Origin of the sequence: Mycobacterium pseudokansasii (assembly GCF_900566075.1) — a bacterium.
GTDB lineage: Bacteria > Actinomycetota > Actinomycetes > Mycobacteriales > Mycobacteriaceae > Mycobacterium > Mycobacterium pseudokansasii.
In genome coordinates this window covers 5,242,380-5,298,194 of the sequence record NZ_UPHU01000001.1, presented here as the reverse complement: position 1 = coordinate 5,298,194, position 55,815 = coordinate 5,242,380, and the positions used below count along the sequence as shown (strand labels likewise).

Below are 55,815 nucleotides of genomic sequence, written 5' to 3'. Positions count from 1 at the left end.
CCCGACCGCACGCGCCAGCCGCGTGCTGGAGCCGGCGGCGGGCAGCAGTTGGTTGTTGAGGTGACCGTCACCGATCATGGTGCCTTCGGCGGCGATGACGACGTCACAGGCCAACGCCAACTCCAGGCCGCCGGCGACGGCATGCCCGTGCAGGACAGCCACCCACGGCACCGGGCTGGCCTCGATCCTGCTGAAGCAGTCCGACACCGTCTTCAAGAAGTGCACGGGATTGCGGCCCCGCTGGTGCAACTCGAGGAAATGACGCAAGTCTCCGCCGGCGCAGAAGCTGGGCCCGTTGCCGGCGACGGCCACCACCGCGGTCTGCGGGTCGGTCTCGGCGTGGGTGATCTGCTCGGTCAGCGCCTCGACGAGCTCACGGTTGAGCGCATTGCGTTGCGCCGGTCTGTTGAGCCGTAGCCAGCGGATCGCGCCGCGCTGCTCGACCTGCAGGCAGTCGTGTGTCTCGTTGCGGCTCATGGGGTTACCGCCCCTGCAGCCCCTGCAGCCCCTGCAGCCCCTGCCGCTTCCTGGCGTTGCCGGCGCAACACCGACCGCTGCACTTTCCCACTGCTGGTCTTGGGCAGTTCGTCAACGAAGTGCACGTGGCGCGGGTACGCATGTGCGGCGTAGTTGTCCTTGACGAAACGCTGCAACTCGGCCGCGAGTTCTGCTGACCGCGGGTGGTTGCCGCGCAGCACGACGTAGGCTTCGATCACCTCCCCGCGAACCTCGTCGGGTGCGGCCACGATGCAACATTCGGCGACGGCCGGATGCCGAGCCAGCACCGACTCGACGTCTGCCGGTCCGATGCGATAGCCCGCCATGATGATCACGTCGTCGTCGCGCGCGAAAAAGAAGAAGTCTCCGTCGTCGTCGACACGAGCGATATCACCGGTGAGGTAGTAGCGGCGATCCGCGGTGAACCGGCCGGCATGAGCCTGGTCCTGGTAGCCGGTGAACGTCAGCAACGGGCTGGCCGCGACGTCGATGGCGACGCGGCCCAGGACGCCCGGGGGCGCCGGCCGGTCATCGTCGCCCAGCACGGTCACCGACCACCCGGGCAGCGGACGGCCCATCGACCCGGGTTTGACCAGTCTCGCCAGTTCGGGGTGATGGTGGTTGCCCACGACCATGCCGAGTTCGGTTTGGCCGAAGTGGTCGTGCACCAGCAATCCCAGTGCCCGGCGCGCCCACTCGTTGACTTCGGCAGTGAGCGGTTCCCCGGCGCTGGAGGCACGGGCGAGTTCAAGGTCGGCGGGCACCACCGTCAACGTTGCCCGCAGGCTGCGGAAAACCGTTGGGGCAGCGGCGAAATTGGTGACCCGGTGTTCGGAGAGTGTCCGCCAGGTCGACTCGGCGCTGAAGCCTCCCCGGAGCAGAATGCTCGAGATGCCTGCGGCCATGGGCGCGGCGATGGCGGTGTAGAGCCCGTAAGCCCAGCCCGGGTCGGCGGCGCACCAAAAGCGGTCGTCGGACGTCACGCCCAGGCTGTATTCCAGGTAGGCCTGAAAACCGGCCAGATAGGCCACGGGGTGCACGACACCCTTGGGTTTTCCGGTGGTGCCGGAGGTGAACATGTGGACCAGCGCCCCGTCGCCACCGACCGCGACGCGGTCGACCGGCTCTGGTGCAGCCGCCGCGACGGCGTCGGCCAGCAATCGGTCGCCGTCGGTGACCGGCGCGGCGCCCGTGACCAGGACCGTCCGGTGGGCGCTGGGGGCCAGCTTGTGTCGTTGGCCGGGATCGACCACCACCAACACCGTGCCGGACCGCTCCAGACGTTCGGCGATTGCGTCGGCCCCGAAGGCGGTGAACAACGGTACGTACACCGCGCCTAGCCGCCAGGTGGCCAAGATGGTGACGACGAGATCGACGCTCTTGCCCATCAATGTCGCCACGCGATCGCCGCGACGTACCCCCGCGGCGCGGAAGGTCTGCGCGTAGCGGTGCGACGCCGCGGCGAGGTCGCCGAACGTCATGGGCACCGACCCGCCGTCGCCGACCACGGTGAACGCGGTGCGCCGGGCCGGATGGCGATCGCAGAGCAACCATGCGACGTCGGCGTGCGCGTCGGAAAACTGTTCTCGGAGCTCGTCGACTCGTTGCAGGGAGTTCATTCGTTTACCGGTTGGGTACACATTGACGTACAATAGTACCCATTAAGTTACCAAGGCTGGGAATATGGTTACAGCTGGCTGTGTTGCGGCACCGGCCCGTCGCTCACCCGACAGCCACCGCCCGCACCGGATAATGAGCCGATGAGTACGGCGGCCGACGGTGGCGCGTTCGACGACAGCGGGTCTGTTCGGCGGCGCCGGGTCGACCAGCGGCGACGCGCTCGATTGCTCACCGACCTGGAGGACCTGTTGCTCGCCGAAGGCTTCAAGAGCCTGACCGTCGACGACATCGCGCAGCGGTTGCGCTGTTCCAAAGCCACGCTGTACAGCCTCGCGGGTAGCAAGGAACAGCTTTCCGTCGTCATCACTAGGCAGTTCTTCCGCAACGCCACCGCCGAGATCGAGGAGGCCGTCGCCGCGGTCACCGATCCGCGGCTGCGCATCTCGGTCTATCTCGCGGCGATCGGATCGGCGATGAACCGCTGCTCGCCCAGCTTCTACGCGGACATGAAGAGCTATCGCCCGACCGCCGACATCTACCGCCTCAATTCCGCCGCCGCGGCACACCGCGTCCAGCAATTCATTGCCGAAGGTATCCGTGCCGGCGCGTTGCGCGACGTCAACGGGCTCTTCGTCGGACAGCTGATCGCTCTGGCGATCGACGGCGTGCACTCGGGGGCACTGCTCGAGCCCACCGGCCTCACCGCCGGCCAGGCGTACCACGAAATCGCCGATCTATTGCTGCACGGACTCAACGCATCGCCGGCGTCGGCTCGCTGAGGCGTCCACGGGCCGATTCGCCGGCCGCGCCACGCCCGATGAAGGTCGCACCGATCAGTCCGGAGACGATTCTGAATTTCCTTGGGGCACATGACCGAAGCTGCCGAGGAGCTATTGAGTGCCTTGCCGAACCGTCCAACCGTGCGGGATCTCGAATCGGTGCAGGCTTGGTACAAACGCAGGTCGACTCATTCGCGTTATTCTGGCTGGCCGACAATTCGGCGTACTGGTGATAGCCGGGTTTTGGCGCCGAACGTGCGGCACAGTAGGTCGGGTTGCCGGATTCGTTAATGGAAGAAACCCGACAGCGAGGTTCCGGTGTTGAAGCCGCCCGAGCTGAACGTAGCCGAGTTTGCTACGCCGGAGGTGCCGATGACGATGTTGGGGGCGGAGTTGGCGATGCCGGCGTTGCGGGCGCCCGTATTGGCTATGCCAATGTTGGTAAAGCCTGAATTGTTGATTCCCACGTTGGAGGCGCCCGAATTATTGATACCCGAATTAAAGCCACCGGCGCCCGAGTTGAAGAAGCCCGAGTTAAAGCCGCCGGTACTGGTGTTGAAGAAGCCCGAGTTATTCGCGCCGGTATGACCGAAGCCCGAGTTCAAGCCCACCGAACCCAAATTCCCCACACCCGTGCTCAGGTTTGTCGAGTTAAGGAAGCCCGTGTTGATGTTGCCTGAGTTTCCCCATCCCGTGTTGGCCATACCTGCATTCCCGAAACCGGTATTAACGGTTCCCGAGTTTTCCCAGCCCGTGTTTTGGATGCCCGCATTGCCGAAGCCCGCATTGACATTTCCCGCGTTTCCGTAGCCCGCATTCAAGATGCCTGCGTTTCCATAGCCCGCGTTGAGGCGGCCCGCGTTCCCGAAGCCCGTATTGGTGTCGCCTGCGTTTCCGACGCCCGTGTTGGTGAAGCCCGCGTTCCCGAAGCCGGTGTTGCCGCCGCCCGCGTTCCAAGAGCCGCCGTTGGTGGCTCCCGAATTCCCGAACCCGACATTGCCGTTGCCCGAATTGAAGAAGCCCACGTTGTTATTGCCCGAGTTGAAGAAGCCGATATTGTTGTCGCCCGAATTCCCGAAACCGATGTTGTTGTTTCCCGAATTCAGTCCGCCGATACCCACCTGGTTGTTGCCAGTGAGCCCGAAGCCCACGTTGTTGTTGCCGTGGTTTCCAAAGCCGACGTTGTTGCTGCCGAGGTTGCCGCTACCGAGGTTGAAGTTGCCGAGATTTCCGCTGCCTACGTTTGTGCTGCCGTTGTTCCCGTCGCCGAAGTTTCCGGGTCCGATGTTGCCGCCACCGAAGTTTCCGTTGCCAATGTTTCCGAAGCCGAAGTTACCGGTGCCAAAGTTACCGGCGCCGGAGTTGGCGGTGCCGTTGTTTCCGGCGCCGGCGTTTCTGATGCCGATATTTCCGTCGCCGAAGTTTGCGGAACCGAAGTTTCCGTTACCGACGTTGATATTGCCCTTGTTCCCGCTGCCCAGGTTGGCGTTGCCGATGTTTCCGCCGCCCAGGTTGGCGTTGCCGGTGTTTCCACTGCCGAGGTTGGCGTTGCCGATGTTACCGCTGCCCAGATTGGAATCACCGGTGTTTCCGCCGCCCAGCTGTAGGTTGCCGTTGTTCCCGATGGGTGTGGCCGCCGCCGCGCCGGCCGCGGCGGAGCCGCCCGCAGGGGCTTGCGTCGGAGCCGCGGCGGCGCGGGCAGGTAGGCCGAGCGCGCCCGACAACGCCTGCTGCAGACCCGTCTGCCACGACTGCAACTGCGCCGCCGCCGCCGACGCGCCGCCGTGGTAACCCACCATCGCGGCAACATCGGTAGCCCACATCTGCTCGTACTGGGCCTCCGCCGAGGCAATCGCCGGTGCATTTTGACCGAATACATTCGACAACACCAACCGCACGAACGCATTGCGATTGGCCGCCACCGCCAACGGATGAACCATGGCCACGCGAGCCGTCTCGAATGCGCTCGCCACGGCTTTGGCCTGAGCCGACGCCGCCGCGGCCCGGGCCGCCGCCGTGCTCAACCATCCCGAGTAGGGCGCAGCCGCCGCCACCATTGCCCTCGACGCCGCACCTTGCCACGCCTGACCCGCCAACCCCGCGGTCACAGACCCGAACGACTGCGCTGCCGAGCCCAACTCAGCGGCGAGGCTGTCCCAGGCCACGGCAGCCTCCAGCATCGGCGCCGAGCCCGCGCCAGCAAAGATCCGCAACGAGTTGATCTCGGGTGGCATCACGGAAAAATTCATGACAGTCGCCTCTTCTCCCGGCGGCGTTGCATGAGACGGGCCAGCGCGGGTAGCGCCTCCCAACGCCGTGTGGGCGACCACGCCAACTCGAGCACCTTGGCAGGAAGAGATTTTACGTCACACGCCACACCACATTGGGGTTTCCTCGAGATACGTTCGATGCGACCGCCGTATGTTGCAAGGCTTCGTTTACTGGGTTTACTGGTCGATGGGGCGGGTACCGGTGTCGAGATCGGAGCAGACGCATGCGGGAAACAGTCATCGTCGAAGCCGTCCGTACCGCTGTAGGCAAGCGCAACGGCGGGTTGTCCGGCATCCATCCCGCAGACCTCTCCGCGGTCGTGCTCAACGAACTGCTGGAGCGCACCGGGGTCAGTCCAGACATCATCGACGACGTGATCTGGGGCTGCGTGTCCCAGGTCGGCGACCAGTCGAGCAATATTGGACGCTTCTCGGTCCTGGCTGCGGGCTGGCCGGAGAGCATTCCGGGCACCACCGTCAACCGGGCTTGCGGATCCAGCCAGCAGGCCCTCGACTTCGCGGTGCACGCGGTGATGTCGGGCCAGCAGGACATCGTGGTGGCCGGTGGTGTCGAGGTCATGAGCCGGGTACCGCTCGGGTCCGCCAGGGCAACGGGAATGCCGTACGGGCCGAAAGTGCTTGCCCGCTATGACAACTTCTCGTTCAACCAAGGCCTGTCCGCGGAGATGATCGCCACGAAGTGGGGCTTGTCCCGTACCAGACTCGACGACTACTCCGCGCTGTCGCACGAGCGGGCCGCCGCGGCCCAGGACGGCGGCGCCTTCACCGAGCAGATCGTCCCGGTTTTCGCCGACGACGGGACCGTCGTCAACGCCGACGAGGGCGTGCGGCGCGGCACGACGGTCGAGAAGCTGGCCGCGCTCAAGCCGGCCTTCGTCGAGGACGGGGTGATCCACGCCGGCAACTCGTCGCAGATCTCCGATGGCGCCGCGGCACTACTGGTGACGACCTCGCAGCTGGCGCTGGAGCTGGGCTTGACGCCGATCGTGCGCTACCGGGCCGGCGCGGTCACCGGCGCGGACCCGGTGCTCATGCTCACCGGACCGATTCCGGCGACCGAAAAGGTGCTGCGCAAGTCGGGCATCGCTCTCGACGAGGTCGGCGTATTCGAAGTCAACGAGGCCTTCGCGCCGGTGCCGCTGGCCTGGCTGGCCGAGACCGGGGCCGACCCGGATCGGCTGAACCCGCTCGGTGGGGCGATCGCGCTCGGCCATCCGCTGGGCGCCTCCGGCGCGGTGCTGATGACCCGCATGGTTCATCACATGCGCGACAACGGAATTCGCTACGGCCTGCAGACCATGTGCGAAGGCGGCGGCACGGCCAACGCCACGGTGGTCGAGCTGATGAATTGAGCCCGCCCGACGGTGAATCTGGCGACGCCATTTCAGCGTGTCCCGTCGCCTTATTCACGGTCGGCGCGAGGTCACGTTGACGGCGGCCACCTCCTATGGAAATGTCATACTCATCAGTGAGAGGGAGGTTCTCGTGAGCGAATACGGCGAGCTGGACTTCTTCCGCGACGAGCGGCTCGTCGAGAATCCTTACCCCTATTACGAGGCGCTGCGCGAGCGCTGCCCGGTGACCCGCGAAGACCACTACGGGGTGACGATGGTGACCGGCTGGGATGAAGCCGTGGCGGTGTTGAACGACGCCGACACGTTTTCCTCCTGTATCTCGGTGACGGGACCGTTTCCGCGTTTCCCGGTGCCGCTCGAGGGTGACGACGTCACCGAACTGATCGAGCGGCACCGCGACGAGCTGCCGTTCAGCGACCAGCTGCCCACCCTGGACCCGCCGACACATACCAACCATCGCGCCCTGTTGATGCGGCTGATCACCCCTAAGCGCCTCAAGGAAAACGAGGACGCCATGTGGCTGCTCGCCGACCGGGTGCTCGACGGGTACCTGGCTGCGGGACAAGGTGATTTCATCAAGGACTTCGCGAGCCCGTTCACGCTGCTGGTCATCGCCGACTTGCTCGGTGTCCCCGACGAAGATCGCGGAACCTTCGTCACCAACATCCACCGTCACGCCGGTGGCGGTGTCGGCGGCACCGGCGAGAAACCGTTGGCGCACAACCCGCTGGAATTTCTCTACGGAACCTTCGCCGACTACGTCCGCGACCGCCGCCGCCAGCCCCGCGACGACGTGCTGACCGGCCTGGCCACCGCCACCTTCCCCGACGGCTCCATCCCGAGCGTCGAGGACGTGGCCCGGGTTGCCTGCAATGTCTTTTCGGCGGGCCAGGAAACCACGGTGCGGTTGTTGGGTGCCGCCTTGCAGGTCATCGGGGAGCGATCCGACATCCAGGCGCAGTTGCGCAAGGATCGCAGCCTGATCCCCAACTTCATCGAGGAAGCGCTGCGCATCGAGAGCCCGGTCAAGGGAGACTTCCGCTTGTCCCGGGTACCGGTCAACGTGGGCGGTATCGACCTGCCGGCCGGTACGACGGTGATGGTTCTGCAGGCCGCGGCCAATCGGGATCCGCGCCGGTTCACCGAGCCCGCCGCGTTCGACCCGGCCCGCAGGAACGCCCGCCAGCATCTGTCGTTCGGGCGGGGGATCCACAGCTGTCCCGGTGCGCCGCTGGCGCGTGCCGAGACCCGGGTGGCGCTGGAGCGGCTGCTCGACCGGACATCGGACATCAGGATCGACGAGCGGATCCACGGTCCCGCGAATGACCGCCGCTACCACTATGTTCCGACTTACATCCTGCGCGGCCTGACCGAACTGCACCTGGAGTTCACGCCGGCATGAGGGTGTGGGTTGACGACCAGTGCTGCCGCGGGCATGGTATGTGCCTGACGCTGTGCCCCGAAGTCTTCCGCCTGACCGACGACGGTTACGCCGAAGCGATAACCTCGGATGTGCCAACGGAATTCGAGGAGGCCGCCCGCGAGGCCATCGAATGCTGTCCGGAGCAGGCGATCAAAGAGCGCTGACCGGATCAGCCGGGCAGGCCATCGAGGCCGGCCGCCCCGGCGGCACCGGTCCGGGGCGCGGCGCCGGCAATTGTGGTGGCGCTGGCTGCTCCACCGTCACCGCCACCGGGCGCAAACGGCTCGCTAGTGCTAGTCGACAAGCGAAATCGCTTGGCGGGGGCACTGCCGCACCGCCTCGCGCACCAGCGCCTCGTTTCCGGGAGTGACCTCCGGCTGCAAGACGGTCAGCATGTCGTCGTCGCCGACCCGGAACACCTCCGGGGCGATGCCCATGCATACGGCGTTGCTCTCACACAGATCCCAATCGACTTCGATTCTCATTGCGGCCTCCTCACCGCAGCACCCGCACCGGCACGTTCTGCCAGCCGGCGACGTTTTGCATATGGACCCGGTTGCAGTGTGCCCAGTCCACCTCGTAGCGAGGCATGAAGTCCAGCAGCTTCTCCAGCGCGATCGCGCTCTCCATCCGGGCCAGCGCCGCGCCCAGACAGCTGTGAATCCCGTACCCGAAGCCCAGATTGGTGGCTTCGTGCGGGTCGCGGTCGATGTCGAATCTGTCGGGATCGGTCCAGACTTGCGGATCGCGGTTGGCGGCGCCGTTGATGAGGAACACCGGCTTGCCCGCCGGAATGGTGACGCCGTGCAGCTCGACCTCTCGCATCGAACGGCGGACCTGATACTGCGACGGCGCCTCATAGCGCAGCAATTCTTCGACCGCGGCGGGGATCTTGCTGCGATCGTCGAGCAACTTCTGCCACTGGTCGGGAAACCGGGCGAACACCACCGGGGCATTGCCGACCAGCTTGGTCACGGTCTCGGCGCCGGCTCCTCCCAATAGTGTGGCGAAGCCTGCTATTTCGAGGTCGTCGAGCTTGGTGAGCTGTCCGTCGTCACGTTCGATCTCGGCGCTGATCAACTTGGTGAACAGGTCATCGCGCGGTTCGGCGCGACGTTGCCGGACCAGCTCGTAGTAGAGCATCGCCGTGTTGATGTTGGCTTGCATGCCCTTTTCGCCGACCTCCACTTGCCCGGGCTCACGGTGCAACGACTCGTCGATCCAATGCCGCACTTGCTGGGCATACTCTTCGGGCACTCCGAGCATGGTGGTGATCACCTCGACCGGGAACGGCGCGGAAAACTCCTGCACCGCGTCGAAGCCATCGGGATCAACCGCGCCCAGGTACTTGTCGATCTTGTCGATGACCGTCGGCCGCTGCGACTGGATGGCGCGCGGCGTGAAGACCTTGTTGAGCAGGCTGCGCATGTGGCGGTGCTCGGGGGGATCCATGAAGATGATCGCCTTGTGCGGCGACGGCTGCCCGGTTCGCACCATCGCAAGGTCGATTCCGTAGGCCGACGAGTACGTCTGGAAGTCTTTGAGCCCCGCGGCCACGTCAACGTGGCGGGTCAGCGCGTAGAAGTCGTATTCCTCGCTGTAGTAGACCGGCGCTTCTTGTTGCATCCGTCGGTAGGTGTCCCAGGCGCCGTTGAAGAATTCCTCGGAGAACGGATCGAAGACAACCTTCGAGGTGGTCATGGCACACTCCTTGAGCACCGGGTCGCGAGCGGAATCGTTACGACTGAGCGTTCGACTGTAACGGTAACGGTAGCGGCTTGCGGGCGGGCGGGAAACATCAACCGGCCTCCTGATCGTCGGTAGCCGCCGGGCGTAGTTGCACGCACTCGTGCACAAACGCAAAGACCTTGCGGTGATAGTCGGCGGCGCTGTGACCGAGACTGAGATTGTGCCCGGCCTCGTCCTGCAGCTCGCTGACGAAACATGCTGCCGCCGAGAACATGTCGGCAATTTCGGCCAAAGCTTGCGGGTCTGATCGAAAGACGTTGTCGTGCCGGCCGAGGGTGAACCGCACCGGGACCCGAACCCCAGGTGCCAGCTCGGGGAAATCCCGGTGCGACCAGTTCAATGCCACGCTCCGCTCGTAACGGGGCGCGACGGACGAGTTGGTGATTGCGCTGATGATGTCGGCCGGATACAACCGCATCGGCTCCCACAACAGCTCGCGTACCCCGGGCGGGCGGTCCTGTTGGGCGGCCGCTCGCATGACGTCCTTGGCGGCCGGGTGGTAGCGCCGTCCGGTGCCGCCCAGTTCGAGGCCGATCAGCCCGGCGCCGAGCGGGCTGGCGGCCATCCGCAGCACCAACTCGCAGCCACCGGAATGACCCATCAGGAACAGGCCCGCGCCGCGCGGGCGCGGTCCCAGGATGCGCTCCACGGCTCCGAAGGCAAGCTCAACCCGCTGCTGCGGACTGTGCACGGCTTCGGGATACGGCGCCGAGCTGCCGTGGCCGGGGCGGTCGAGCGCGACCACCGTGAAACCCAGCGTCGCGCCGAGCCGTAGCAATGACAGCTGCGGGTGGCCGGGACAGTCGAAATAGGTCGACGTGGTGCCGCCGCCGTGCAGGGCCACGACGACCGCCCGGGGATCTTGGGCCTCGGCGACCAGTGCCGACATCGGCACGCCGTCGACCATGACCACCCGCGGACGCACGGTTGCCCGGTTCATGCGTCGGCCCGCAACAGGAGCACTCCGCTGGGCGTCAGGCCGCCGCTGCTGACCACGCCGACGCGGGCGTCGGCAACCTGGCGTGCGCCGGCTTCGCCGCGTAGTTGGCTGACGGCCTCGTGCAGCAGACCCATTCCGTGGGTGCGGCCGTGTGAGAGCTGCCCGCCGTGGGTATTCAACGGCAGCACACCGTCGCGGGCGATGTTCTTGCCGCCGTCCAGGAATTCCTTGGCTTCACCGATTCCGCAGAATCCCAGTGCCTCGATCCAGGACAGGCAATTCATGGTGAACCCGTCGTAGAGTTCGGCGACGTCGACGTCGTCGGGTCGCAGCGAGGTGCGCGTCCATAGGTGCGCGGCCTGGCCCAGCACCTGCGGTTCGTGCGTGAGAGTGCTTTGGTCCCAATCGATTCGCTCGATGATCTGCGTCCCGACGGCTTCCACCAGCACCGGGGGCTTGGCCAGGTCGCGGGCGGCGTCGACGGCGGAGACGACGACGGCTACCGCGCCGTCGCACGGGACGTCGCAGTCGTAGAGACCAAAGGGTGTGGTGATGGGCCGCGCGTTCAGATAGTCGGCCATGGTCATCGGTGACCGATAGACCGCGGTGGGGTTGAGTTCGGCGTTGGCCCGCTGGTTCAGCGCGATCCAGCCCAGTGTTTCTTTGGTGGTGCCGTAACGGTGACAGTGCCGTTGCGCGTTGATCGCCAGGGTGTGCGCGGCCGAGGTGGCGCCGAACGGGATCTGCCAGCTGGTGGTGCGGCCCCCCGATCCGAATGGCGGGGCGACCCTGCCCTGTTTCATCAGCTCGTTGAAGGTGGCTTCCCACAGGGTGCGGAAACACAGCACGTGACGAGCCAGACCACCGGCCACCGCGAGCATCGCCGCGATCACCGATCCGCCCGGGCCGAAGGTTTCGATGCCGCCGTTGTGCCAGGTGGGCCGGATGCCCAGCGCCGCCTCCAGGGCGGTCACCCCGCCTTCGCCGAACCCGCCGAGATTGCCGCCGCCGGGGTAGGTCGACAGGCCGTCGATGTCGGCGAAACTCAGCCCGGCGTCGGCGACGGCGGCCTCACAGGCGTCGACCGTCAGCGACAGCGGCGCCACCATCAGTCGGCGCCCGATGGCCGACATGCCGATGCCGGTGAGGGCGACCTTGTCCTCGAACTTCGCCGTGGTCAGCATGGGACGGACGTATTCGCCGAAGCGGTGTGGCTCGATGTCGTCGGCCGGCAGGGGAGCCTGCTCGCCGGCGGTCGCCGGCCGGAACAACGGCAGCCAGACGTCCTCGATCTGCTCGAAGACCACTTCGACGGGTTGACCGAGCTCAAGCCGATCCGGCTCGCACTCCACGATGTTGGTGGTCAGCCGGACCCGGGGGTCTTCGGCGATCGCCACCTGCGCCACCACATACGGCGCCGGCAGCGCCGGAAGGCTGAACCGGTGGTTGATGGTGAACCCGGCCAGCGTCGCCCTGCCCGAAACGGCCCGCACCCCGATCTCGCGGGAGCGGCAATAGCGACACACCGGCGCGGGCGGATGGATCAGCGCGTCGCAGGCCCGACACTGCTGGAACCGCAATTCACCGTCCGCACCTGAGGTCCAAAAGAATTCGTTCTCGGCGGTGATCTGGGGTAGCGGACGTCCCGGTGCTGCTGACAACTTCACCTCCGCGGTGAATCCGGTAGTCACGTTATGCGAATACGAGAATTACGTTATCATCTTGGCACAGCCCCTTCCGGGGGTCGACATCATCGAGCGGGTCTGAGGTGACGGAGACGTTGGCCAAGGAGACGCCGCGCTCCGGTGTCGTGGTGATCCGCCTCAACCGACCCGATCGGTTGAACGCGATCAATGACGCGATGTTGGGGGAGCTCACCCAGACCCTCGCTTCGCTTGCCGCCGACAGGTCGGTCAAGGCCGTGGTGCTCACCGGAGCGGGCCGCGGATTCTGCTCCGGTATCGACATGCGCGAGTTCGGGTCCGGGGCACCGGATGCCGGCGACCCGGCCATCGACCGACTGCGCTTTCAGGAGGCGATGGCGTCCATACCGCGGGCCATCCGCGACCTGCCGCAGCCGGTCATCGCGGCCGTCAACGGACCCTGTGTCGGTGCGGGACTGGCGTTGTGCCTGGCCGCAGATATCCGAATCTGCTCAGCGGCTGCGACATTCGGCAATGCGGCAATCCTTTTGGGGTTGTCGGGGGCCGAGATGGGGATGAGCTATCACCTGCCCCGCATCGTCGGCACCAGCATCGCCGCCGACTGGATGCTGACCGGCCGTACCGTGTCCGCTGAGGAGGCCGACCGGCGAGGGTTGGTGAGTCAGCTTGTGGAACCGGAACAGCTCGTCGAGCGTGTCCTCGAACTGGCGGGCCGAATCGCCGAGCTCGCGCCGCTGGCCGTCGCGCTGACCAAGCGTGCGCTGCAGGTGAATACCGACGCTGGCGGGTTGGCTGCGGCCCTGGAACTGGAGAATCGCAACCAGGTGATCAGTCACGCCACCGAGGAGGCCGCGGCGCTTCGTCGGAAGTGGTCGACATGAGCCGGCTTTCGACCGCCCGTCGAAACTGCGCTCAGCGCGTGATCTCGTGGCCGGAGCGCGATCTGTGCGCAGTTTCGATGCCGCCACCGCAGACTCGAGCCCGAGTACTTCAGTGAGCTGACCACCAGAGCGAAGGGATTGGCGCGTGACGTGGGACTTTTCCACCGACCCGGAGTGGGCGGCACAGCTGGAGCGGGTCGACGAGTTCGTGCGATCCGAGTGTGAGCCGGTCGACATGCTGGTCAAGGAATCCCACGATCTCAAAGACCCGGTGCGCCAAGCCCTGATTCCACCGCTGCAGCAGATCGTGAAGCTGCGTGGTCTGTGGGCCACCCACTTGGGCCCGCATCTGGGCGGACCGGGGTACGGACAGTTGAAATTGGCGCTACTCAACGAGATTCTGGGCAGATGGCGTCGTTCCTGATCGTCATGGCGGTGACCGACCCGCAAGGTCTTCACCACCGAGGCGGAGCAGGATGGCGCCGAGTGGATCATCAACGGCCGTGAGAGCTACCGCGGCTCCCTCGTGGGCCAGTCGCTGGGCGATCGCCTTGCCCAGACCTCGGCTGCTTCCGGTCACCAAGGCGATCAGCCCGGCACAGCGTCCGGTCAACGCGTGAATCCCCACTGCGCTTCGTTGGACTCGGTCTTGAGATTCTCGGCGGGATCCTCCGGGCTGGCGACGTACGGGTGAGCGACTTCCGGTGGGCGGTCGCCGATTTCGGTGATGGCATGCACCGGGCAATCCAGCAGTGCCCGCATGACCGCATCGCGGTCCTGCTCCCGCACCGTGCCGTCGCCGACCAGGCACGCGTATCCCCAGTCGTCGAGCGAGAAGTAGGCCGGGGCATGCTTGGCGCACGCGCCGAAGCCGTCGCAGACGGTGCGGTCCAGACGGATTCTCACGCGATCACCGCTGCGGCCTGGTAGGGACGGTCGGCGCGAAAGGCGCCGACCCTGCACTCCTGGCAGCTGCCGCTCAGATGGCGGGCCACCTCGTCGGGGAACTGGCCGAGCAGTGTCCCGGCAACGTTGGTGGCGGCGTCCAGCGTCGCGCAGGCACCACGCCCGCGTAACACCACAGACCAGCGGCGCAGCCGGTCAACGTCTTCCGGTACCGCGGCGAAATCGCGCAGCGCTGAAGCAACGGCCGCCATGGCGGCCGTGCCGTTGAAACACGAACCGCACTGTCCGGCGTTCTCGCGGTCGAAGTAGCCCAGCACCGACGCCGCCACCGCGACCGGGCAGTCGTCGGTGATCACCGATATCGCGCCGCAGCCCAAACCGCTACCGGCTCGCCGCATCGTCTCGTGGTCCAGGGTGGTGTCCAGCACGCCGCGGTTGAGCAAGCCGGCGAAGTAGCCGCCCATCAGGGCTCCCCGCACCTGCTCGGACGAGACACCGTGCAGCGCAAGCAAGTCGGTGAAACGCAACCCGTGTGGGAGTTCGTAGAGCACCGGCGGGCGGCTGGCTCCGGTGACGGTGGCCAGAAAGGTCCCCGGTGATGACAGCGTGCCTTGTGTCCGAAACGCCACCGACCCGTGTCGCTGCAGGTAAGGGAGATTGGCCAGGGTTTCGACATTGCTCACCAGCGTGGGCCGGCCGCGGACGCCGGCTTCGAATGGACGCGGCGGTTTGTCGGTCGGTTTGGCGGGGCCGCCGTTGATCGCGCGGACGGCCGCGGTCTCCTCGCCGGCCACGTATCCGGGTGGCACGGTCCACAGGCTGATGCCGACACCGCCGGGTAAGTCGGCGCGCAGTTCGGCGAGCGCGGTTTCGACACTGCGGGCGGCGTCCGGGTCGGACACATAGACATAGCCGCGTTTGGCGCCGACGATCGCCGCGGCCAACCGTAGCCCGTCCAGCACCAGGTGCGGACGGTTGCGCAGCAGCCAGCGGTCCTTGATCGAGGTGGGCTCTCCCTCTTCGCCGTTCGCGACGACGACGGCTTCGCCGGCGGCACGCCCGTTGCGCCGCACCGCACGCAACTTCACCCCGAGCGGAAACGCGGCCCCCCCGCGGCCGAGCAGTCCGGCGGATTCGACTTCGTGCAGCACGGTGTCCGTTTCGGCAAGTGGTTGGTAGCCGCCCTGCTCCCGATAAGCCGCGAAGTCTTCGGGTTCGCGGCCGTCCCGCAGGAACCGGGGCGGGCTGCCCGGCCAGCTTGCCGTCCTGAACCTGGCGTCGGTGGCTTCCATTGATTACCCTGCTGTCGCTCCGGTTACGCTTGCCCGTATGCGGACAGCGGTGGTGCGGGTCAACGTCGACCCGGCCGGTGTTCTCACGTCTGAGCGGCTACGCGAGGGCATGGACGCGCTCCGCGGGTTCATTGCCGGTATCGGCGCCGACCTGGTCGACGACGAGATCGAGGCCAGGCCGGCCGGTCGCCGCGAGCTGGAACTGCTCATCGCCTGCGACGACGTCGAAGCGGCCAAACAAACGGCAATCGACTTGTGCGCCAAGGTCTTCGACAGCGCTCCGGTGGCCGGCGTGGTCACCTTCATCAGCAGGGGAACCGACGACGATGCCCATGGTGTGCTGTCCGCCTTCGGACTCGCCGGCGAGATTACCCGCCGCCTCGGTGATGATGGCTTCGACATCGTCTACGTGACCCTGCGCGAAGCCGACCTGGAACGCGTCCCGGAAAGCCGCATCCACACCGCGCTCGAGGCGTCGCTGAACTGTGAGGTCCACATCCGCACCAGGTGAGCGCATCACGTGCCCAGGAATTCGAGGATCGCGGGCGCGGCCTGTACCCAGGTGTCGAACATGTTGAAGTGCTTCACCTTTCCGGCTGCGCGTTCTTCGGCCGCACGCTCCCAGGCGTCCTCCGGCCAAGGCGGATCGATCAGTTTGGATCCTTTGATCAGGCAGCTCACCTCCAGCGAGGTGCGCTTGGGGTGATCCCAGTCGTTCTCGCCGCCGCGGATGATCAGCGTGGGAACTCTTATGCGGCCGAACATTTCGTCGTCGACGCCGGGGATCGTCTGTCCCGGCTTGGGTACGAACGCGTTGAGCCAGCGCAGCATGACGGTGAGGAATTCCTCGGCGTTCAGATCGAGGAACCGCTGCTTGTTGGCCGGGTTCTGGTCGATGCGCTCGCGCCACTCGGGTACCTTGAGCAGCCCCTCGATGCCCGACCAGCGCACCGCCTGGATACTGGGCAGCACGTAGTAGGCGCCCAGCTGGTACATGCCGTACACGCCGCCGACGATGTTCCACACCACCAGCTTCTCCACCAGCTCGGGATTGAGCATCGTCGTCAGCATGGAATCCCGTGCCCCGCCCGAACCCCCGGCGATGATGCACCGCTCGACCCCCAGGGCGCTCAGCAAGTCGCGCAGCGTCTCAGCGCGCATGTGCGATTCGCTTTGACCGTAGAACTGCACATCGGAGGCACCGCAATTCGGCCGGTCCCACAACAAGACCCGATAGCCGCCGTCCACCAATCCCTCGGCCAGCGGACGCAGGCCGGGAATGTCCTTGCCGAACCGGCCGCCGGGCGTCAGGACGATGAGATCGCCTGACGCGCCGAGGATCTCGTACACCACGGTGCCGCCGTTCACCTCGACGGCACATACCTGACTCTCCAGCCGAGTCACGCCATCACCAGCACGTCGTTGCCTACCACCCGGACCGGGTAGGTGCGAATGCTCCACTCCGGTTTGACCGCCGTCGTCCCGGTTGCCAGCTCGAAACCCCATTGATGCCACGGGCAGTAGATGAACTCCAGATCACGGACCATGACCGCGTCGCCGGGGGCGCCTTCGTCCACGATGGTGCGGCCCCGGGCGCGTCCCGAGCACAGCGGACCGCCTTGGTGCGGACAGTAATTCGCGATGGCGTAGAAGGTGCCGTTGACGTTGTAGACACCGACGCCGTGCCGTCCGATCGGCACCAGTTTGTGGGTGCCCGGCGGGATCTCGTCCACCGTCGCGACGACGTGTTCGCGGCCCTGGGCGAGGCGAGGCCGGGGCTGGGTGGGTCGCCCCGTAGCGTCGGAGGTCAATTCAGAGCACCCGCGTCTGGCCCTCGAGCACCGGCACCGTCTCCGGCAGGTGATAGGTCTCGATGCCGTTCTTGTACATCACCGCATCCCTGGCGGCCTTGGGCAAGTGCTTGACCAGCCAGCGCGGGTCGTCGAACGTCCAGTGCGGGTAGTCGGAGGAGAAGAGCAGGATCTTCTCGCATTCCATCCATTCGAGTGCTCGGGTGAGTTCGGTCTTGTCTTCGGGGTAGTCCAGCGGCTGGGTGGTGAACTTGATGTGTTCTTTGACGTACTCCGACGGCTTGCGCTTGATGTCCACCCGAGACTTGCGCGCGGCATAGATCGCATCCATGCGCCACATCAACGGCAGGATCCAGGTGAACGCATGCTCGACAAAGACGATCCGCAGCGTGGGGAACCGGTCGAAGACACCATCGAAGATCAGGCTCATTACCTGGTTTGCGGCCAGCAGCGAGTAGGTCACCATGAAGTCGTGGTTGTAGCTGGGGAAGCCCACCGGCGGCGTCGGCAGCATCTCGTAATTGCTGCGCGACAGGTGACAGCTCACCGTGATGTCGTGCTTGGTCGCAGCCGCCCAGATGGGGTTGTACATCGGGTGACCCCATGACGGCCGCGGCTCGGCCTTGATCAGCACCTGCGCCATGTAGGGGTGCCCGGCCCATTCCTCGATTTCGCGGGCGGCCCCTTCGGGGTCCTCGACGGCCGCGCAGACCGAACCGCGCCAGCGCTGGTGCCAGTTGTTGTGGCCGTCGAGCCAGTGATTGGCCTGCCAGCGATTGAGTGCGGTCGAATATGCCTGGTGCGCTTCGGGAAGGCGCGGTGTCCGGCCGCCGGGCTCGAGGATAGCGATGTCGGAGCCGGCCTCCATGATCAGCTGACGAAAGGCCATATCGGGGTCGCTGCCGGGGAATTCGCCGTCGGGCGGGAAGGTATCGACGCGCATCGCGAAGCTGTGGGCGTAGTCGGGGGCGTCGTAGTAGATCAGCTCGCCAACCTTGTGTTCGAGGAAGAATTTGCTGCGCCACGGCTCCGGGATGTACTGCGAGATTTCACCGCGTCTGGGCATCGGGTGCACGTCGGAGTCGACGCACCGGACGGCGATGCGCTCGGCGGCGGGAATGCGTTCGTGCAGATGGGTCAGCGTCATCGTGATCTCCTCAGTCCCGTCTCATCTCCGTGTCATCATTGTGCGACTACCCCCGGCTAACCTCTAGCGAGTCGGCGGAAATCTCGATCCCGTAGAGGTCGGCGGCGTTGCGCCAGCACAACTTCTCGCGCTGTTCGGCGGACAGCGCCGGGGGAAGCCCCCGGATGTCCCAGCACTGCCAGTGCGGATAGCTGGAGCCGAACATCACCATGTTCTCCTTGCCGCTGAAGGACAACCACTCACCGGCGTAGTCGGCATCGCCGGGACCGTCGAGGCTGCCCTGCACGAAGTACACGTGACGGGGCAGATAGTCGCTCGGTATCCGCGGCGCCCACGGCGTCTGTTCCAGGTGCGGTCGGCCGAACACGTCCATCCGCCAGATGAACGGTGTCACGAAGTCCGCGGCGCCGTCGGCCCAGACGAACTTCAGGTTGCCGAAGCGCTCGAACACCCCCTCGGCGATCATGTTCATCAGGTGGTAGAGGTAGTTCAGCGCCATGAAACCGACGTATTGCTCGTAGGTGCGGGTGTGCCCGGAGGGCGTGGGCGGAAATCCGATGCCTTCGCCGGATTCGATGTGGACCGCCACCGGCAGGTTCGCGTCGGCCGCAGCTTCCCACAGCGGCCAGAACTGTGGCTTGCCGTAGACCTCGCGGGATTGCAGCGGAACGCCGATCTGAACGACGCGGGGGTGGGCGCGCCACTTGTCGATTTCGCGGAGTGCGCCGGCGATGTCGTCGGGGTTGACCCGGATGGTGCCGCGGAACTTCTCGCCGAACTGGTCGTGTTCGAGCCAGCGCGACACCATCATCTCGTTGTGGGCGGCGTACAGCGCGCTGCCGAGGTGCCGGTCGGGCATGATGCCGCGGCCCATCGGATGCAGGATCGCCACGTCGACACCGCGTTTGGAAAAGAGTTCGCCGGCAACGAGTTCCACGTTCGAACCGGGGTATTCGCGGTTCGGCCCCTCGGTGTTCGGGGCGTATTCCCCGCCGGGTGCCCCGTACCAGTCCATCTCGTAGTCGGGAAAGCCGCGGCTCTTGAAGGGCTCACGCAGGAAGCTGCGCAGGTCTTTGTTGGACGGAAAGAAGATGTGCACGCTGGCATCGATGAGCGGCGTGCGCGTTCCGTCGGCATCCTCGATCACGAGACCAACCCTCCGGCTCCGGCGACGGCGAGCCCGGCCAGGGCAACTGATAGACAACCTAACATTTCCGTCGGTCGCCGATCAACGTCTTTCCGGTAAGCGTTTCGATTAGTCATCTGCCCTGCTAGGCATCGTTATCGTCAGCCATATCGCCAGTGTTGTTCTTCATTACGGATAATATCATTCTCTCGCTGGATGAGAGGCGCTCCGAGCAGGTTCCGAATACGAGGATGGACCTCGGCTCGCGAAACCCGCGGCAGCCGCCGCGATCGGCAACTGCTAGTTGCACGCCCAGTCGACAATCCGCCCGCCACCTACGTTGGCCATGGCGTGTGCTTCCGCCGCGCTGCGGTTGTACCCGTAACCGCCGTGGTACTTCGCGCCGTCGTGCGCGACCGCGCCGCATCGGGTGAAGACGCTGACCACTGCGCACGTGTCGGCCCCGCACAGCTCCAAGGCACGCTGCTTGGCCTGCGCCTTGGACAGGTGCCGCCATGCCTTACCGTTCGACCCGTCGTGACCGTAGGCGATGGCGCCGTAATAGACAGGGAAGGGCGGCATATTGGACACATGGGTCATCTCACCCCGGTGGATATGCGCGCCTGCCGGATGGATCTGCGTGACGGTCATTGCGGCCGCAACCGCCAAGCCCGACACTGCCACCACGACTCGGCGGCGAAGCTTTCCGGTGCTTCCCGCAGCTCTAGTCACCTGGGCTCACCTCCACCACAACCTCACTGTTCTCAATGCCCCGATGGATGAGGGCGCGGACGCTATATGGAATGCGAAATTTACTTGGAAGAAACATTCGTCACCAACGCTACCGGGGCGTTGGCCCGGTACCTGGTTGCGTGAATCGGGCTTCATAGGCAATTCATGATGTGGGTTGGCCGTCACGTGGGCGGCAATCTCGAACATCGGCACGTCATGCCCTCGGGCGTGCTAGGCATCGAAATCGCCTCGGTCGCAGCCATATCGACGATGCCGGCAGATTCAGCACAGACCGCTGGGAATGCCCCTGGCGGGAGTGGTTTCCTGGCTCGGCATTGCCTGCGGGTAGGGCACCCGGTAGGGGGGGTTCAAGCGATAGGTACCCGTTAACGCTCCGATACCGAGGCCGCACTGCGCCAGTTCCGGCAGCACCCGTCGGGGTTGGTTCAGCTTGGGTGGTGACGGGTTGGGTGGGACGGCGAAGTTGAAGGCCGATGTCATGTCGCCGGTCACACTTCGACGCCATGCGGTGAGGTTGGGCACCGGCACGCCGAACCGCTTCTCTATCAATCGAAGCTGGGAGGTGTGATCGAACACGTCGTGGACCATCAGCCCGCCGCGGCTGAACGGTGAAATAACCAGGCAGGGAACGCGAAAGCCCAAGCCGATCGGTCCGCGGATGCCGCCGGAACCGGCCACGCCGTCGACGTCGGGCACCGTCAGGTATTCGCCCGCGGTGCCCGGCGGCGCCGTCGGCGGCACGACGTGGTCGAAGAAGCCGCCGTTTTCGTCGTAGCTGACGATCAGCGCGGTCTTTTCCCACACCGCCGGATTGGACAGCAGAATTCGCAGGGTGTCGGCCATCGCGACGGCGCCGCCCGCGTCCGGCATCGCCGGGTGTTCGGAGACGAGAATATTCGGAACCAGCCAGGAGACCCGGGGCAGCCTGTTGGCTCTGACATCGGCGGCGAAGTCCCAGGGATAGCGGGGGGCGACGCCGAAGCGAGCCAAATCCGACCGCGGGTCTGCGGCCTGTTTGAACCACCGCACGATCTCGCCGTAACCGACGTAGGTGTTGACGGCGGGCCCTAATGACTTGTCGCTGTACACTTTCCAACTGACGCCGGCATCGCTGAGGTTCTGCGGCATGATGCGCCAGTTGAACGCCCCGATCGGCGCGGTGGAGGGCGTCTCCACCAATGGTCCCCCGTTGGTACCGGCGGGGTCGATCCAGGCACTGAGCCAATACAGCCGGTTGGGAGAGGTCGGACCCAACACCGAGCAGAAGTAGTGATCGCAGACGGTGAAGGTGTCGGCCAGCAGGTAATGGATCGGGATGTCTCGACGAGTGTGGTAGCCCATTGTCGCCGGGATGTTGGCGGCCGAACGGGTCCGCGCTTGCGCCGGCAGCCAGTTGTCGTTCGCGCCGCCGTTCCACGACTGATGGATTGCGATCCAATCGTGGTCGGGATCGTTGATGCACGCGCCGTTGAGAAAGGGTGCTCTGGTGGTGTCGAAACGGAACGGGAGGGTGATGCCGGAGGGATCCAGCGACTGGGTCCGCGGGTCCCAGCCCTTTTGCTGAAACAGCGGCGAGGCGGTATTGAATCCGTCGATATCGGAAAGTGTTCCGAAGTAGTGATCGAAGGATCTGTTTTCTTGCATTAACAGCACGATGTGCTCGATGTCGGTCAAGTGACCCGAACACGGCCCGGCGCCGTAAGCCTTTTCGATCACCGGCCCGACTAACGACATGAGAGAGGCGGCAGTGGTAGCAGCGGCGGCCTTAGCCAAAAACTCGCGGCGCGACATTGTGTCAACCGGGTTTTTGCCCATCACTACGCGTCCTTCCGCACAATTGGGCGAACTGTATCTTTGTGACGGCGATTTGCCGTGACACGTCGGCGGGTGTGTCGTGCCGAATGCGTCGGGCGGTGTGACGCAATTCCGCCAAGCTGCGAAAAGCCGGCGTGCCACCAAACTTGATTACTGTCTAATCGGCTGAGTGCGCGACGAAAAACCGGGCGGCCTTGCGGATGGAATCTTCCACCGGTTCCGGTGTCCAGCCCAGTTCGCGTTCGGCTTTGCTGTGATCCAGCGGCGACATCAGTTCCGCCATGCGCGCTCCGACGTAGGCGAAGAGCAGGTCGCGACGCAGCAGGCGGGCGGCCAGGTCGTTGAGGCGCGCCACGGCACTCATGACGGGCATGGGGATCCCGATGCGCGGCGGTCGCCGGCCCACCGCGCGGGCCGCAATCTCATGGATTTCCCGGCTGCTCAGGTAGCGATCGGAAATGATGTAACGCTCGCCGATGCGGCCCCGGTCAGCTGCCAGAAGCATTGCGCGCGCAGCGTCTTCGATACCAACCACCTCTGCGGAGAAGCCGAGATAGAACGGGAACCGCCCGGCGGCGACGCGCGCGATGAGCGAACCATGAGGGGTCGGGGCCCAGTCGCCGGGCCCGTAAGTGGTCGAGATACACATCGCGACCGCCGGCAGCCCCTTCTCGCGCACGTACTGCATGACCAGGTTCTCCGCGGCCACCCGGGATTCGATGTAGGCGCCGCCGTCGTTCCAGTTGTGCAGATCGTCCTCGGTGACCGCACGTTGGTCGTTGATTGCCAAGGTGCCGGTGCTGCTGGTGAATACGAACTTGCGCAGTTTCGCGTCGAGGGCCGCGTCAAGCACCTGCCGCAGGCCTTCGACATTGGTGCGGAACAGCGGTGCGGGGTCGCGCAGCCACATCCGGGCGTCGACCACGCAGTAGTAGACGACGTCGCAGCCGGCCATGGCCGCCCGTAGCGCGGCGTCGTCGAAGATGTCTCCGTAACAGCGTTCGACGCTGTGCGTTCGCACGAGGTCGTCGATGCCCTTGGTGACACTGGTGCGCCGCACCATGACCCGCGCATCTTCGCCTGCCGCGACGAGTTGGCGGGTGACGTGCGAGCCCAGGAAGCCGCTGGCCCCGATGACTAGTTTCTTGGCTCCGGTCATTGCCGGTTCGGAAAGGTACTGGGCGCCAGCGTGTCCCGGGGGTATTGCGCGGCGCTGAGGCCCCGTTGAGCGGCACGGCGGTGGCGGTTCACCGGCCGAGCCGCCGCGCCAGTGATGCTGCCCTGTCCCGTAGCCGAGGCGAGATACGCACGGAAAAAAGGGAATTGAAGACGTCCTCACGCAGCCGGGTCAGCGTCGAGGACTTGATCAGCCAACTGCCGTCGAGCTTCTCGTAGGTTTCATGGTAGTGACCGCGCCCGTTGAGATTGACGCCCGGACCCAACCGCACCACGTCCTCGAGCGCCCAGATCCCGGTCGCGGTCGTCGGCGACGTCAGGGCGAGTTCGGGGGCGTGCACGTGATGCACCGTCGGTTGCGACGGCTTGCCCAGGGCGTTGCGCACATAGGACACGAACTCGTCGGCGCCGCGGATCACCCTCCCGCCCGACTGCGAGGTGTCGCTGACGAAGTCGTCGGTGAACAGCTGCCGCCAGTCGTCCCAGCGCTTGGTGTCCAGGTATCGGCAGTATCGGGCCTTGAGTTGCTTGATCGCCTCGATCTCCCACAGTGTCGTTGCGGTGGCGGACATCTTAGCTCCTCGTGCACCTCATAGCCCGATTGCGAGATTACTGCTTCCGTATCAGAGAATGCTATTCTCGCATGATAGCGACGACAGGAGGCGGCCCGAATGCTGTTGGAGTTCGATGCCGATCAGCGCTTGTGGCAGGACACCGTGCGCGATGTCGTCGCCAAGCAGTGCCCGCCGTCGCTGGTGCGCGCCGTGGCCGAAGACGCCGTGGACACCAGCCCGCTATGGAAGGTGTATGTCGACCTCGGCTGGACGGAACTCAACGATCCGGCCGGCGCGGTGGGGCTGGCGATCGTGTTGGAGGAGTTGGGGCATGCCACCGACCCAACCCCCTTCCTGGCGACGATGAGCCAGTTCGCGCCGCTGGCCGTGGACCACTTCGACCCGCATCAGTCGGGTACCGCCGTGTACAGCGGAGTGACGGCGCGCCGGGACGCCGACGGATGGGTGCTCGACGGTACCGCACGCCACGTTCTCGACGGCGATCGCGCCGCCCGATTGGCGGTGGTCACCGACGCCGGGGTGTTCATCGTGGACGCCCATCAGGTCTCGGCCCGTCGCGAATCCGTATTCGACCCGGTGCTGCATGTCGCCGACGTGTCCTTCGATCGGGTTCGGGCACCCGAGAATGTTCGGGTAACCGCCGATCGGGAACGCGCGCGCCACATTGCGCTGACCGGCATGGCCATCACGATGGTGGGTGCCTGCCAGCGCATTCTGGATCTGGTGCTCGACCATGTCCGCAGCCGGCACCAATTCGGGGTTCCGATCGGGTCGTTCCAGGCGGTGCAGCACAAGGCGGCCGACATGCACGTCGCGGTGCAACGGGCCCGGGCGCTGGCCTACTTCGCGGCGCTGACCATCGCCGCCGACGACCCGCGACGGCGGCTGGCCGCCGCCATGGCCAAGGCCAGCGCGGGGGAGTGCCAGTCGCTGGTGTTCCGGCACGGCTTACAGCTGCACGGCGCAATGGGATTCACCTGGGAGAACGATCTGCAATTCGCGCTCAAGCGGGCCAAAGCCGGTGAGCTCATGCTCGGTGGCGCCGCCGAGCATCGGGCCCAGATCGCGCAGGAGTACCGTGCAGCTGACTTTTGATCCCGACGTCGAGGCGTTCCGGGCGGAGTTCGCGGCCTTCCTCGACGAAAACCTACCTGCCGCAAGCGAAACGGGCGAGCGGCCACGGTCGGTCTCGCATATGCCGGCCTGGGCGTGCCGTTGGCAGCGCCTGTTGTTCGACAACGGCTGGCTGCTGCCCGGCCAGCCGCCGGAGTTCGGCGGGCGCAACGCGACGGTGGTGCAACAGTTCGTGCACCTCGAGGAACTGTGCCGGCGACGGATCTATCACAGTTTCAATCCTCAAGGTGTGAATATCGTTGCCGCGTCGCTGTTGTCGTTCGGCACCGAGGAACAGAAACACCGCTGGGCGGTACCGATCCTGCGGGCCGAGATCACCGCTTCGCTGGGGATGAGCGAGCCCAGCGCCGGATCCGACCTGGCGTCGCTGCGCACCCGGGCGGTGCTGGACGGCGATCACTTCGTCGTCAACGGGCAGAAGGTGTGGACCTCCGGGGCCCATGACGCCGACGTGTTGCTGACGTTCGTACGCACCGACGCGGATGCGCCAAAACACAAGGGCATCAGTGCATTACTCATCCCGACCGATACCACGGGTGTGGTGTGCCGGCCGTTCCCGTCCATCTGCTCGGCCGACGACCTGGATTTCAACGAAGTGTTCTTCACCGATGTGTCGGTGCCGGCGGAAAACCTGGTGGGTCCGCTCAACCAGGGCTGGCGCGTGGCCAACGGCTCCCTCGGGCACGAGCGCACCATGATGTGGCTGGGTTTCGCCGATCGGCTGGACAATCTGCTGGCCGACTTTCGTCCCGGCACGGAACTGGAACGCGACCGCTACGCCACCATGGTGATGGACAAACAGGCGCTGCGCCTCTTGGGTTCGGTGGCGCTGGCGCGCGCCGCCCGCGGCGAGGACGACACCGCCGCCATCTCGGTGCTCAAGCTGCTGGGCTCGGAGGCGGAGCTGCAGGCTTGTGAGCATGCGTTGTCAGCCGCCGGCTCTGAGGGGCTCGTCCACCCCGCGCTGACCGGCCCGTATGCGCCGATGAACCTCGATCACTACTTTGCGAGCTGGTTCGAGCGTTACGCCCGCAGCTTTTCCGGCACCATCGCCGGAGGCACGTCGGAAATCCAGCGCAACATCATTGCCCAACGGGTGCTGCGGCTCCCGCGGGGCTGAGTTCTCATGCCGAGCTGGGGGCACCTCCCGCTTGCGGGGGAACGCAAAAGCCCCTTAACCATCGGCGTGTCGGGGGCTTTTGCGGCTGCTCGCCGAGGCTGCCGGCTCACCGAATGACCGCAGCCTCTTTGCGTTCGGTGACCGGCCTGGCGAGCTCCTGCTCTTCGCAAATGCGCTGCAGCTTGTCGAGAGTTTCGTCAAGGCCCGCACCGATCCGGCGACCCGGCGTGAAGGTGGCCGGTAGCTTGCGCATCCCCTGGATGACACCGATGGTCTCGTAGTGGACGGTGCCCGCAGGGTCGCAACCGTAGTCGGGCATCCGGTCGAGGACCGCGGTCAGCATGGACTTGAACACGGTGCGCGCCACGTTGGATCCGATGCAGCGGTGCACACCGATGCCGAAGCTGAAGTGCCGGTTGCCTTTACGGTCGAGAACGACCTTGCCCGGGTCGGGGAAGACCGCGGCGTCGCGGTTGGCCATGGCCCACGAAATCCACAGCCGCTCACCCTCTTTGAAATGCAACCCGTCGAGTTCGACGTCGTCGGCGAAAGTCCGGCCGTCGCCGGGGGCGGGGGTGAAGTAGCGCAGAAATTCCTCGGTCGCCGAGTCGAGCAGGGTTTCGCGTTGCCTGCTGAGCAGCTCGCGCTGTTCGGGATTCTCCGAAAGCCATTCCAGCGCATGCGCAGTCAGTGCCGTGGTGGTGTCGAAGCCGCCGCCGATGAGCAATCCGAGGTTGCCCAGGATTTCCAGATCGGGCGCGGGTTTGCCGTCGATGCGCATTTCGAGCAGGGCGTTGACCACCCCGGGCCGCGGATTGTTGCGAATCTCGACCATGTTGTTGACCAGGTCGAGCCCCATCTGCCGGTGCATCTCGGTAACCCGCTGGATGTCCGGGGAGTGCTCCGGGGTATACACCGCGGCGTGCGTCGGCTCGCTGTACATCTTCCAGTTCTGCAGCGGAATACCCATGAGCGCCAAGGTCAGAACGGCGGGCACGACGTTGGCCAGATCGTCGACGAAGTCGATGCTGCCGTGCTCGATCCTCTCGTCGAGGCACGCGCGTGTCACCTCGTCGACGAACGGCACCCAGCGTTTGACGGCGGCCGGCGACAGATACGGGTTGAGCACGTTGCGGTAGCTGCGGTGCTCGGGATCGTCCATCTCCAGGATTCCGCCGCGCACGCCGTTGATCCGGCTGGCGGTCGGAATCGAAATGCCCTTGTAGCCGCGGCGTTCGTTGTTGACATCATGATCGTTGGAGACCGCGGGGCAGCGGGCGAGTTCGAAGACCTCGTGGCTACCCGCGGCGACCCAATGCCCGCCGTAGGTGTCGCTCCACGCCATCGGGCACCGGGCGTGCATCTCCTCGGTGATCGCATTGAACCGGGACCGGTACTCCGCGGAGTGCCGGTCGAAGTGGTACCGAGGCATCGTGCGGTCACTGACACTCAACCCGCTATCTCCCTTTACTCGTCGGCGATGACGATGGCCTGCTCGGGGCAGGACTGCGCGGCTTCACGCACCCGGTCCTGCTGGTCGGCCGGAACCACTTCGTTGACCGCCGACGAGGTCCCGTCGATGTCACTGAGCTGGAATGAATCCGGAGCGATCATGGAGCACAGGGTATGGCCCTGGCAGCGTTCGGGATCAACCCAAACCTTCACGACTTCTTCCTTCCCGTTCCTTCCCGTTCCTTCCCGTTCCTTCCCGTTCCTTCCCGTTCCTTCCCGTTCCTTCCCGTTCCTTCCCGTTCCTTCCCGTTCCTTCCCGTTCCTTCCCGTTCCTTCCCGTTCCTTCCCGTTCCTTCCCGTTCCTTCCCGTTCCTTCCCGTTCCTTCCCGGCTCAGGTGTTCCGGCCGCCGTTGACACCCAGAATCTGGCCTGTGATGTAGCCGGCTTCCTCGGACACCAGAAATGCGCAGGCCGCAGCGATGTCTTCGGGCTGGCCCATCCGGCGCACCGGGGTGCGCGCGATGCTCTCCTCGATGTCGCCGAGAAACCCTTGCTCGGCGGCCTTGCGCAGCATCGGGGTGTCGATGAACCCGGGCGGGATGGCGTTGACGGTGATGCCGCTGGGCCCGTATTCGAGCGCCAGTGATTTGGTCAGCCCGTTGACCGCCGATTTGGCCGCCACGTAGTGCGCCATATAGGGAGTGCCCGAATGGGTGCTCGACGACGAGATGTTGACGATCCGTCCCCACCCGGCTGCCACCATGTCGGGCAGCACCGCCTGAATGGTGTGGAAGACCCCGTTGAGGTTGACGTCGATCACCCGCTGCCAGTCCTCGAAGGTGATGTTGGCGAACCGCTTGAACCCGTCCAGGCCCGCGGCATTGACCAAGATCGTGACCGGCCCCAGCCGGTCGCGGATCGCCGCCAGGGCAGCGTCGACCTGCGGGCGATCCGTGACGTCGGCCGTGTAGGCGAGCTCGGTGTCGAACTGCTGACGGTCGATGGTGGCGACATCGATACCGTCGGATCGCAGCCGACGGGCGATCGCCAGCCCGATGCCCAATGCGCCGCCGGTGACGACGGCGGTCTTCATGCCCACAACCTCTCAACCATAAAGAATCTCCCTTACAATTATGAGAACCCTACTCTCGCCGCCGAGCGGCCCGCAAGGCGGCGGCAATGGGCGTCCTGCCTGCGCTGAACGCCCCAATTGAGATGCCGCTGAGCGATTGCTTAGCACCATGGCAGGTCGGTTCGATGACGGGGCATTCTTGAACTCTCATACGGCGAATGTAAGATTCGCAAAGGATGAGAATGAAATTACCGTGACCGTCAGCACACCGAGGGGGCCGCAATGCCAACGCAGCAGACGGCGGGAACCATCGCGGAGGGTCCAACAGCCGGCGGGCTGGCCGGCGCCCCGAGTCAGTCACGGGCCGACCGGCGACTATTGATCGACGGCCGACTGGTCGCCACCGATACGACATTTCCGTCCGTCAACCCCGCCACGGCCGCGATCCTGGGATATGCACCCGACGCCGGGGCGGCGGAAGCCCGGGCGGCGGTCGCGGCGGCCCGGTGTGCCTTCGACACCACCACCTGGCCGACCGACGTCGAGTTGCGCACCCGGTGTCTGGACCAACTCCATCGGGCACTACTCGACCATGCCGAGGAATTGCGAGAGCTCACGATCGCCGAAGTCGGCGCCACCCATGCCCTGACCCGCGGAGCGCAACTCGACGAGCCGATCGGCATCGTGCGCTATTACGCCGACCTGCTGCCCGGCTACCAGTTCTCCGAGGACCTCGGCGAGCGGGAATCACGGGGGATGCGCCATCACCGCTGGGTGGAGAAGGAAGCCGCTGGTGTGGTCGCGGCGATCATCGCCTACAACTATCCCAACCAGCTCGCGCTGGCCAAGCTGGCTCCGGCCCTGGCCGCAGGCTGCACCGTGGTGCTCAAGGCCGCACCGGACACCCCGCTGATCACGCTGGCGCTGGGTGAGCTGATCGCCAACCACACCGATATTCCGCCCGGGGTCGTCAACGTGCTGAGTTCGTCGGATGCCGTCGTCGGCGAGGCGCTGACCACCAGTCCCGACGTCGACGTGGTCACCTTCACCGGATCCACCGCGGTCGGCCGGCGGATCATGGCGGCGGCCAGTGGGACGGTCAAACGGGTGTTCCTGGAATTGGGCGGCAAGTCCGCGGTGATCATGCTCGACGACGCCGACTTCGCCGGCGCGGCCATGTTCGCGGCGTTCAGCATGGTCACCCACGCCGGTCAGGGCTGCGCACTCACGTCGCGGCTGCTGGTACCCAATAAGCATCACGACGAAATCGTCGAACTCATCGCGCAGAACTTCGCCAAGGTCCGCCACGGCGACCCGGCCGACCCGAAGACCTACATGGGCCCGCTGATCAACGAACGCCAGCGGGACAAGGTCGACGGCATGGTGCAACGGGCCGTCGCGGCCGGGGCGACCCTGGTCACCGGGGGCAAGCGACTGGATCCCGGCTACTTCTATGCGCCCACCCTGCTCATCAACGTCGACCCGGACAGCGAGATCGCCCAGGAGGAGGTGTTCGGTCCGGTGCTCGTCGTGATCGGGTACGACGATGATGATCACGCCGTCCGGATCGCCAACAACTCGATCTACGGCTTGGCCGGCGCGGTGTTCAGTCGCGACCAGGACCGGGCGCTGGCGGTCGCGCGCCGCATCCGCACCGGTTCGTTTTCCATCAACGGCGGCAACTACTTCGGCGCCGACAGCCCATTCGGCGGTTTCAAGCAGTCGGGCGTCGGTCGCGAGATGGGAGTCGCCGGACTTGAAGAGTTCTTGGAACGCAAGACTTTTGCGGTTCCAGTGATCGCGGCGTCGGCGCACGGGGCCCGCGCATGAAACCCCTTGAAGGCATCCGCGTCCTGGAAGTCGCCATGTACGGCTTCGTCCCGTCGGCCGGCGCCGTGCTGGCCGAATGGGGCGCCGACGTCATCAAAGTAGAGCATGCGGTGACCGGCGACCCGCAGCGCGGACTCCGTCAGACCGGCATGCTGCGGGTGGAGGGCGACCCGAACCCCAACATCGAACACGCCAACCGCGGGAAACGCAGCATCGGCCTGGACATGTCGGTGCCGGAAGGCAAAGAAGTGCTCTACGAGCTGGCCCGCCGCTCCGATGTGTTCCTGACCAGTTTCCTGCCCGACGCACGACAGAAATTCGGCATCGACGTCGACGACATCCGGGCGGTGAACCCGTCGATCATCTACGCCCGCGGCAGCGCGCTCGGCCCCCGCGGCGAGGAAGCTACCAAAGGCGGCTACGACATGACCGCCTTCTGGTGCCGGGCGGGAACCGCTGCCACTATCACTCCGATGGGCTATGCGGGCATGATCAATCCGCCCGGGCCGGCCTATGGCGACACCATCTCCGGCACCAACCTCGCCGGTGGCATCGCGGCGGCATTGCTCAAGCGGGAGCGCACCGGTGAGCCGTCCGTCGTCGACGTGTCGTTGCTGGGCAGTGGATTGTGGTCGCTGGGCCACACCGTGGCCTTGACAAGGCATTTGGGTCAGCGGATGCAAGCCCCGCCGCCCGGCGTGCACGGTGCGCCCAACAACCCTCTGGTGGGGCTGTATCCGACGTCCGATGGCCGCTACATCTCATTCGTGATGATGCAGCCCACCAAGTTCTGGGCCGACGTGTGCCGGCACATCGACCGGCCCGAATTGGCCGACGATCCACGCTTCGCGACCGTCGAGACCATTGCCGCCAATACGGCAGATGCCGTCGAGATCTTGACCAAAGTGATCGCAGCACGCACGCTTGCCGAGTGGAGCGAACGCTTTGCGACGCTCGCGGGACCATGGGCGCCGGTGCAGGACACCCTGCAAGCGGCCGACGACGCGCAAATCCGGGCGAACGAATATCTGGTGCGTGCGGGCCAACTCGAGCTGGTGGCCAACCCGGTGCAATTCGACGTCACCGCGCCCCATACCGGGCCGGCACCCGGATTCGCCGAGCAGACCGACGAGATCCTCTTGGAACTCGGACTGGACTGGGATCGCATCATCGAACTCAAGACGGCCGGCGCCGTCACCTGAGACCCACATGAGCCCCGAGCCGGCGGTCCCGAATGCCCCCGTTGCCGAAGCCGTCGCAGCCCATCCGCCCGGCCCGATAACGGTTGCGGGTTTCCCGTTACACGTGGGCGCGGCATGAGTCATAATCGCCGAAAGCTGCAAGAGGTGGGGGCTGGGCCGGGCCAGCATTGCTTGCAAGCGCCAACTCACGCAACGAAACGGAGGGCTGGCGTGAGGGCGGTAGCCACTAGTCACGGAGCGCCAGTGCCGTTAGTGGAGCGGGCGATGGTTTCCGCGGCCCGGATCAGCTTGGCGCGCAGCCATATTGGTCACATGGCCACCGGAAGGCACGGGGCCCATGGCCGGTAGGGGGGCGGACCGCTGGTCACCGGGCATCACGTTGGGGCGTGGGGCCAAACCCATGCAGGCTGTCGGGGGGCTCTTCGCGATGTCGGCGGACGCCATCAAATTCGTGTTCCGCCGGCCCTTCCAGTGGCGGGAATTCCTGGAGCAGTCGTGGTTCGTCGCGCGCGTCTCGATGGCGCCGACGTTGTTGGTGGCCATCCCATTCACCGTCCTGGTCAGCTTCACCCTCAACATTTTGTTGCGCGAACTGGGCGCGGCGGACTTGTCCGGTGCGGGGGCCGCTTTCGGTGCGGTCACCCAAGTCGGCCCGTTGGTGACCGTGTTGATCGTCGCCGGCGCGGGCGCGACGGCGATGTGCGCAGACCTTGGTTCGCGAACGATCCGTGAGGAAATCGACGCGATGGAGGTACTGGGTATCAACCCGGTGCAGCGCTTGGTGACCCCCCGCATGCTGGCCTCGGGCTTGGTCGCGCTGTTGTTGAACAGTCTGGTCGTCATCATCGGCATCCTGGGCGGCTATGTCTTTTCGGTGTTCGTCCAGGACGTCAACCCCGGTGCGTTCGCCGCGGGCATCACCTTGTTGACCGGGGTGCCCGAGGTGATCATTTCCTGTGTCAAGGCAGCGCTTTTCGGCCTGATCGCCGGTCTCGTTGCGTGCTACCGGGGGCTGACGGTATCCGGCGGGGGCGCCAAGGCCGTCGGAAACGCCGTCAACGAGACCGTGGTGTACGCGTTCATGTCGTTGTTCGTCGTGAACGTGGTTGTCACCGCGATCGGCATCCGCATGTCAACCAAATAAACGCAAGGGGAGGCCTAGGGACGCGCTGTGACACTGCGAGCAGCCTATCCGCGACTGACGCGACAACTCCAGAAGCCGGTCGGCACGTTGAGCCGCATCGGCGATCACACGTTGTTCTATGGCAAGGCGCTGGCCGGCGCTCCGTTCGCGGCCACCCACTACCGGCGGGAAATCGTTCGTCTGGTCGCCGAAATCAGCATGGGTGCAGGAACTTTGGCGATGATCGGCGGAACCCTGGTGATCGTCGGTTTCTTGACGCTGGCCGCGGGAGGCACGCTGGCGGTCCAGGGGTACAGCTCGTTGGGCAACATCGGCATCGAAGCGCTGACCGGATTTCTGGCGGCTTTCATCAACGTTCGCATTTCGGCGCCGGTGGTGGCGGGAATCGGGCTGGCAGCCACCTTCGGCGCGGGCGTGACCGCACAGCTGGGCGCGATGCGGATCAACGAGGAGATCGATGCGCTGGAATCGATGGCGATCCGGCCGATTTCCTATCTGGTCAGCACCAGGATTGTCGCCGGGATGCTCGCGATCACCCCGCTGTATTCCATCGCCGTGATCCTGTCGTTCCTCGCCAGCCAATTTGTCACCGTGGTCCTGTTCGGCCAATCGGGTGGCCTCTATCAGCACTACTTCACGACGTTCCTGAATCCGATCGACCTGTTGTGGTCGTTCCTGCAGGCGGTGCTGATGGCACTGACCATCTTGTTGATCCATACCTATTTCGGTTATTTCGCCTCCGGCGGACCGGCCGGTGTGGGCGTGGCGACCGGTAATGCGGTGCGCACCTCGCTGGTCGTGGTCGTCTCGGTGACACTGCTGGTGTCGCTGTCCATTTACGGCTCCAACGGCAACTTCCACTTGTCGGGCTAGAGGAAAACGACAGTGACGAAGAACCTCGGGCCGGGCCCCATTCACCGTTCGGAAACCGCCAGCGCCGCAAGACCCGTCGGGGCATCACCCGGCCGGCACTTCGGTGTGCGGTCCTACATCCGCCCCTTGGCGGGTTTGGCAACCGTCGTCGTGGTCGCCGGCATCGCCGCCGTCGCGGTGGGTTTGTTCCAGGGCTCTTTCACCGACAGCGTGGCGGTGACCGTGGTTTCGCCGCGAGCCGGCCTGGTGATGAACCCCGACGCCACAGTGAAGATGCGCGGGGTGGAGGTGGGCAAGGTCGCCTCGATCGAATCCCGGCCGGACGGCAAAGCGGTCCTGCACCTGGCCATGCAACCGTCGCAGATGCATCTCATTCCGTCCAACGTGCTCGTCGACATCGCGTCGACGACCGTCTTCGGCGCGAAGTTCGTCGAGCTGGTGCCGCCCGATAATCCGTCGCCGCAGCCGCTGCACGCCGGTGACGTGCTCGAAGGCCAGCACGTCACCGTCGAAATCAACACGGTATTCCAGCAACTCACCTCGGTGCTGAACTCCATCGATCCCGCCAAACTGAACGAGACCCTCGGCGCCATCGCGTCGGCGGTGAACAGCCGCGGCCACGAGATCGGCCAGATGCTCTCCGATCTCGATCACTTCCTGGCCACCCAGGACCCGAGCCTTCCCGCGCTGCGCCACGACCTCGAGGCCCTGCCCGCGGTCAGCAACGCCTATGCCGACGCCTCGCAAGATCTGGTCACCACGGCCGACAACGCCATCCGGATCAGCAAGACGATTGTCGACGAGCAACGAAACCTGGACGCCTTCTTGATCAGCTCGATCGGTCTGGCCGACATGGGCAACGAAGTGATAGGCGGCAACCGACAAGCGCTCACCGATGTCCTGCATCTGCTGGTGCCGACCACCAATCTGACCAACGAATACCACCAAGCGCTGTATTGCGGTCTGGCCGGGTCGTTGGTGAATCTGCACGCGCCGCCGCTGCCCACCCCCGGCGTGTTGGTGTTGGTCGGATTCGAGTGGGGGGCCGAACGATACCGCTATCCGGTCAACTTGCCCAAGGTGGCCGCGACCGGTGGCCCGCAGTGCTGGGAGCTTCCTGTCGTGCCCTTCGACGTCGCTCCGCCGTTCGTGGTCGCCGACGTCGGCGCCAACCCCTGGCAGTACGGAAACCCGCACCTGCTGCTGAATTCGGACGCCCTCAAACAGCTGCTGTACGGGCCACTCGACGGGCCGCCGCGCAACACGATGCAGATCGGGCAGCCCGGATGAGCAGCTCACGCCCGATGATCATCAAGTTCGGCATCTTCGCCCTGATCATGACGGTGCTCACGGTGTTCCTGTTCTTCATTTTCGGCCAGTACCGAACCGGTTCGACGAATGGTTATTCCGCTGTCTTCAACGATGTCTCGCGACTCAAGGCCGGACAGACGGTGCGCGTCGCTGGCATCCGGGTGGGCACCGTCAACAGCGTCACACTGCTGCCCGACAAAAGGGTGCGGGTGAAGTTCGACGCCGATCGCAGCGTCGTGCTCACCGCCGGTACCCGGGCCGTCGTCCGCTACCTCAACCTGGTCGGTGACCGCTATCTCGAACTCGTCGACGGTCCCGGATCCACCAAGGTGCTGCCGGCCGGCGGTGAGATCCCGCTCGACCGGACGGCGCCCGCGCTCGACCTCGACCTGTTACTGGGTGGCCTGAAACCGGTTATCCAGGGCCTGAATCCGCAAGACGTCAACGCGCTCACCGCGTCGCTGGTGCAGGTTTTCCAGGGCGAGGGCGGCACCCTGCAGTCGTTGCTGTCGAAAACGTCGTCGTTCTCGAATACGTTGGCCGACAACAACGAAACCGTCCAGCAATTGATCGACAACCTCAACACGGTGGTCGCCACGCTGGACAAGGACGGCGACAAATTCTCCACGGCGCTGGATCGGCTGCAGCGGCTCGTCAGCGCGTTTTCCGACGATCGCAATACGGTCGGCACCGCGATCGACGCCCTGGATCAGGGAACCGCGTCGATCGCCGATCTGCTTACCCGAGCCCGGCCACCGCTGGCCGGCACGGTGGATCAGCTCAACCGGTTGGCGCCGCTGCTCGACGACAACAAGGGCCAAATCGACGTTTCGTTGCAGAAGCTGCCCAAGAACTACCGCAAGCTGGTGCGGCTGGGCTCCTACGGCGCCTGGATTCCGTACTACCTGTGCGAGCTGAGCCTTCGGGTCTCCGACCTGCAGTACCGGACCGTGGTATCGCCCATCTACCGCCAGGAAGGCGGGCGGTGCGCGGAGCCCGACGAGGGAGACCGATGAACAAGTACCGCGGCGCCGGTCTCGTTCGGGCCGGATTCATCGGGACCGTGCTGGTGATCATGGTCATCGCGGTCGGACTGTCGCCCGAGCAACTGCTCCAGCGGGGCACCGCCGTCCGATACCAGGCGGTGTTCTCCGAGGCCGGTGGCCTGGCCCAGGGCAACGACGTGACGGTGTCGGGTATGAAGGTCGGCTCGGTCTCGGATGTGGCCTTGCACAACGGCGATGCCTTGGTGACGTTCACCATCAAGGGGTCGGTGCTCCTCGGGTCGGACACCACCGCACACATCAGGACCGGGTCGCTGCTGGGCCAGCGGGTGCTGACGCTGGAGTCGGCGGGCAGCGGCACGCTGCATCCCATGGATGTGATACCGATTTCACGCACATCCTCGCCGTACTCGTTGAGCGAAGCCCTCAGCGATCTCACGACCGATGTCGCCGACACCAACACCGATACGCTCAACCAGTCGCTGGACACGCTCTCGACAACGCTCGACCAGATCGCCCCGCAATTGGGCCCGGCCTTCGACGGGGTGAGCAGGCTGTCGCAAACCCTCAACGGCCGCAACAAATCACTGCGCGACCTCTTACACGGCGCCGCCGATGTCACCAAGATCCTTTCGCAACGCAGCGCGCAGGTGAACACGCTGATCCTCGATGCCAACAGCCTGCTGTCCGTCCTGGTGGCCCGGCGGCAAGAGATTGTCCAACTGCTGGCCAACACCTCCGCGGTGGCCAAACAGCTGACCGGATTGGTGCACGACAACGAAAGCAAGCTGGCGCCGACGTTGGCCAGGCTGAATTCGGTGACCGCCATGCTGGAGAAGAACCGCGACAATCTCTCGCAGGCGCTGCCGGGCCTGGCCAAGTATCAGCTCACCCAGGGCGAGGCCATCTCCAACGGGTTCTACTACACCGCGTTCGTGCCGAACTTCTTGGTAATGGAGATCTTTCAGCCGTTCTTCGACTATTTCTTCGGCTTCCGAGCCTACGGAGCGCCCGGTCAACCACCGGACACCGCCGGTCCGCGAGCGCTGATCCCGTTCCCCTCCAACGCCATTCCACCGTGCGCCGACTGCCGGGTGCCCGGACTTCCGCCCTTCCCCGGAGGGTCGTGATGATTACCCGCACCATGCTTCGGGCCGGGCTGGCGATCACGTTGGTAGCGCTGGTCGTCGTCGGCGCCGCAGTGGCCGTTCGCAATACGTTCTTCCGCCCGATGACGATCACCGCCTACTTCACCAAGACCACCGCGATCTACCCGGGAGACGACGTGCGGGTCTCGGGTGTCAAGGTCGGCACGATCACCGCCATCCGTCCGGAGGGGACCACGGCCAAGATGGTCATGCACGTCGATCACGACGTCCCCATTCCGGCTGATGCCAAGGCGGTGATCGTCGCCCAGAACCTGGTGGCCGCCCGCTATGTCCAACTCAGCCCGGCCTATCGGTCCAGCGGTCCCACCATGTCCGACGGCGCGGTGATACCGGTCGACCGGACCGCGATACCCGTCGAGTGGGACGAGGTCAAGGACCAATTAATGCGGTTGGCAACGGAATTGGGGCCCAACAGCAAAGTCTCCACACCCTCGGTGGCGCGCTTCATCGACAGCGCCGCCAACGCGCTCGGCGGCAACGGCGACAAGCTGAGGCAGACGCTGGCCGAACTGTCCGGGGTGGGGCGAGTTTTGGCCGACGGCAGCGGCAACATCGTCGACATCGTCAAGAATCTGCAGACCTTCGTCAAGGTGCTTCGCGACAGCAACCAACAGCTTGTGGTGTTCAACAACCAGCTGGCCACACTCACCAGCGTGCTCGACGACAATAAATCTGATTTGGACGCCGCGCTCACCGATTTGGCCGGCGCTGTCGGCGAGGTGCAACGGTTCATCGCGCAAACCCGTGACCCGACCTCGGAGCAGATCGCGCGATTGGCCGACCTGACCCAGATCCTGGTCGACAACAAGATGGCTCTGAAGAATATCCTGCACGTCACGCCGAATGCGCTCGCCAACGCCTACAACGACTACGAACCCGACATGGGGGCAATCCGCGGCGCGTTTACGGTCAACAACACGGCTAATTCGGTGAACCTCTACTGCTCGCAACTCGGGGCCATCGAGAACGTCACCGCCGTCGAATCCGGCAAGCTGTGCGGCCTGTATCTGAGTCCGGCACTGCGAGTGTTCAACCCGCTGTTGCTCTTCAACTGGAACTATCTCCCTATTCCGATCAACCCGATCCTGGCGTCGTCAGCGGACCCGCAGAACATCGTCTACACCGAGCCGCGGCTGGCGCCCGGCGGTGAGGGCCCCAAGCCCGGACCGCCCGTGCTGCCACCGGCAGTGTCGGCGTATACCGGACTGCCCGGCGATACGCCGGACCATCCGCCGCCGCCGGGGCCACCGGCACGGATACCGGGTGCCGCAATGCCTGAGCCGCCGGCACCCACCCGCCCGGGCGAGTCACCACCGCCGTCGCCGGCACCGATACCCGGTCTGCTCCCCGCCGAAGGAACGCAGCCGTGACTGCCCGGGTGTTGGCCCGCCGGCTGCTGGTCCTCGGCGCGGCCGTCATGCTGAGTGCGACCGGATGTGCATTCAACGGCCTGAACTCGTTGCCGCTGCCCGGCGCGGTGGGACGGGGCGCGGGCGCCGACATCTACCACGTCGAGATCGCCAATGTCGGCACCATGGAGTCGAATTCGCCGGTGATGGTCAACGACGTCGTGGTCGGCAGCATCGGCAGGATGCGCGTGACCGGCTGGCACGCCGACGTCGAGATCTCGGTGAAGCACGGTGTGGTGATACCCGGCAACGTGATTGCCAGTGTCGGTCAGACGAGTCTCCTGGGTTCGATGCACCTGGAGCTCAATCCGCCGCCCGGAAAACAGGGTGAAGGGACGTTGCAACCGGCAGCCGAATGCGCCCGGCTCCACCTCGCCCAGCCGCCCTGCGCCACCGTCCCGCTGGACAAGTCGTCGACGTACCCGTCGACGGAACAGACGTTGTCGTCGTTGTCGGTTGTCATCAACTCGGGCGGCTTCACCCAAATCGGCGACATCGTGCACAATTTCAACGCGGCCTTGTCCGGCCGGGCAGCCGATGTTCGCGACCTGATCGATCGCCTCGACCGGTTCGTGGGAACACTCGACCAACAGCGTGGCAACATCGTCGCGTCGATCCAGGCACTGAACCGGCTTGCCGGCACGTTCGCCAGCCAGCGCGACATCATCACCCAGGCGCTCTACAAGGTGCCGCCCGCCTTGGACGTCCTGATCCGCGAGCGGCCGCGGATCACGGCCGCGTTGGACAGACTCAGGGTGTTCAGCGACACCGCCACCAGGCTGGTCAACGATGCGGGCAGCGACCTGGTCACCAATCTGAAAAACCTCGAGCCGACCATCAGTGCGCTCGCCGACGTCGGGCCGGAACTCGACGCAGCGCTGGCCTACGCGCCGACGTACCCGTTCACCCAGAACCTCATCGACCGAGCCATCCGCGGTGATTTCGTCAACGGATTCTTCGTCCTCGACCTGACGAATGCCCGGCTGCGCAAGGGCCTGTTGCTGGGGACCCACTGGGGACGGCTGGGCGCGGAGCTGGTGCCCGCACCCGGAGACCCGCAGTACCTGCAGTACCAGTACACGCCCGACCCGCGGAATCCATCCGCTCCTGGGCCGGTGGCGCCGCCGGTCGGTGCTCCGCTGACGCCGACGGCGGCGCCGGGACCCGCGACCTTCGTGCCGCTGCCGCTGCCGCCGCCGGGCGCGCCGCCGCCGGTGCCGCCACCACCGCGGCCACAACTCGGCCCGGCGACACCCGAATTCGGCCCGCAGGTGCCGGGCACGCCGCCGACCGCGACCCAGCCACCGGATGGGGGCTCGTGAATGCTGACCCGCTTCGTCCGTATCCAGCTGGCGATTTTCACGATCGTGGGCATCGTCGGGGTGGCCGTGATGGTGTTGATGTACATCCAGGCGCCGACGCTGCTCGGCATCGGGCGGATAACGGTCACCCTGGAAGTGCCCGCGACCGGCGGCCTCTACCGCTTCAGCAACGTGACCTACCGCGGGGTGCAGGTCGGCAAGGTGACCGCGGTGGGGCTGACGTCGCACTGCAGCGACCCCAAACGCAGTCCGTGCACGAATGCGACACTGTCGCTTGGTTCTTCGCCGAAGATCCCGGCGGACCTGCAAGCCGACGTGCGCAGCATCTCAGCGGTCGGTGAACAGTACGTGGATCTACGGCCGCGCACCAACTCGCCGCCGTACCTGCACAACGGCTCGGTGATCCCGATGAGCCAGGCCACCATCCCGCAGCCGATCGGGCCCGTGCTCGACCAGACCAGTGCGCTGATCGACAGCATTCCCAAGGGCAAGCTGGTGGCGTTGCTCGACGAGGCATTCAAGGGATTCAACGGGGCGGGCTACGATTTCGGATCGTTGTTCGACTCGGCGGCAAAGGTTTCCGGTGACCTCAACGGTGTCGCCGATCGGGCTCGAAACCTCACCGAGGACACCGGGCCGGTTCTGGACTCGCAAGCGCAAACCACCGACGCGATCCGGCTGTGGGCGCGTAGCCTTGCCGGCGTCACCGGCCAACTGGTAACCAACGATCCGCAGGTCCGCACCCTGCTGGAGCAAGGCCCCGGCGCATTCGACGAGGCGTCTCGACTGCTCGAGCAGATAAGACCGACGTTGCCGGTGCTACTGGCCAACCTGACCACGGTCGGCCAGATCGCAGTCACCTACCACGCGTCACTCGAGCAGGTACTGGTGTTGCTGCCGCCGTTCGTTGCCGCGATTCAATCGTTCGTCGGCACCAAGAACCCGACGGGCTACGCCCAGGGCGACTTCGCGGCTCTGGTCGACGATCCGCCCGGCTGCACGGTCGGATTCCTACCGCCCAGCCAATGGCGCTCGCCGGCCGACACCACGACGATCGACACCCCGGACGGGCTGTACTGCAAGCTGCCGCAGGACTCACCGATCTCGGTTCGCGGCGCCCGGAACTACCCCTGCATCGAGCACCCGGGCAAGCGGGCGCCGACGGTCGAGATCTGCGACAGCGACCGGCTTTTCGAGCCACTGGCGATGCGCCAACACGTCTTCGGCACCTATCCGCTGGACCCGAACCTGCTCGCGCAGGGCATCCCGCCCGATGACCGGGTCAACTTCTACCGGGATCGGATTTTCGGACCGGTGGAGGGCACCGCACTGCCACCGGGATCGCCCGGACCGCGGGGAACGCCGCCGGGACCGCCGAACTCGCCGGTGCCGCTGGGTCAACCACCGATACCGCCGGGGTCGTCGGTACCGCCGCCGGCCAACTTGCAACCGCCGGTGCCGGTGGAACTGACGCCCATCGCGCCGATGGACGTTCCGGACGGCGCCCCCCCGGCGCCGGTTGGCGGGCCGCAAGCCGCACCAAGTGCCTTCGACCACAATGGTTCTCGAGTGAGCCCGGGTTTGGCGGTGGCACAGTACGACCCTCGCACCGGTCGCTACCTCGGTCCGGACGGTCAGCTGTATCGGCAAGCAGACCTGGTCAAGGCGCCCAAGACCTGGAAAGACATGCTCTTGGCGGCCTAACCCGGGTAGCGGCCGGCGCCCGTTTCAGATCCTGTCGAGCCGGAACGGCATCATGACGACGAGCCACTTGTTGACACCGCATGCGCCGCTGGGCCCGACGGTCTGGTCCTTGCCGGCAAGTGTCGGCGACCCGGTCTGGACGGTGCCGTCCGGGCCCGCCGGATAGAAGGTGAATGTCTGTACCCCGGTGAACGAGGTGCCGTCGGGGCACGTTTCCCAGTTCGGCACCTCGTGTTTGACGGTCCACATCACGCCGTCATGCATGTAAAGCGGTGCACTCCAACCCTGGTCACTCGTGACGTGGCCGGTGCAGTCCTGTGCGGTGGCACAACTGGACGACACAGTCCAGGTGCTGCTGACGGTCGGTTCGTCATGAAACGATTGATTCGTCTTGGCCCATTCACCGACGGACGTGGCGCGGTAGGTTCCGTTGATGGCAGGGCCATCGGTGGAGGCCCGGGCCGGCGGTGCTGTGCTCGAGCCGCCAATCACCATGGCAGCCACCGTTATTGCGCTTGCGACAGTGCCCATTGACCGCATCACGTGCTCCTCGACGCGCTGGCGTCACTTCCCACTTGAGACAGTAACACCGGCGCCACCGGGTGGGCGAGGGCTTTGCTGCAAAGCCGCGACCATCACAGCGAGTCGAGCTTGGCGATGAGCCAGGATCCGTTGACCTTGCTCAGAGTTACTCGCACGCTACTGGTGGTTTTCACCGGTTCTGGCTTGTCCTTGCTGGTGGTCTTCAGACTGATAAACACAAGTACGACAGCCGAATCCGGATGCAATTCCGCGGCGGCGGCTCGAATGACGCGGGCGTTGGTGGTGATTTGGCCCCGCTGTGCCGCCGGCGCCACGATCTGCTCGGTGAACCGTTCGTAGTAGGCCTGGTAGTCGTCGGTGAGCCGCCATCTCGCATTGTCGAAATCCCGGCTCAGGCTGTCGGGCGAGTACGACAGGAGTGCCACCGTGCCGTCGGAGGCCGCTCTGATCGCGTCGCGTGCCGCCGCGTCGTCGGTCTGTTGATCCGGACGGTAACCGAAGTAGAAGAATCCGGCGGCGAAGCCCGTCGTGGCAATGACCAACAGCCCTAACAGAATTGGACGCCAGTGCGTCAGGCACCGGCGGATCCGGCGGCCTGCCATGCTGAATCGGCGGCGCGGCAGTCGACCGTCGTCGACCGTCACGGCAGCGCTTCGACCTTCGCCACTTTGAGCTGACCGCCGTCTCGTTGCACCGTCATGACAATCCGCCAGGACCGCGGCGGCAGTTGGGCCTTCCCTGAATTGGGGTCCGGATTGGTCTCGGGATTGGCAACCTCGGCTTTGGCCGCCACCAGGACCACTGCGGAATCGTCGGTCATCGACTGGACGGCGACGCCTTGCACGGTCACCTTGGTGCTGACCCTCGATTGCTCGACCGACTGGACCAGGTCGTCGGCGGCGATCAGCATCCCGCCTTTGAACGCACCGGTGGTGTTGTCGATGATGCGCTGCACATCCTCCCTGGCCCTGTTGGCGTCGATCGACATCAGGATGATGGCGCCGTGGCGCGCCGCGGCCGCGAACTCAGCGGCGCGCTGCTGTTGGTGCGCCACGGTGTGGTGGTGCCACACCAGATAACCGCTCGCGCCGAGTGACCCGCAGCTGATGACCGCCGCGGCTATCGCGGCCAGGCCCTTGCGTCCCGGACGGCGAAGCCGCGGCCACCGCACGCGGAATCGGCGCCGTGTCTTACCGGCTCCGTGGTCGACGGCTGCGTCCCCAGCCCCGGCGCCAGCCGTCGGCTGCCGGCCGCCGGCTATCGCGTCGGCTCTTTCGCTCAACTGTCTCGCGCGTTCCCGAGCCGCGCGTGCCCTCGCTTCGGCCAGGGCGACGGCTTGCGCTGCCTGGGTGGGCGATAGGCCGTCGGCTTCGAGGGCCTCAGACGGAGACTCTCGCGACGGCATTGTCACCTCCTGCCCACGCTCTCAGCGAGAGCAACATTATCGATCACTCACCGAACGGGCCCGCCCCCCGAATACGTTGATTCGTGTCCTCTCCGGGCAGGAGAGTTTTCTTCTCAATTGTGCAAGAGTAATAGCGTGCGCTTACTCGTGGCAGCGATTGCCGCGTTGCTCGGCATGACGGTATTGACGGCACCACCCGCCGGCGCGGGCCCGACGGTGTGCGACTACCCGGCCTGCACACCCGGAATCACCCCGAACGTCGTCCTCGGAGCCCCCTGCGACAACACCACCTACTACGTCTTCGGCACCGCCGACTACTACGTCTCGTTCGCCACCGAGCCGGGGCGGCTGATGTTCTGCGGTTCGCCGCGGCGATACGAACCCAGATGGTTCCGATCACCTCCGATGGCCGGTATCAAGGACGAAAACTCCGACTGCACCAGGTACCCGGAGTACTACGTCGCCCAGGCGCCCGACGGCCTGTTCCTGGTCTGCGTGGCGCAGAACGGTCACGCCACCTGGGTGCGTGGCGACACCTAAAGGGGTCTAGTGGTGTCGGTCAGATCCCGAAACCAGCGCTCGACCTGGTTGAGCCACGACGATGAGGTCGGCGTGAAGTGCAGGTGAAAACGCTTGTGCCGGTTGAGCCACCGGTCGACCTCGGCGTGCTTGTGGGTGCTGTAGTTATCCAGGATCAGAGGGACCTGCAGGCCCTGGGGCACCTCGTGGTCGATCGTGTTGAGAAACTTCAGGAACTCGGTATGACGGTGATGAGGCAGGCATTGACCGATCACCGTGCCGGTCAATACGTCAAGTGCCGCGAACAACGTGGTCGTCCCGTTGCGCTTGTAGTCATGGGTCATCGTTCCGGCTCGACCGGGGATCATTGGCACCGACGCCTGGGTACGGTCGAGAGCCTGAATCTGGCTCTTGTCATCCATGCACAACACGATCGCCTTGTCCGGCGGGTTGAGATACAAACCGACGACATCGACAAGCTTGTCTCCTTTACCGGCTAATCCTGTTTGCTTCCAGGGCCCGACACGCCGTAGTGGGTGTGGTTCCCGGGCTGCTCGATGTGTGTGTGGGATACGTGTCTCATGACATCGCTGAGCGAGTTCCGTGTCGAGGCGCGTAACGACGGCTGGGTGCTGACTGGCCCGTCCTCGGTCGGCCTGCGGCTGGTCAATGACTATCTGGGCTATCTCGGTGACCGGCATTACGCGCCGGGCACTCGACGCTCCTACGCGTTCGACCTGCTCGCGTTGTGCCGGTGGCTGGAGGAGCAACATCTGCGGCTGGATGAGGTGGATACCGCTGTGCTGCTGCGGTTTCTCACCTCGTGCCATGGGTTGGCGGCGGCGACGGTGAACCGGCGGCTGGCCGCGATCAGCGGCCTGTTCACGTTCCGGGCGATGCGTGATCCTGCCTTGGTCAACCCGATGCCGAAAGGCCCGGCCGGCCGCCGGGTTTCCGCGTCCCAGCGCAGTGGGCTGCTGGGTCACCTGGCCAGCCCGCAGCCACGCTCGCCGTTGCGGGCAACGGCAAACCGGTGGCTCCCAGACCGGCTGTGCCCAATCCGGCGGTAGCCCCGCGTGCGCCTGACATCAGCATCATCAACGGCGACGTCATGAAGCTGACCGGGTAAATACCCAGCTCGACTATCGACATCAACGAAGACACCGCCGCGTGGCCCGCGTTCGTCAGGTCAGCCGGCGGTGCACTAAACGGAGTCAGAGTCGAGGCCAGCGTGGCTGCCTTGGTGTGGTAGTCCACCATCGCGGCTGCATCCTGGGCCCACATTTCGGCGTAAACGCTCTCAGTAGTCGCAATCGCCGCAGCATTGTCGCCCAAGAAATTCGTGGCCACCAACGTTGCGAACAACGTTCGATTCACCGTCACCGCCGCGGGATGCACAGTTGCTGAAAACGCTGTCTCGTAGGCGTGTGCGGCGCCCTGAGTTTGGACAGCCGACAGTTGGGCGTGCTCGGCCGCCGCGGTTAACCACCCCGTCAACGGGGCTGCCGCCGCGACCATGGACGACGATGCCGGCCCGGTCCATTGTTGACGTGCCAACCCAGCTATGACCGAATGAAACGACGACGCCGTTTCCTGCAGATCCTGGGCCAGTCGCCGCCATGCAATAACCGCGGCATGCAAGGATCCCGACCCCGCGCCGCAATATATTCGGGCTGAATTAATCTCCGGTGGCAACCACAAAAAATCGAAGAACATTTCTAATTCCCTGGTAGCAGTACAGCCGCTCCGGCGCCAAGCGGCAAATGAGCTTCACTTCGACGGCGCTAAATAGTATTTATGCCAATAATATAGCGCCTCAGAAATCGGGCGTTCAGGTGTGGAACTTCGAAAGTGCGAGCACTCATTCTGATGGCATGATTTCTGTTAGGCCGATACGAATGGCGCGAATAATACTGCAAGCGGTCGGTGCGAACTCCTTGAGCGGCCACAAGATTGCCGCTTAAGCCGGGATTTCAATTGAGCCGAAAGAAACCATCTCCTCGGCGATTGTAGATATCAAACTGATAATATCTATCATGTAATACACAATATTTATCAACATGAGGTTTCGGACGCAAGGCGCCGGCCACGGTTTTCGCCCAAGTTGGTTGGTTGTGGATGTTGAACCGCGAAAGTGCTTGTCCCGCAGTGCTCAAGCTGGCGCTCCGGCGGATCACCCGATCGAGCGAACTCTCACCCCACTTCGGTGGGATCGGTCCATTCGCGCGTGCCGATGAGCCGGCGGGTGATGCGGCGCAGGTGCGAACGCAGTGACTCGTCGTCGATTTCGGCAACCAAGGGGTGCATCACGCCGACGGCAATCGCTCCCGACAGCATCGCCGCCGACACCCGCGCGTCCTCGGCGGCGTCGTCGACGAGCACGCCGTAGAGCCGCGCAATGAATTGCTGAAACGGTTGGTGTTCTGCCAGCAGCCGCACGATGACCGGGTCGAACTGCAGCGTGCTCGCCGCGCCCCGGCGTTCGACCGCCACATCGATCACCCGATCCAGCAGCAGCTCGCGCGCCTGCGGTTGGTGGGCCTGGGCTTCGGCGGCCTCCAGCGCCTCTTCCAGACCGCCGAGTTCACGTTCGGTGAGGGCGATGACGATCTGGTCTTTGGTCTTGAACTGGTGGTACACCGCCGCTTTGGTGACGCCGATGGCGTCGGCGATCATCTGCAGCGAGGTGCCGCCCACGCCGTGCTCGGCGATCAGTTGCAGTGCCGCATCCAGAATGCGCGTTTGTGCAGCGCTGCGCGTAATGAAGCGGAACTGGCCGGTGGACGGCGTGGACACCACATCGAGAGCCTAGCCGATCGGCTATTGACCGTAGGTAGCCGATCGGCTAGCTTCGCTGACTAACACCACACGATCGCCCCAGGACCCGCGGACCGGAAGGAGTCCCGATGTCCGACATCGGCGAGCGCCGAACAGCCCCGCCATCCGCTTCACGGCGCGCCGATGGCGAGCTCGTCCTGTTGTGGACGCTGCCCGTCGTGGCGATCATCTGGGTCTCGGCGTTCCTGTTGTTTCCCGGCTTCACGCCACCGATGTCGCCCAGAATGCCCGCGGAGCAGGTGGCCGCGTTCTATCGGGAAAACCAGTCCGGGGTGCGCTACAGCATGATCCTGTTCAACTGGTTCTGCGTGGGCCTGATCCCGGTCCTGATGCTGCTGGTGATGCAGATTCGCCGGATGGCTCACCGCACGCCGATCTTTTCCTACTGCATGATCGGCTGCGTGGCCGGCGGTCCCACCCTGTTTCTCATCGCCGATGTCTGCTGGCTGCTGGCCGCCTTTCGCCCGGAACGCAACCCGGAGCTGACGCAGATGTTCAACGATCTGGCCTGGCTCACCTTCACCACACAGGTTCCCTTCCTCATCGGGCAGAGCGTGATTCTGGCCCTGGCGATTTACTTTGACGATCCGTCGCATCCGGTGTTCAGCCGTTGGGTGGCTCATTTCAATCTGCTCGTCGCCGCCGCGCTGGTGCCGGCGGCGTTCGCGGGGCTGACGCTGTCGGGCCCCCTGGCGTGGGATGGAGTGTTGTCATTCTGGCTGAAGAACATCGCCATTGCAGGGTGGATCGTGGTGTCGGCCGTCGTCCTCGGCCGGGCCGTTCGCCGGGAGCGCGACGAAGCATCGGTCGGCGCATGAGCGCAGCGGTGACTAACCCCAAGCGTGAGCTCTGGTTAGCCTGGTGGACGCTCGTCGCCTTCTATAACTTGTTCGCCCTGGTGTTCTTCGTGCTCACCCGCACCCAACCCCCGCCGGACCCCGCGTGGGACACACCACGGGTCGTGCAGTGGTTCGGGGACAACCACTTTGGGATACTCATCGGCTTCGCCATGATGTTCGTCATCACCGGCATGACGACGATGAGCAACGCGCTCATCGCCTATTCCATGCGGCGCATGTCGATCAGCCCCGCATTCGCGTATTCCTACCTGGTTTTATACTCGCTCAGCGCGATTCCGGGGATGTTGCTGATGTGCATCGTGCTCACCGCCGCAGCGATGCGCCCCGACCGTGACCCCGAGCTGATCGGTTGGCTCTACGACTTCGGCTTCCTGTCGTTCATCGGAACCATGGGGGTGTTCCTGATCGGCTCGCTGGTGTGGATGCTGGCGATCCTGATCGACAAGAACCAGGTTTTCCCAAAGTGGTTCGGCTACCTCAACCTCTGCAACGCGCTCACCGAGATCGTGGTCTCTCCGGCCTGGATTTTCCGCCGGGGTGTCCTGGCCTGGAACGGGCAAATCGCCTGGTGGCTCAACATGGTCGTATTCGGCATCTTTACAGGGGTTTTCATCGTCTTGCTGCGGCGGATGATCCAGCGAGAGGACTTCGGCACCGGGACACTGCCCGAGGTTGCGCCGCGCCAGGTGGCGGCGGCATGACCGTCGGCGCCAACAAACCGGCCAGGTTCGTCCCGGGTCAACCGGACATGTGGGCCTTCGTGCTGTTCGAAATGCTCGTTTTCACAGCATATCTTGCTTTCTACCTGTTCTACCGCGCCCAAAATCCGGAGCTCTTCCTGCGCTCGCAGGCGCAACTGGACATGCGCATCGGGGTGTTCAACACACTCATTCTGCTACTGAGTTCCTTGTCGGTGGCACGATGCGTCCAATCGGCCCGGGCCCACGCCTACCGAGCGGCGCTCAACGATGCGTATATCACCGCGTCCTTCGGCCTGGTGTTCCTGGGCGCCAAGGTTTTCGAGTGGACCGGCCAGACCCGCGGCGGTAATTCCTTTACCAGTGACGATTTCTTTACCTACTACTTCTTTCTCACCGGCATCCACTTCGTGCACTTGCTGATCGGATTCGTCGTCATCGGGATTGTCGTGTATCAGCTGTGGGGCCCGGCACGAACAGGTCAGGGGTCTGGGGGATCTCAGCGGCTGGTCTTGGTCGAGACCTGCGCCACCTACTGGCACACCGTCGACTTCCTCTGGGTGCTCATCTTCGCACTGCTGTACGTGGTGAGGTGATCCGAATCAGATTCAACAAGCGGCTGTTGGCCGTCTGGGTGGTGCTGGCGTCATTGACGTTGTCGTACCTGTGGCTTGATTACGCCGTCGAGCCATCTCCGAAGGCCAGCGCGGTGGTCACGGCGAGCGTGATCGTGATCGCACTCATCAAGGTGCGAATCATCTTTCGCGAGTTCATGGAAGTCAGGCAGTCTCCCGCCGTGCTGCGCCGCCTCACGGACGCATGCGTGCTGCTCGTCGGCGCTGCATTGCTGGGCAGCCATCTGGCCGGCATGATGCTCCACTAGGACGGTTGCAGACCTAGTCAACTCGCGCAGCGGAGTCCTCGGCCCGGTAATCACATCATTCACATTGGTCTCTGACCACCGGCACCGGAACCGGAACGGGCGGTACCGGAACCGGGACCGGGACCGGAACCGGGACCGGAACGGGCGGGACCGGCACCGGCACCGGCACCGGCACCGGCACCGGCACCGGCACCGGGGGTTCGATTTCGGGGCAATACTCTCCCTACGTCGACATCACGCTGTATCCCGGGCCTAACGGATACGACTTTTCCTCCGCCGCACAGGCGGGAGTCAAGAACGCCACGTTGGCCTTCATCACCGCCGACCCGAATGGTCAGGCGGCCTGGGGAGGATATTCGGCGCTCGACGTCACCGGCGGCTCCCAGAGTTCGTTCATCAACAACCAGATCGCCAACATGCACAGCGCGGGCATCAACGGGACCATCTCCTTCGGAGGAGCGGCCGGCACCGACCTTTCGGCCGTCAGCGGTCAGACCCCCACAGCGCTGGAGCAGCAGTACCTGTCGGTGGTGAATACCTACAAGATCTATCACCTCGACTTCGACGTCGAAGGCGCGTTGCAAGGCAACACTGCGGCACTGACGACACAAGCGAAAGCCATTGCCCTGCTGCAGCAGCAGGAGGCGGCCAACGGCACGCCGGTGACCGTCTCCTATACCCTTCCGGTGCTGCCGACCGGGCTGGTGCCGGGCCAGGGCGGCGGACTGAACGTCCTCCAAATCGCTACGGCTAACGGTGTCAACATCTCCCGGGTGAACATCATGGCCATGGATTACGGCCCCGGTTTCGATCAGCCCGGCAACCCTGGCATGGGCACGTATGCGATCGACGCGGCGACGGCGACCCACGGTCAGTTGATGACGCTGTATCCATCGCTGTCCAGCGAGCAGGCATGGTCGATGCTCGGGGTGACGCCCCTGATAGGAATCAACGACGACCCGAGCGAGATCTTCACCCTCGCCGACGCGCAACAGCTGACCACGTTCGCGATACAAAACCATATCGGCGAATTGTCCATGTGGGAGCTCCCGCGCGACACCACAGGCACATTGGGCGCAGTAGACGCCGTCGACGGCAGCGGAGTGGCGCAAACCCCGTTCGAGTTCTCCAAGATCTTCGAGCATATCGAGACCGGTTCCACACTTTGACGCCGGTCGCTGAACGGGCGGCCCGAAGACGCCTTGGGCCACGGAAATCGCTGTGCCGCAGTCGTTTCGGAATCACCCGACGGGAGCGTCAGCGTCGAGCGCTTACCCCGTCGGCGTGAACGTCAGGTGTAGTTCGGTGAGGCCGCGCAGGATATAGGTCGGCTCATAGCGATAGCGGCGATCGCCCGCCGGCCCGTGTCTGGCCGGGTCGACGGCAATGTCGGCCATCCGGTCCAGGATGCGCTCGATCGAAACGCGGCCCTCGACGCGGGCAAGCGGTGCGCCGGGGCAGGAGTGGACCCCTCGGGCAAACGCCATGTGTTCGCGAACATTCTTTCGGTCCAGACGAAACTCGTGCGGATTGTCGAACCTTCGCGGGTCGCGGTTGACCGCCCCGGGCAATACCACCACGACGGTTCCGGCCGGGATGTCGACTCCGGCGATGTTGGTGGTCCGGCGGGCGAGGCGCGAGTCGCTCTTGACCGGGCTCTCCAGCCGAAGCGATTCCTCGATGAATGCCGGAATCAAGCTGCGGTCGTGGCGCAGCCGCTGCTGTATGCCAGGCCGGTCGACGAGCACCTGCAGCGCGGCGCTGAGCAGTTTGGCCGTCGTTTCCTGCCCGGCAGCGAAAAGGAATGTGGCCGAGCGGACTACGTCAATGACCTCGGGTGTGGATCCGTCCGGATACTTTGCCGTCGCAAGCGCGGTCAGCACGTCTTCACGCGCTTCGCGGCGGCGGTCTTCGATGTAGTTGCTGAACTTCTCGTCGAGCCACTGCAGCGGGTTGGTGCCCACCGACTCGTGGTCGAGTCCACCCACCCGCGCGCCGGGACGCTCGGCGCCCAACATGACGCGAAACTCCTTGTGGTCGTCTTCGGGAACACCCAGCAGGTCGGCGATCACCAGGGTGGCAAAGGGTTTGGAGTATTCGGAGATGAACTCGCAGCGACCGTTGCCGAGGAACTCGTCGAGCTGGCGGTCGGCCAGGCGCCACATAAACTCCTCGTTCTGCTTGAGGCGGCTCGGCGTCAGCAGCCGGTTCAGCAATGACCGGGCGCGGGTGTGATCCGGCGGGTCCATGGTGACCATGTGCTCGTACATCGGGAACTTCTCGCGGCTCTGGTCGATCTGGGCGTTGATGTCGTCGCCCTCGGGCACGAACGGCAGCGGCGGGAACGGTCCGCCCAGTGCGACGCAATTGGAAAAGGAGTCGGTGTCCTTGTAGACCGCGGTGGCCTCGTCATACCCGGTGACGGCGACGACGCCGTAGTGCGGCAGCCGCAGAACCGGGTTCTGGCTGCGCAAGTAGTCGAAGTACGGGTAAGGGTCGGGGACCAGCGAGGGGTCGGTGAAAAAGTCGATCGAATCGTAGTCGCTCATGTCGCGCGTGCCTCCCGCAGCTGGCGTTTGCCGAATGGGCCGTCGGCGGCGATAGCGTCCCGCCGCCCGAATCCGACGATGTGCTGAGCATCTGCTTAGCATGGCGGTAATGTCATGGTCAAGGTGGTCACCGGTCGCCACGGCGACGTGGCTACGATCGGCGTGGTCGAGGTAGCGAAATGCCGAGGATACGGAGTTGAGGGCATGACATCGGCTCGCCGGATCGGAGCGCCGGACGCGAAGAATCGCGGCCTGCTGCTCGACGCGGCTGAGCAACTGATGCTCGAAGAGGGCTATGCGGCAGTGACTTCCCGCCGTTTGGCGGGCAAGGCCGGGTTGAAGCCGCAATTGGTGCACTACTACTTCCGCACCATGGACGACTTGTTTTTGGAAGTGTTTCGCCGCCGCGCCGAAGCCGGTTTGCGGGTTCAGGACCGCGCGCTCGAGTCGGCGCAGCCGCTGTGGGCGCTCTGGCGGTTCGGCACCGAGCCCGGATTCGCAAAGATGACAATGGAATTCATGGCGCTGGCGAACCATCGCAAGGCCATGCGGTCGGAAATCGCTTACTACGCCGAACGTTTCCGTGAACGGCAGCGGGTGGCGCTGGCGGCCGCTCTGCAACGCTACAACGTCGACACGCGGGACGTGCCGCCGGTGGTGTGGACGGTCCTGATGACCAGCATTTCGCGATTTCTGGTGATCGAACAGGGGCTTGGCATGTCGGGCGGACATGCCGAAACCGTGGCGGTGGTCGAAAACTACCTGCGTCGTCTGGAGGGTGAGCCACGGCCAGTCGAGGGGTAACGCAGGCGCGCCGGGTCACCAGTTGCGCAGCGAACAGAGCACGCCGCGGGGGCCGTCCTTGGCGACGACGACGACCCCGTCCACGGCCAGATCGCAATGAAACATCGGTGTGCCCGGTTCCGGGCCGGTGCTGGCGGTGACCATTGCCCACTGGTCGGGGTTGGCCAGCATGACCTGCATGGTCCACGGCCTGCCCGGAGCGATATCGGCCTGGATGTTCGGCGTGAATTGGTACGGGTTGTGGCTGTAGTCGGAAAAGACGGCCGGGTCCTGATCCTGGTAATAGATGTCGGCGTAAATCGGGTATTTCGCCGAGATGGTGTACCGGACCTGATGCATGGGTGTGTCATCGGCGCGTGACCGGCCGGCGCCTACCACGAGAGCCGCGCCCGTCAGCAACACCGCTAGGCCGCAACCCAGCCGCCGCGTCGTCGTGGTCATATCGCGCCTCCAGCTGCCTGGCGGGGACTGGACGTGCGGTTCATCACCCGCGCCGCGGCCTGCCAATGGGCCTCCGCTACCCACAGCCGTGCAAAGGATGCTATCGCCTCATCGGGCGAAACTCCGCTGATTACCCGCTTGATCTCGGTCGCCGGGTGGCGCGACAGTGCCGCGGCGACCGATCGCCAGCCGCGATCCGGTGAGTCGAACAACGCGCGGGGCAACACCAGATCCACCAGGCCGATGCGTTCGGCCTGGGCGGCGTCGAGCGCCGTTCCCGTGCCCGCCAGCAGCAGTGCCCGGCTCTTTCCGACCAGCGCGGCCAGTCGCTCGGCGCCGCCCCACGCCGGCATGATCTCCAGCTCCACCTGATTGAACGCGATCTTGATGTCGTCGGCGGCAATGCGAATGTCGGCGGCGACGGCCACCTCGGCACCGCCGCCGAAGGCGTGGCCGTTCAGCGCGGCGATCACCGGAGCCGGAAATGCCGCGAGCTGGTCGCAGATGGCGCGCATCCGCTTGGCCATCGCCGCGGCGTCCTCCTCGGTTCTTAGCGCGCTCAGCTCCTTGAGGTCCCCGCCCGAAACGAAAGCCCGCTCCCCGGCCCCCCTGATCACCAGCGCTCGCGCGCTTGACGCCGCCTCCAGTGCCGTCTCCAGCTGGTCCATGGTGTCGAGCGCGATGGCGTTGCGGGCGTGCGGGCGGTCGATGGTGAGCACCGCCAACCCGGTGCCGGACTTGTCGAACTCGAGGTCCACCATGTGTCGATGCTTCCGGGGCGAGCGGGCGATATTGGCATTCTCTTGCTCGGAGAATAGCATCATCGCTGAGACTCAAGCACTCCCGGCGCAGCATCCGAGGTGGCACGTGCAACACCGAATCGGGGCAGTGAGCACAGCGGCCGTCGCGGCACTGTCGGCAGCCGTTCTCAGCGCCTGCGGCGCACCGTCAGCGGCCCATATCTCCAGCACCGCAATGGTGACGGTCAACGGCCACGAGGTGCGGCCACACCTCGTCAGGTGCTTTCAGTTGCAGTGGTACCGGACGATCGAGGTCGGTAACGGCGACTCGGGAGCCACCGTGGTCATCGATCAATGGGCCGAACCGATTACCGCGAAGTCGGTGCGCATCCGCAATCTGGCCGGTTTCACCGGCATGTACTCCGAAGGTGACGGTGGCAGCGCCAAGGCCGGCTTCGGCGACAGCACGTTCACCGTCAGCGGTACCGCCGAGGGCTTCAACACCGTCGCGCCCGACCAGCCGGCCACCGCCGAGTTCCGCATCGCCGCCCACTGCTGAAGCCCACTGCTGACCGGCGACCACAGGGGCAGCCCGTTGCGACCGCGCGGGCAAGAGAATACTATTCTCGTAAATCGCGAAGGAGGATTTCATGTCATCGGGCGCGCTGTCGTATCCGCTGTTCGATGCGGACAATCATCTCTACGAGACCGAGGAGTCACTCACCAAGTACCTGCCCCAGCAGTACCGGAACGTGATCCAGTACGTCCAGGTCAAGGGGCGCACCAAGATTGCGGTCCGTGGTCACATCAGCGACTACATCCCCAACCCCACCTTCGAGGTGGTCGCGCGGCCGGGGGCGATGGAGGAGTACTTCCGGGTGGGCAACCCCGAAGGCAAGAGCCGCCGGGAGATCTTTGGCGAGCCGATGCGGTCGATTCCGGCCTTTCGCGAACCCGGTCCGCGGCTGGAGCTGATGAACGAGTTGGGCGTCGACCGCAGTTTGATGTTCCCGACATTGGCCAGCCTGATCGAAGAACGCATGCGCGACGACCCACTGCTCATCCACGTGGTCGTGCACGCGCTGAACCAGTGGCTGGACGAAGTGTGGGGCTTCAACTATCAGAACCGCATCTTCACCGTGCCGGTGATCAGCCTGCCGATCGTGGAGAAGGCGATCGACGAGCTGGACTGGGTGGTGCGCCGCGGCGCCCGGGCGGTTTTGGTGCGGCCGGCCCCGGTTCCTGGGTACCGCGGCCCAAGGTCGTTCGCGCTGCCGGAGTTCGACCCGTTCTGGCAGCGCTGTGTCGAGCACGACGTGCTGGTGGCCATGCACTCGTCGGACAGCGGCTACGCCCGCTATACCGCGGAGTGGGACGGCGGCGACAAAGAGATGCTGCCCTTCCAGACCAACGCATTCGCGATGCTCAACGAGTGGCGCCCGGTGCAGGATGCGGTGGCGTCCTGGGTGATTCACGGTGCGCTGTACCGCTTCCCGCAACTCAAGGTCGCGGTCATTGAAGCCGGGTCGAAGTGGTTGTTCCCGCTGCTGGAACAGCTGGCCGACGTCTACAAGAAGACACCGGAAAGCTTCCCCGGCGGCGACCCGGTCGAAGAGATCAAGAACCGGATCCACATCAGTCCGTTCTACGAGGACGGGATCCGGGACCTCGTCGACCTGATCGGCGTGGACCATGTCCTGTACGGCTCGGACTACCCGCATCCGGAAGGGCTCGCGGCACCGCGGCATTACGCCGATGCGTTGCAGTACCTCAGCATCGACGATCAGGCAAAGATCATGGGCGGCAACCTGTCCCGGCTCGTGTCGGTATGACGCAGTCGGCGCCGCGGCGCCGGGGCGAGCCACCCTGGGAAACCATCCCCGAGATGGTCGGCAGCGCAGCGGACCGGTTCGGCGACGCCGAAGCCGTCGTCGACGGACCGCTGCGGCTCACGTTCACCGAGCTGACCGATCGGGTGCGCCGGGCCG

At 65.1% G+C, this 55,815-nt stretch carries 56 protein-coding genes and 4 pseudogenes (2 of these 60 running past the window's edge); 30 read left to right on the top strand and 30 right to left on the bottom strand.

Annotation, left to right across the window (positions count from 1 at the left end; translation table 11 throughout):
* Both EET10_RS23785 and EET10_RS23780 read right to left on the bottom strand, forming a co-directional pair.
* A protein-coding gene (locus EET10_RS23785) for an enoyl-CoA hydratase/isomerase family protein (protein WP_063466625.1) crosses the window boundary here: on the bottom strand, nt 1-477 show its 5' portion. The gene continues 321 nt to the left of window position 1, outside the view; the window shows 477 of its 798 coding nt (coding positions 1-477); it begins with the start codon at nt 475-477; the stop codon falls past the left edge of the window.
* A complete protein-coding gene (locus EET10_RS23780) occupies nt 474-2,117 on the bottom strand; it encodes an AMP-binding protein (protein WP_122502550.1) in 1,644 nt (547 codons plus the stop codon). The genes EET10_RS23785 and EET10_RS23780 overlap by 4 nt, the downstream gene beginning before the upstream one ends.
* A gap of 141 nt (nt 2,118-2,258) precedes the next feature.
* On the opposite strand from EET10_RS23780, the gene EET10_RS23775 reads away from it, so the two are divergent.
* Nucleotides 2,259-2,897, top strand: coding sequence for a TetR/AcrR family transcriptional regulator (locus EET10_RS23775; protein WP_036405102.1), 639 nt, complete (start codon nt 2,259-2,261; stop codon nt 2,895-2,897).
* Between the two features lie 287 nt (nt 2,898-3,184).
* On the opposite strand, the gene EET10_RS23770 is transcribed toward EET10_RS23775, so the two are convergent.
* Nucleotides 3,185-5,146 (bottom strand): PPE family protein, encoded by a 1,962-nt coding sequence (locus EET10_RS23770; RefSeq protein WP_099187705.1) that lies wholly within the window; start codon nt 5,144-5,146, stop codon nt 3,185-3,187.
* A 245-nt stretch (nt 5,147-5,391) separates the two neighbouring features.
* Here EET10_RS23770 and EET10_RS23765 point away from each other — a divergent pair, with 245 nt between their 5' ends.
* The 3 genes from EET10_RS23765 to EET10_RS23755 all read left to right on the top strand — a co-directional run bounded on the left by EET10_RS23765 (nt 5,392) and on the right by EET10_RS23755 (nt 8,130).
* Entirely contained in the window at nt 5,392-6,540 is a 1,149-nt protein-coding gene (locus EET10_RS23765) for a thiolase family protein (RefSeq protein ID WP_063466623.1), read from the top strand.
* 133 nt (nt 6,541-6,673) lie between these two features.
* Entirely contained in the window at nt 6,674-7,945 is a 1,272-nt protein-coding gene (locus EET10_RS23760; protein ID WP_036405109.1) for a cytochrome P450, read from the top strand.
* Complete coding sequence (locus EET10_RS23755) at nt 7,942-8,130, top strand: ferredoxin (RefSeq protein ID WP_036405112.1); 189 nt, start codon at nt 7,942-7,944, stop codon at nt 8,128-8,130. Before EET10_RS23760 ends, EET10_RS23755 begins: the two co-directional genes overlap by 4 nt.
* Before the next feature lie 129 nt (nt 8,131-8,259).
* Here the strand turns inward: EET10_RS23755 and EET10_RS23750 are convergent, their stop codons facing one another.
* The 4 genes from EET10_RS23750 to EET10_RS23735 all read right to left on the bottom strand — a co-directional run bounded on the left by EET10_RS23750 (nt 8,260) and on the right by EET10_RS23735 (nt 12,316).
* Nucleotides 8,260-8,451 (bottom strand): ferredoxin, encoded by a 192-nt coding sequence (locus tag EET10_RS23750; protein ID WP_036405115.1) that lies wholly within the window; start codon nt 8,449-8,451, stop codon nt 8,260-8,262.
* 10 nt (nt 8,452-8,461) lie between these two features.
* Complete coding sequence (locus tag EET10_RS23745; protein ID WP_122502848.1) at nt 8,462-9,667, bottom strand: cytochrome P450; 1,206 nt, start codon at nt 9,665-9,667, stop codon at nt 8,462-8,464.
* Nucleotides 9,668-9,764: 97 nt separating this feature from the next.
* Nucleotides 9,765-10,655 (bottom strand): alpha/beta hydrolase, encoded by an 891-nt coding sequence (locus EET10_RS23740; RefSeq protein ID WP_036405118.1) that lies wholly within the window; start codon nt 10,653-10,655, stop codon nt 9,765-9,767.
* A complete protein-coding gene (locus EET10_RS23735; protein WP_063466654.1) occupies nt 10,652-12,316 on the bottom strand; it encodes a thiolase C-terminal domain-containing protein in 1,665 nt (554 codons plus the stop codon). The genes EET10_RS23740 and EET10_RS23735 overlap by 4 nt, the downstream gene beginning before the upstream one ends.
* Before the next feature lie 107 nt (nt 12,317-12,423).
* On the opposite strand from EET10_RS23735, the gene EET10_RS23730 reads away from it, so the two are divergent.
* Nucleotides 12,424-13,200: an enoyl-CoA hydratase/isomerase family protein gene (locus EET10_RS23730; RefSeq protein ID WP_122502549.1), complete on the top strand. Its 777-nt coding sequence runs from the start codon at nt 12,424-12,426 to the stop codon at nt 13,198-13,200.
* Between the two features lie 145 nt (nt 13,201-13,345).
* Nucleotides 13,346-13,609 (top strand): annotated as a pseudogene (locus EET10_RS23725) (acyl-CoA dehydrogenase family protein); the annotation flags it as partial.
* Between the two features lie 90 nt (nt 13,610-13,699).
* On the opposite strand, the pseudogene EET10_RS23720 reads toward EET10_RS23725, so the two are convergent.
* From EET10_RS23720 to EET10_RS23710, 3 genes and pseudogenes are all read right to left on the bottom strand, one after another.
* Nucleotides 13,700-13,813, bottom strand: a pseudogene (locus EET10_RS23720) (SDR family NAD(P)-dependent oxidoreductase); the annotation flags it as partial.
* Complete coding sequence (locus EET10_RS23715) at nt 13,810-14,106, bottom strand: ferredoxin (RefSeq protein WP_036405126.1); 297 nt, start codon at nt 14,104-14,106, stop codon at nt 13,810-13,812. The gene EET10_RS23715 and the pseudogene EET10_RS23720, both read right to left, overlap by 4 nt.
* A complete protein-coding gene (locus EET10_RS23710) occupies nt 14,103-15,398 on the bottom strand; it encodes an NADH-ubiquinone oxidoreductase-F iron-sulfur binding region domain-containing protein (protein WP_122502548.1) in 1,296 nt (431 codons plus the stop codon). Before EET10_RS23710 ends, EET10_RS23715 begins: the two co-directional genes overlap by 4 nt.
* A 37-nt stretch (nt 15,399-15,435) precedes the next feature.
* Between EET10_RS23710 and EET10_RS23705 the strand changes: the two genes are divergently transcribed.
* Nucleotides 15,436-15,909, top strand: a complete 474-nt coding sequence (locus tag EET10_RS23705; protein ID WP_036405128.1) for a hypothetical protein — start codon at nt 15,436-15,438, stop codon at nt 15,907-15,909.
* A 5-nt stretch (nt 15,910-15,914) separates the two neighbouring features.
* Here EET10_RS23705 and EET10_RS23700 read toward each other — a convergent pair whose 3' ends face one another.
* The 8 genes from EET10_RS23700 to EET10_RS23665 form a co-directional block, all read right to left on the bottom strand.
* Complete coding sequence (locus EET10_RS23700; RefSeq protein ID WP_423793647.1) at nt 15,915-16,793, bottom strand: alpha/beta fold hydrolase; 879 nt, start codon at nt 16,791-16,793, stop codon at nt 15,915-15,917.
* A gap of 5 nt (nt 16,794-16,798) precedes the next feature.
* Nucleotides 16,799-17,209, bottom strand: coding sequence for a Rieske (2Fe-2S) protein (locus EET10_RS23695; RefSeq protein WP_063466619.1), 411 nt, complete (start codon nt 17,207-17,209; stop codon nt 16,799-16,801).
* Nucleotide 17,210: 1 nt separating this feature from the next.
* Nucleotides 17,211-18,356, bottom strand: coding sequence for an amidohydrolase family protein (locus tag EET10_RS23690; protein ID WP_036405132.1), 1,146 nt, complete (start codon nt 18,354-18,356; stop codon nt 17,211-17,213).
* 46 nt (nt 18,357-18,402) lie between these two features.
* Complete coding sequence (locus EET10_RS23685) at nt 18,403-19,503, bottom strand: amidohydrolase family protein (RefSeq protein WP_063466617.1); 1,101 nt, start codon at nt 19,501-19,503, stop codon at nt 18,403-18,405.
* A 279-nt stretch (nt 19,504-19,782) separates the two neighbouring features.
* Nucleotides 19,783-20,214, bottom strand: coding sequence for a DUF4189 domain-containing protein (locus EET10_RS23680; protein ID WP_036405134.1), 432 nt, complete (start codon nt 20,212-20,214; stop codon nt 19,783-19,785).
* A gap of 282 nt (nt 20,215-20,496) precedes the next feature.
* Nucleotides 20,497-22,050 (bottom strand): phospholipase C, encoded by a 1,554-nt coding sequence (locus EET10_RS23675; protein ID WP_036405136.1) that lies wholly within the window; start codon nt 22,048-22,050, stop codon nt 20,497-20,499.
* Between the two features lie 157 nt (nt 22,051-22,207).
* Nucleotides 22,208-23,209 carry an NAD-dependent epimerase/dehydratase family protein gene (locus EET10_RS23670; protein ID WP_036405139.1) on the bottom strand — a complete coding sequence of 334 codons (1,002 nt, stop codon included), beginning with the start codon at nt 23,207-23,209 and terminating at the stop codon, nt 22,208-22,210.
* An 88-nt stretch (nt 23,210-23,297) separates the two neighbouring features.
* Nucleotides 23,298-23,798, bottom strand: coding sequence for a nuclear transport factor 2 family protein (locus EET10_RS23665; protein ID WP_036405141.1), 501 nt, complete (start codon nt 23,796-23,798; stop codon nt 23,298-23,300).
* 99 nt (nt 23,799-23,897) lie between these two features.
* Here EET10_RS23665 and EET10_RS23660 point away from each other — a divergent pair, with 99 nt between their 5' ends.
* Both EET10_RS23660 and EET10_RS23655 read left to right on the top strand, forming a co-directional pair.
* Entirely contained in the window at nt 23,898-24,896 is a 999-nt protein-coding gene (locus EET10_RS23660) for an acyl-CoA dehydrogenase family protein (RefSeq protein WP_036405144.1), read from the top strand.
* Entirely contained in the window at nt 24,880-26,055 is a 1,176-nt protein-coding gene (locus EET10_RS23655; RefSeq protein WP_099187699.1) for an acyl-CoA dehydrogenase family protein, read from the top strand. The genes EET10_RS23660 and EET10_RS23655 overlap by 17 nt, the downstream gene beginning before the upstream one ends.
* Before the next feature lie 106 nt (nt 26,056-26,161).
* On the opposite strand, the gene EET10_RS23650 is transcribed toward EET10_RS23655, so the two are convergent.
* The 3 genes from EET10_RS23650 to EET10_RS23640 form a co-directional block, all read right to left on the bottom strand.
* Nucleotides 26,162-27,487, bottom strand: coding sequence for a cytochrome P450 (locus EET10_RS23650; RefSeq protein WP_051490633.1), 1,326 nt, complete (start codon nt 27,485-27,487; stop codon nt 26,162-26,164).
* 35 nt (nt 27,488-27,522) lie between these two features.
* Nucleotides 27,523-27,720, bottom strand: coding sequence for a ferredoxin (locus tag EET10_RS23645; RefSeq protein ID WP_036405149.1), 198 nt, complete (start codon nt 27,718-27,720; stop codon nt 27,523-27,525).
* A gap of 178 nt (nt 27,721-27,898) precedes the next feature.
* Complete coding sequence (locus tag EET10_RS23640) at nt 27,899-28,600, bottom strand: SDR family NAD(P)-dependent oxidoreductase (RefSeq protein ID WP_122502547.1); 702 nt, start codon at nt 28,598-28,600, stop codon at nt 27,899-27,901.
* 261 nt (nt 28,601-28,861) lie between these two features.
* Here EET10_RS23640 and EET10_RS23635 point away from each other — a divergent pair, with 261 nt between their 5' ends.
* From EET10_RS23635 to EET10_RS23590, 10 genes are all read left to right on the top strand, one after another.
* Complete coding sequence (locus tag EET10_RS23635; RefSeq protein WP_099187697.1) at nt 28,862-30,409, top strand: aldehyde dehydrogenase family protein; 1,548 nt, start codon at nt 28,862-28,864, stop codon at nt 30,407-30,409.
* Nucleotides 30,406-31,611, top strand: coding sequence for a CaiB/BaiF CoA transferase family protein (locus EET10_RS23630; RefSeq protein ID WP_063466613.1), 1,206 nt, complete (start codon nt 30,406-30,408; stop codon nt 31,609-31,611). The genes EET10_RS23635 and EET10_RS23630 overlap by 4 nt, the downstream gene beginning before the upstream one ends.
* A gap of 337 nt (nt 31,612-31,948) precedes the next feature.
* On the top strand, nt 31,949-32,755 hold the full coding sequence (locus EET10_RS23625) for an MlaE family ABC transporter permease (protein WP_036405154.1): 807 nt from the start codon (nt 31,949-31,951) through the stop codon (nt 32,753-32,755).
* Nucleotides 32,756-32,782: 27 nt separating this feature from the next.
* Nucleotides 32,783-33,628 carry an ABC transporter permease gene (locus EET10_RS23620; protein ID WP_023367609.1) on the top strand — a complete coding sequence of 282 codons (846 nt, stop codon included), beginning with the start codon at nt 32,783-32,785 and terminating at the stop codon, nt 33,626-33,628.
* A 12-nt stretch (nt 33,629-33,640) separates the two neighbouring features.
* Nucleotides 33,641-34,918: an MCE family protein gene (locus EET10_RS23615; protein ID WP_081260379.1), complete on the top strand. Its 1,278-nt coding sequence runs from the start codon at nt 33,641-33,643 to the stop codon at nt 34,916-34,918.
* Nucleotides 34,915-35,955 carry an MCE family protein gene (locus EET10_RS23610; protein ID WP_036405156.1) on the top strand — a complete coding sequence of 347 codons (1,041 nt, stop codon included), beginning with the start codon at nt 34,915-34,917 and terminating at the stop codon, nt 35,953-35,955. The genes EET10_RS23615 and EET10_RS23610 overlap by 4 nt, the downstream gene beginning before the upstream one ends.
* Entirely contained in the window at nt 35,952-37,073 is a 1,122-nt protein-coding gene (locus EET10_RS23605; RefSeq protein WP_122502546.1) for an MCE family protein, read from the top strand. The genes EET10_RS23610 and EET10_RS23605 overlap by 4 nt, the downstream gene beginning before the upstream one ends.
* On the top strand, nt 37,073-38,482 hold the full coding sequence (locus EET10_RS23600) for an MCE family protein (RefSeq protein WP_122502545.1): 1,410 nt from the start codon (nt 37,073-37,075) through the stop codon (nt 38,480-38,482). The genes EET10_RS23605 and EET10_RS23600 overlap by 1 nt, the downstream gene beginning before the upstream one ends.
* Nucleotides 38,479-39,843: an MCE family protein gene (locus EET10_RS23595; RefSeq protein WP_099187695.1), complete on the top strand. Its 1,365-nt coding sequence runs from the start codon at nt 38,479-38,481 to the stop codon at nt 39,841-39,843. The genes EET10_RS23600 and EET10_RS23595 overlap by 4 nt, the downstream gene beginning before the upstream one ends.
* The gene (locus tag EET10_RS23590; protein WP_122502544.1) at nt 39,844-41,547 is read left to right on the top strand and encodes an MCE family protein; all 1,704 of its coding nucleotides are present in this window, start codon (nt 39,844-39,846) and stop codon (nt 41,545-41,547) included.
* A 24-nt stretch (nt 41,548-41,571) separates the two neighbouring features.
* On the opposite strand, the gene EET10_RS23585 is transcribed toward EET10_RS23590, so the two are convergent.
* The 3 genes from EET10_RS23585 to EET10_RS23575 all read right to left on the bottom strand — a co-directional run bounded on the left by EET10_RS23585 (nt 41,572) and on the right by EET10_RS23575 (nt 43,372).
* Nucleotides 41,572-42,087: an Rv2253/PknI dimerization domain-containing protein gene (locus EET10_RS23585; RefSeq protein WP_036405165.1), complete on the bottom strand. Its 516-nt coding sequence runs from the start codon at nt 42,085-42,087 to the stop codon at nt 41,572-41,574.
* 95 nt (nt 42,088-42,182) lie between these two features.
* The gene (locus EET10_RS23580) at nt 42,183-42,692 is read right to left on the bottom strand and encodes a hypothetical protein (protein ID WP_036405245.1); all 510 of its coding nucleotides are present in this window, start codon (nt 42,690-42,692) and stop codon (nt 42,183-42,185) included.
* A 38-nt stretch (nt 42,693-42,730) separates the two neighbouring features.
* A complete protein-coding gene (locus tag EET10_RS23575) occupies nt 42,731-43,372 on the bottom strand; it encodes a hypothetical protein (protein ID WP_246013682.1) in 642 nt (213 codons plus the stop codon).
* Between the two features lie 297 nt (nt 43,373-43,669).
* On the opposite strand from EET10_RS23575, the gene EET10_RS23570 reads away from it, so the two are divergent.
* A complete protein-coding gene (locus tag EET10_RS23570) occupies nt 43,670-44,035 on the top strand; it encodes a hypothetical protein (protein WP_063466648.1) in 366 nt (121 codons plus the stop codon).
* A 17-nt stretch (nt 44,036-44,052) separates the two neighbouring features.
* Here the strand turns inward: EET10_RS23570 and EET10_RS23565 are convergent.
* Nucleotides 44,053-44,715 (bottom strand): annotated as a pseudogene (locus EET10_RS23565) (IS630 family transposase); the annotation flags it as partial.
* Here EET10_RS23565 and EET10_RS31185 point away from each other — a divergent pair.
* Nucleotides 44,596-45,084, top strand: a complete 489-nt coding sequence (locus EET10_RS31185; protein ID WP_122502847.1) for a site-specific integrase — start codon at nt 44,596-44,598, stop codon at nt 45,082-45,084. The pseudogene EET10_RS23565 and the gene EET10_RS31185 sit on opposite strands and share 120 nt — an antisense overlap.
* A gap of 154 nt (nt 45,085-45,238) precedes the next feature.
* On the opposite strand, the pseudogene EET10_RS31180 reads toward EET10_RS31185, so the two are convergent.
* Nucleotides 45,239-45,730, bottom strand: a pseudogene (locus EET10_RS31180) (PPE family protein); the annotation flags it as partial.
* Between the two features lie 477 nt (nt 45,731-46,207).
* Nucleotides 46,208-46,813 carry a TetR/AcrR family transcriptional regulator gene (locus EET10_RS23550; protein WP_051490619.1) on the bottom strand — a complete coding sequence of 202 codons (606 nt, stop codon included), beginning with the start codon at nt 46,811-46,813 and terminating at the stop codon, nt 46,208-46,210.
* Nucleotides 46,814-46,920: 107 nt separating this feature from the next.
* On the opposite strand from EET10_RS23550, the gene EET10_RS23545 reads away from it, so the two are divergent.
* The 5 genes from EET10_RS23545 (at nt 46,921) to EET10_RS23525 (ending at nt 50,462) form a co-directional block, all read left to right on the top strand.
* Complete coding sequence (locus tag EET10_RS23545; protein ID WP_063468105.1) at nt 46,921-47,670, top strand: hypothetical protein; 750 nt, start codon at nt 46,921-46,923, stop codon at nt 47,668-47,670.
* Complete coding sequence (locus tag EET10_RS23540; protein ID WP_099187691.1) at nt 47,667-48,413, top strand: hypothetical protein; 747 nt, start codon at nt 47,667-47,669, stop codon at nt 48,411-48,413. Before EET10_RS23545 ends, EET10_RS23540 begins: the two co-directional genes overlap by 4 nt.
* On the top strand, nt 48,410-49,006 hold the full coding sequence (locus EET10_RS23535; protein ID WP_036405168.1) for a cytochrome c oxidase subunit 3: 597 nt from the start codon (nt 48,410-48,412) through the stop codon (nt 49,004-49,006). Before EET10_RS23540 ends, EET10_RS23535 begins: the two co-directional genes overlap by 4 nt.
* On the top strand, nt 49,006-49,293 hold the full coding sequence (locus tag EET10_RS23530; RefSeq protein ID WP_036405255.1) for a cytochrome C oxidase subunit IV family protein: 288 nt from the start codon (nt 49,006-49,008) through the stop codon (nt 49,291-49,293). Before EET10_RS23535 ends, EET10_RS23530 begins: the two co-directional genes overlap by 1 nt.
* A 305-nt stretch (nt 49,294-49,598) precedes the next feature.
* Nucleotides 49,599-50,462, top strand: coding sequence for a chitinase (locus tag EET10_RS23525; RefSeq protein WP_246013681.1), 864 nt, complete (start codon nt 49,599-49,601; stop codon nt 50,460-50,462).
* 102 nt (nt 50,463-50,564) lie between these two features.
* Here the strand turns inward: EET10_RS23525 and EET10_RS23520 are convergent, their stop codons facing one another.
* Entirely contained in the window at nt 50,565-51,842 is a 1,278-nt protein-coding gene (locus EET10_RS23520; protein ID WP_036405170.1) for a cytochrome P450, read from the bottom strand.
* A 204-nt stretch (nt 51,843-52,046) separates the two neighbouring features.
* Here EET10_RS23520 and EET10_RS23515 point away from each other — a divergent pair, with 204 nt between their 5' ends.
* On the top strand, nt 52,047-52,646 hold the full coding sequence (locus tag EET10_RS23515; RefSeq protein WP_036393937.1) for a TetR/AcrR family transcriptional regulator: 600 nt from the start codon (nt 52,047-52,049) through the stop codon (nt 52,644-52,646).
* 15 nt (nt 52,647-52,661) lie between these two features.
* On the opposite strand, the gene EET10_RS23510 is transcribed toward EET10_RS23515, so the two are convergent.
* Complete coding sequence (locus tag EET10_RS23510) at nt 52,662-52,985, bottom strand: hypothetical protein (protein WP_244602071.1); 324 nt, start codon at nt 52,983-52,985, stop codon at nt 52,662-52,664.
* Between the two features lie 98 nt (nt 52,986-53,083).
* Nucleotides 53,084-53,848, bottom strand: a complete 765-nt coding sequence (locus tag EET10_RS23505) for an enoyl-CoA hydratase/isomerase family protein (RefSeq protein ID WP_036393735.1) — start codon at nt 53,846-53,848, stop codon at nt 53,084-53,086.
* Nucleotides 53,849-53,975: 127 nt separating this feature from the next.
* Here EET10_RS23505 and EET10_RS30300 point away from each other — a divergent pair, with 127 nt between their 5' ends.
* From EET10_RS30300 to EET10_RS23490, 3 genes are all read left to right on the top strand, one after another.
* Nucleotides 53,976-54,386 (top strand): lipoprotein LpqH, encoded by a 411-nt coding sequence (locus EET10_RS30300; protein ID WP_244602069.1) that lies wholly within the window; start codon nt 53,976-53,978, stop codon nt 54,384-54,386.
* 91 nt (nt 54,387-54,477) lie between these two features.
* The gene (locus EET10_RS23495; RefSeq protein WP_036393728.1) at nt 54,478-55,659 is read left to right on the top strand and encodes an amidohydrolase family protein; all 1,182 of its coding nucleotides are present in this window, start codon (nt 54,478-54,480) and stop codon (nt 55,657-55,659) included.
* Nucleotides 55,656-55,815 carry the start of a FadD3 family acyl-CoA ligase gene (locus tag EET10_RS23490; RefSeq protein WP_122502542.1) on the top strand. It continues 1,301 nt past the right edge of the window, so only the first 160 of its 1,461 coding nucleotides appear in the window; it begins with the start codon at nt 55,656-55,658; its stop codon lies off the right edge, out of view. The genes EET10_RS23495 and EET10_RS23490 overlap by 4 nt, the downstream gene beginning before the upstream one ends.

Coding starts and splice junctions, on each gene's coding strand:
- EET10_RS23780 (WP_122502550.1), bottom strand. CDS start 2,117: ATGAACTCCCTGCAACGAGTCGACGAGCTCCGAGAACAGTTTTCCGAC.
- EET10_RS23775 (WP_036405102.1), top strand. CDS start 2,259: ATGAGTACGGCGGCCGACGGTGGCGCGTTCGACGACAGCGGGTCTGTT.
- EET10_RS23770 (WP_099187705.1), bottom strand. CDS start 5,146: ATGAATTTTTCCGTGATGCCACCCGAGATCAACTCGTTGCGGATCTTT.
- EET10_RS23765 (WP_063466623.1), top strand. CDS start 5,392: ATGCGGGAAACAGTCATCGTCGAAGCCGTCCGTACCGCTGTAGGCAAG.
- EET10_RS23755 (WP_036405112.1), top strand. CDS start 7,942: ATGAGGGTGTGGGTTGACGACCAGTGCTGCCGCGGGCATGGTATGTGC.
- EET10_RS23750 (WP_036405115.1), bottom strand. CDS start 8,451: ATGAGAATCGAAGTCGATTGGGATCTGTGTGAGAGCAACGCCGTATGC.
- EET10_RS23745 (WP_122502848.1), bottom strand. CDS start 9,667: ATGACCACCTCGAAGGTTGTCTTCGATCCGTTCTCCGAGGAATTCTTC.
- EET10_RS23740 (WP_036405118.1), bottom strand. CDS start 10,655: ATGAACCGGGCAACCGTGCGTCCGCGGGTGGTCATGGTCGACGGCGTG.
- EET10_RS23710 (WP_122502548.1), bottom strand. CDS start 15,398: ATGGAAGCCACCGACGCCAGGTTCAGGACGGCAAGCTGGCCGGGCAGC.
- EET10_RS23705 (WP_036405128.1), top strand. CDS start 15,436: ATGCGGACAGCGGTGGTGCGGGTCAACGTCGACCCGGCCGGTGTTCTC.
- EET10_RS23690 (WP_036405132.1), bottom strand. CDS start 18,356: ATGACGCTGACCCATCTGCACGAACGCATTCCCGCCGCCGAGCGCATC.
- EET10_RS23675 (WP_036405136.1), bottom strand. CDS start 22,050: ATGGGCAAAAACCCGGTTGACACAATGTCGCGCCGCGAGTTTTTGGCT.
- EET10_RS23670 (WP_036405139.1), bottom strand. CDS start 23,209: ATGACCGGAGCCAAGAAACTAGTCATCGGGGCCAGCGGCTTCCTGGGC.
- EET10_RS23665 (WP_036405141.1), bottom strand. CDS start 23,798: ATGTCCGCCACCGCAACGACACTGTGGGAGATCGAGGCGATCAAGCAA.
- EET10_RS23660 (WP_036405144.1), top strand. CDS start 23,898: ATGCTGTTGGAGTTCGATGCCGATCAGCGCTTGTGGCAGGACACCGTG.
- EET10_RS23650 (WP_051490633.1), bottom strand. CDS start 27,487: ATGCCTCGGTACCACTTCGACCGGCACTCCGCGGAGTACCGGTCCCGG.
- EET10_RS23640 (WP_122502547.1), bottom strand. CDS start 28,600: ATGAAGACCGCCGTCGTCACCGGCGGCGCATTGGGCATCGGGCTGGCG.
- EET10_RS23635 (WP_099187697.1), top strand. CDS start 28,862: ATGCCAACGCAGCAGACGGCGGGAACCATCGCGGAGGGTCCAACAGCC.
- EET10_RS23630 (WP_063466613.1), top strand. CDS start 30,406: ATGAAACCCCTTGAAGGCATCCGCGTCCTGGAAGTCGCCATGTACGGC.
- EET10_RS23625 (WP_036405154.1), top strand. CDS start 31,949: ATGGCCGGTAGGGGGGCGGACCGCTGGTCACCGGGCATCACGTTGGGG.
- EET10_RS23610 (WP_036405156.1), top strand. CDS start 34,915: ATGAGCAGCTCACGCCCGATGATCATCAAGTTCGGCATCTTCGCCCTG.
- EET10_RS23605 (WP_122502546.1), top strand. CDS start 35,952: ATGAACAAGTACCGCGGCGCCGGTCTCGTTCGGGCCGGATTCATCGGG.
- EET10_RS23600 (WP_122502545.1), top strand. CDS start 37,073: ATGATTACCCGCACCATGCTTCGGGCCGGGCTGGCGATCACGTTGGTA.
- EET10_RS23590 (WP_122502544.1), top strand. CDS start 39,844: ATGCTGACCCGCTTCGTCCGTATCCAGCTGGCGATTTTCACGATCGTG.
- EET10_RS23585 (WP_036405165.1), bottom strand. CDS start 42,087: ATGCGGTCAATGGGCACTGTCGCAAGCGCAATAACGGTGGCTGCCATG.
- EET10_RS23580 (WP_036405245.1), bottom strand. CDS start 42,692: ATGGCAGGCCGCCGGATCCGCCGGTGCCTGACGCACTGGCGTCCAATT.
- EET10_RS23570 (WP_063466648.1), top strand. CDS start 43,670: ATGACGGTATTGACGGCACCACCCGCCGGCGCGGGCCCGACGGTGTGC.
- EET10_RS31185 (WP_122502847.1), top strand. CDS start 44,596: ATGACATCGCTGAGCGAGTTCCGTGTCGAGGCGCGTAACGACGGCTGG.
- EET10_RS23545 (WP_063468105.1), top strand. CDS start 46,921: ATGTCCGACATCGGCGAGCGCCGAACAGCCCCGCCATCCGCTTCACGG.
- EET10_RS23540 (WP_099187691.1), top strand. CDS start 47,667: ATGAGCGCAGCGGTGACTAACCCCAAGCGTGAGCTCTGGTTAGCCTGG.
- EET10_RS23535 (WP_036405168.1), top strand. CDS start 48,410: ATGACCGTCGGCGCCAACAAACCGGCCAGGTTCGTCCCGGGTCAACCG.
- EET10_RS23520 (WP_036405170.1), bottom strand. CDS start 51,842: ATGAGCGACTACGATTCGATCGACTTTTTCACCGACCCCTCGCTGGTC.
- EET10_RS23515 (WP_036393937.1), top strand. CDS start 52,047: ATGACATCGGCTCGCCGGATCGGAGCGCCGGACGCGAAGAATCGCGGC.
- EET10_RS23510 (WP_244602071.1), bottom strand. CDS start 52,985: ATGCATCAGGTCCGGTACACCATCTCGGCGAAATACCCGATTTACGCC.
- EET10_RS23505 (WP_036393735.1), bottom strand. CDS start 53,848: ATGGTGGACCTCGAGTTCGACAAGTCCGGCACCGGGTTGGCGGTGCTC.
- EET10_RS23495 (WP_036393728.1), top strand. CDS start 54,478: ATGTCATCGGGCGCGCTGTCGTATCCGCTGTTCGATGCGGACAATCAT.